The sequence below is a fragment of the Kitasatospora sp. NPDC003701 genome, from assembly GCF_053587085.1.
In genome coordinates, this window is sequence record NZ_JBSFNM010000018.1 from 1 (window position 1) to 57671 (window position 57671).

43 protein-coding genes and 1 tRNA gene (1 of these 44 running past the window's edge) are annotated in these 57671 nt (G+C 73.8%); 15 read left to right on the plus strand and 29 right to left on the minus strand.

Going from position 1 to position 57671, the window contains the following annotated elements:
- The first annotated feature begins 495 nt into the window (after window positions 1–495).
- Both ACWDRR_RS18955 and ACWDRR_RS18960 read left to right on the plus strand, forming a co-directional pair.
- Window positions 496–1824 (plus strand): hypothetical protein, encoded by a 1329-nt coding sequence (locus tag ACWDRR_RS18955; RefSeq protein WP_449773332.1) that lies wholly within the window; start codon window positions 496–498, stop codon window positions 1822–1824.
- A gap of 71 nt (window positions 1825–1895) precedes the next feature.
- Window positions 1896–1979, plus strand: a tRNA-Leu gene (locus tag ACWDRR_RS18960).
- Between the two features lie 132 nt (window positions 1980–2111).
- On the opposite strand, the gene ACWDRR_RS18965 is transcribed toward ACWDRR_RS18960, so the two are convergent.
- Together ACWDRR_RS18965 and ACWDRR_RS18970 are read right to left on the minus strand one after the other, a co-directional pair.
- Window positions 2112–2438 carry a nuclear transport factor 2 family protein gene (locus ACWDRR_RS18965; protein WP_449773333.1) on the minus strand — a complete coding sequence of 109 codons (327 nt, stop codon included), beginning with the start codon at window positions 2436–2438 and terminating at the stop codon, window positions 2112–2114.
- Between the two features lie 32 nt (window positions 2439–2470).
- Entirely contained in the window at window positions 2471–3658 is a 1188-nt protein-coding gene (locus tag ACWDRR_RS18970) for a M20 metallopeptidase family protein (protein WP_449773334.1), read from the minus strand.
- 151 nt (window positions 3659–3809) lie between these two features.
- Between ACWDRR_RS18970 and ACWDRR_RS18975 the strand changes: the two genes are divergently transcribed.
- Window positions 3810–4838 (plus strand): Lrp/AsnC family transcriptional regulator, encoded by a 1029-nt coding sequence (locus ACWDRR_RS18975; protein WP_449773335.1) that lies wholly within the window; start codon window positions 3810–3812, stop codon window positions 4836–4838.
- Window positions 4839–4968: 130 nt separating this feature from the next.
- Here the strand turns inward: ACWDRR_RS18975 and ACWDRR_RS18980 are convergent, their stop codons facing one another.
- From ACWDRR_RS18980 to ACWDRR_RS19000, 5 genes are all read right to left on the minus strand, one after another.
- A complete protein-coding gene (locus ACWDRR_RS18980; protein ID WP_449773336.1) occupies window positions 4969–5892 on the minus strand; it encodes an RNA polymerase sigma-70 factor in 924 nt (307 codons plus the stop codon).
- Window positions 5893–6020: 128 nt separating this feature from the next.
- Window positions 6021–6494 (minus strand): carboxymuconolactone decarboxylase family protein, encoded by a 474-nt coding sequence (locus tag ACWDRR_RS18985; RefSeq protein WP_449773337.1) that lies wholly within the window; start codon window positions 6492–6494, stop codon window positions 6021–6023.
- A 192-nt stretch (window positions 6495–6686) separates the two neighbouring features.
- Window positions 6687–7094, minus strand: a complete 408-nt coding sequence (locus ACWDRR_RS18990) for a DUF3052 domain-containing protein (RefSeq protein ID WP_449773338.1) — start codon at window positions 7092–7094, stop codon at window positions 6687–6689.
- A 79-nt stretch (window positions 7095–7173) separates the two neighbouring features.
- On the minus strand, window positions 7174–7446 hold the full coding sequence (locus tag ACWDRR_RS18995; protein ID WP_449773339.1) for a RidA family protein: 273 nt from the start codon (window positions 7444–7446) through the stop codon (window positions 7174–7176).
- A 249-nt stretch (window positions 7447–7695) separates the two neighbouring features.
- Window positions 7696–10125: a SpoIIE family protein phosphatase gene (locus ACWDRR_RS19000; RefSeq protein ID WP_449773340.1), complete on the minus strand. Its 2430-nt coding sequence runs from the start codon at window positions 10123–10125 to the stop codon at window positions 7696–7698.
- 614 nt (window positions 10126–10739) lie between these two features.
- Here ACWDRR_RS19000 and ACWDRR_RS19005 point away from each other — a divergent pair.
- The 3 genes from ACWDRR_RS19005 to ACWDRR_RS19015 all read left to right on the plus strand — a co-directional run bounded on the left by ACWDRR_RS19005 (window position 10740) and on the right by ACWDRR_RS19015 (window position 14671).
- Window positions 10740–11813, plus strand: coding sequence for an alpha/beta hydrolase (locus tag ACWDRR_RS19005; protein ID WP_449773341.1), 1074 nt, complete (start codon window positions 10740–10742; stop codon window positions 11811–11813).
- Between the two features lie 141 nt (window positions 11814–11954).
- Complete coding sequence (locus ACWDRR_RS19010; RefSeq protein ID WP_449773342.1) at window positions 11955–12872, plus strand: AurF N-oxygenase family protein; 918 nt, start codon at window positions 11955–11957, stop codon at window positions 12870–12872.
- Window positions 12873–13009: 137 nt separating this feature from the next.
- Window positions 13010–14671, plus strand: coding sequence for an FAD-dependent oxidoreductase (locus tag ACWDRR_RS19015; protein ID WP_449773343.1), 1662 nt, complete (start codon window positions 13010–13012; stop codon window positions 14669–14671).
- Between the two features lie 101 nt (window positions 14672–14772).
- On the opposite strand, the gene ACWDRR_RS19020 is transcribed toward ACWDRR_RS19015, so the two are convergent.
- From ACWDRR_RS19020 to ACWDRR_RS19040, 5 genes are all read right to left on the minus strand, one after another.
- On the minus strand, window positions 14773–15357 hold the full coding sequence (locus ACWDRR_RS19020; protein WP_449773344.1) for an RICIN domain-containing protein: 585 nt from the start codon (window positions 15355–15357) through the stop codon (window positions 14773–14775).
- A gap of 50 nt (window positions 15358–15407) precedes the next feature.
- Window positions 15408–16040 (minus strand): hypothetical protein, encoded by a 633-nt coding sequence (locus ACWDRR_RS19025; RefSeq protein ID WP_449773345.1) that lies wholly within the window; start codon window positions 16038–16040, stop codon window positions 15408–15410.
- A 221-nt stretch (window positions 16041–16261) separates the two neighbouring features.
- Window positions 16262–17014, minus strand: a complete 753-nt coding sequence (locus tag ACWDRR_RS19030; protein WP_449773346.1) for an SDR family NAD(P)-dependent oxidoreductase — start codon at window positions 17012–17014, stop codon at window positions 16262–16264.
- Window positions 17015–17126: 112 nt separating this feature from the next.
- A complete protein-coding gene (locus ACWDRR_RS19035) occupies window positions 17127–18083 on the minus strand; it encodes a GNAT family N-acetyltransferase (protein WP_449773347.1) in 957 nt (318 codons plus the stop codon).
- 221 nt (window positions 18084–18304) lie between these two features.
- Window positions 18305–18739: an SgcJ/EcaC family oxidoreductase gene (locus ACWDRR_RS19040; RefSeq protein ID WP_449773348.1), complete on the minus strand. Its 435-nt coding sequence runs from the start codon at window positions 18737–18739 to the stop codon at window positions 18305–18307.
- A gap of 274 nt (window positions 18740–19013) precedes the next feature.
- Between ACWDRR_RS19040 and ACWDRR_RS19045 the strand changes: the two genes are divergently transcribed.
- Window positions 19014–19586 (plus strand): hypothetical protein, encoded by a 573-nt coding sequence (locus ACWDRR_RS19045; RefSeq protein WP_449773349.1) that lies wholly within the window; start codon window positions 19014–19016, stop codon window positions 19584–19586.
- A 48-nt stretch (window positions 19587–19634) separates the two neighbouring features.
- Here the strand turns inward: ACWDRR_RS19045 and ACWDRR_RS19050 are convergent, their stop codons facing one another.
- The 8 genes from ACWDRR_RS19050 to ACWDRR_RS19085 all read right to left on the minus strand — a co-directional run bounded on the left by ACWDRR_RS19050 (window position 19635) and on the right by ACWDRR_RS19085 (window position 29722).
- On the minus strand, window positions 19635–20849 hold the full coding sequence (locus ACWDRR_RS19050) for an MFS transporter (RefSeq protein WP_449773350.1): 1215 nt from the start codon (window positions 20847–20849) through the stop codon (window positions 19635–19637).
- 241 nt (window positions 20850–21090) lie between these two features.
- Complete coding sequence (locus ACWDRR_RS19055; RefSeq protein ID WP_449773351.1) at window positions 21091–22113, minus strand: N-acetylglucosamine kinase; 1023 nt, start codon at window positions 22111–22113, stop codon at window positions 21091–21093.
- Between the two features lie 135 nt (window positions 22114–22248).
- The gene (locus ACWDRR_RS19060) at window positions 22249–23529 is read right to left on the minus strand and encodes a 6-phospho-beta-glucosidase (protein ID WP_449773441.1); all 1281 of its coding nucleotides are present in this window, start codon (window positions 23527–23529) and stop codon (window positions 22249–22251) included.
- Between the two features lie 8 nt (window positions 23530–23537).
- Complete coding sequence (locus ACWDRR_RS19065; RefSeq protein WP_449773352.1) at window positions 23538–24458, minus strand: carbohydrate ABC transporter permease; 921 nt, start codon at window positions 24456–24458, stop codon at window positions 23538–23540.
- A gap of 21 nt (window positions 24459–24479) precedes the next feature.
- The gene (locus ACWDRR_RS19070; RefSeq protein WP_449773353.1) at window positions 24480–25478 is read right to left on the minus strand and encodes a carbohydrate ABC transporter permease; all 999 of its coding nucleotides are present in this window, start codon (window positions 25476–25478) and stop codon (window positions 24480–24482) included.
- 22 nt (window positions 25479–25500) lie between these two features.
- A complete protein-coding gene (locus tag ACWDRR_RS19075; protein ID WP_449773354.1) occupies window positions 25501–26856 on the minus strand; it encodes an extracellular solute-binding protein in 1356 nt (451 codons plus the stop codon).
- 132 nt (window positions 26857–26988) lie between these two features.
- Window positions 26989–28179 carry an ROK family transcriptional regulator gene (locus ACWDRR_RS19080; protein ID WP_449773355.1) on the minus strand — a complete coding sequence of 397 codons (1191 nt, stop codon included), beginning with the start codon at window positions 28177–28179 and terminating at the stop codon, window positions 26989–26991.
- Between the two features lie 322 nt (window positions 28180–28501).
- A complete protein-coding gene (locus ACWDRR_RS19085) occupies window positions 28502–29722 on the minus strand; it encodes a mechanosensitive ion channel family protein (protein WP_449773356.1) in 1221 nt (406 codons plus the stop codon).
- A 524-nt stretch (window positions 29723–30246) separates the two neighbouring features.
- Here ACWDRR_RS19085 and ACWDRR_RS19090 point away from each other — a divergent pair.
- Window positions 30247–30891, plus strand: coding sequence for an HNH endonuclease (locus ACWDRR_RS19090; RefSeq protein WP_449773357.1), 645 nt, complete (start codon window positions 30247–30249; stop codon window positions 30889–30891).
- 124 nt (window positions 30892–31015) lie between these two features.
- Here ACWDRR_RS19090 and ACWDRR_RS19095 read toward each other — a convergent pair whose 3' ends face one another.
- Entirely contained in the window at window positions 31016–34945 is a 3930-nt protein-coding gene (locus ACWDRR_RS19095; protein ID WP_449773358.1) for a beta-N-acetylglucosaminidase domain-containing protein, read from the minus strand.
- Between the two features lie 415 nt (window positions 34946–35360).
- Between ACWDRR_RS19095 and malQ the strand changes: the two genes are divergently transcribed.
- Both malQ and ACWDRR_RS19105 read left to right on the plus strand, forming a co-directional pair.
- The gene (malQ, locus tag ACWDRR_RS19100; protein WP_449773442.1) at window positions 35361–37460 is read left to right on the plus strand and encodes a 4-alpha-glucanotransferase; all 2100 of its coding nucleotides are present in this window, start codon (window positions 35361–35363) and stop codon (window positions 37458–37460) included.
- Window positions 37461–37470: 10 nt separating this feature from the next.
- On the plus strand, window positions 37471–37701 hold the full coding sequence (locus tag ACWDRR_RS19105; RefSeq protein ID WP_449773359.1) for a hypothetical protein: 231 nt from the start codon (window positions 37471–37473) through the stop codon (window positions 37699–37701).
- A 127-nt stretch (window positions 37702–37828) separates the two neighbouring features.
- Here the strand turns inward: ACWDRR_RS19105 and pepN are convergent, their stop codons facing one another.
- Entirely contained in the window at window positions 37829–40420 is a 2592-nt protein-coding gene (pepN, locus tag ACWDRR_RS19110; protein WP_449773360.1) for an aminopeptidase N, read from the minus strand.
- Window positions 40421–40575: 155 nt separating this feature from the next.
- Window positions 40576–42411 carry an outer membrane protein assembly factor BamB family protein gene (locus tag ACWDRR_RS19115; protein WP_449773361.1) on the minus strand — a complete coding sequence of 612 codons (1836 nt, stop codon included), beginning with the start codon at window positions 42409–42411 and terminating at the stop codon, window positions 40576–40578.
- Between the two features lie 323 nt (window positions 42412–42734).
- On the opposite strand from ACWDRR_RS19115, the gene ACWDRR_RS19120 reads away from it, so the two are divergent.
- From ACWDRR_RS19120 to ACWDRR_RS19130, 3 genes are all read left to right on the plus strand, one after another.
- Window positions 42735–43937, plus strand: coding sequence for an ROK family transcriptional regulator (locus tag ACWDRR_RS19120; RefSeq protein WP_449773362.1), 1203 nt, complete (start codon window positions 42735–42737; stop codon window positions 43935–43937).
- Window positions 43938–44217: 280 nt separating this feature from the next.
- Window positions 44218–46122: a 1-deoxy-D-xylulose-5-phosphate synthase gene (dxs, locus tag ACWDRR_RS19125; RefSeq protein WP_449773363.1), complete on the plus strand. Its 1905-nt coding sequence runs from the start codon at window positions 44218–44220 to the stop codon at window positions 46120–46122.
- Between the two features lie 131 nt (window positions 46123–46253).
- Window positions 46254–47768, plus strand: coding sequence for an ArnT family glycosyltransferase (locus tag ACWDRR_RS19130; protein WP_449773364.1), 1515 nt, complete (start codon window positions 46254–46256; stop codon window positions 47766–47768).
- A gap of 188 nt (window positions 47769–47956) precedes the next feature.
- On the opposite strand, the gene ACWDRR_RS19135 is transcribed toward ACWDRR_RS19130, so the two are convergent.
- The 5 genes from ACWDRR_RS19135 to ACWDRR_RS19155 all read right to left on the minus strand — a co-directional run bounded on the left by ACWDRR_RS19135 (window position 47957) and on the right by ACWDRR_RS19155 (window position 54769).
- Window positions 47957–50086 carry a 3-hydroxyacyl-CoA dehydrogenase NAD-binding domain-containing protein gene (locus ACWDRR_RS19135; RefSeq protein ID WP_449773365.1) on the minus strand — a complete coding sequence of 710 codons (2130 nt, stop codon included), beginning with the start codon at window positions 50084–50086 and terminating at the stop codon, window positions 47957–47959.
- A gap of 2 nt (window positions 50087–50088) precedes the next feature.
- Window positions 50089–51306 carry a thiolase family protein gene (locus ACWDRR_RS19140; RefSeq protein WP_449773366.1) on the minus strand — a complete coding sequence of 406 codons (1218 nt, stop codon included), beginning with the start codon at window positions 51304–51306 and terminating at the stop codon, window positions 50089–50091.
- Between the two features lie 321 nt (window positions 51307–51627).
- The gene (locus ACWDRR_RS19145) at window positions 51628–52875 is read right to left on the minus strand and encodes a ribonuclease D (RefSeq protein WP_449773367.1); all 1248 of its coding nucleotides are present in this window, start codon (window positions 52873–52875) and stop codon (window positions 51628–51630) included.
- 185 nt (window positions 52876–53060) lie between these two features.
- Entirely contained in the window at window positions 53061–53786 is a 726-nt protein-coding gene (locus ACWDRR_RS19150) for a LuxR C-terminal-related transcriptional regulator (protein ID WP_449773368.1), read from the minus strand.
- A 320-nt stretch (window positions 53787–54106) separates the two neighbouring features.
- Window positions 54107–54769, minus strand: a complete 663-nt coding sequence (locus ACWDRR_RS19155; RefSeq protein WP_387893699.1) for a DUF3000 domain-containing protein — start codon at window positions 54767–54769, stop codon at window positions 54107–54109.
- 145 nt (window positions 54770–54914) lie between these two features.
- On the opposite strand from ACWDRR_RS19155, the gene hemE reads away from it, so the two are divergent.
- Complete coding sequence (gene hemE, locus ACWDRR_RS19160) at window positions 54915–56030, plus strand: uroporphyrinogen decarboxylase (RefSeq protein WP_449773369.1); 1116 nt, start codon at window positions 54915–54917, stop codon at window positions 56028–56030.
- Between the two features lie 63 nt (window positions 56031–56093).
- Here the strand turns inward: hemE and ACWDRR_RS19165 are convergent, their stop codons facing one another.
- The gene (locus tag ACWDRR_RS19165) at window positions 56094–57167 is read right to left on the minus strand and encodes a DUF4349 domain-containing protein (RefSeq protein ID WP_449773370.1); all 1074 of its coding nucleotides are present in this window, start codon (window positions 57165–57167) and stop codon (window positions 56094–56096) included.
- Between the two features lie 248 nt (window positions 57168–57415).
- On the opposite strand from ACWDRR_RS19165, the gene hemG reads away from it, so the two are divergent.
- Window positions 57416–57671 carry the 5' portion of a protoporphyrinogen oxidase gene (hemG, locus tag ACWDRR_RS19170; protein WP_449773371.1) on the plus strand. It continues 1178 nt past the right edge of the window, so the window shows 256 of its 1434 coding nt (coding positions 1–256); the start codon lies at window positions 57416–57418; its stop codon lies beyond the right edge, outside the window.

A 57671-nucleotide genomic window follows, 5' to 3' on the forward strand; every position in this document is an offset into this window, starting at 1 on the left:
GTGATGCGCGGCGAGGCGAGCCCGCAGGAGATCAAGGACTCCTCCGAGCAGTACGACAACCACTACGTCGACAGCCCGCTCTGGCGCGCCACCCTCGAAGCCGCGTCCGGCAAGTGACCTGCGCGGCCCCCGAGGCCGGATGGCGGCGAACGGGGTGGCAGCCCTCAGCGCCGCCACCCCGCCCGGGACTCGCGCCGCATGGGTCATCGGTACGCACAGGCCGGTGAGTTGAGCCAAACCCCACGTTGGAGGGAAACCGTTGTGGGGCGACTCGGCGACTGCGCCGGGCGGCGCCGCCCCGGACGAGGACTTCCCGGCCCGGCCGGCCCGACCGGTTCGACTGACCGACCGGCCCGCCGCATCTGCTCATCCGCCGATCCCGGCCGGACAGTTTCGATCACTCTGCGTGTTTCGCTGGTGCGGTACGTAACCGAACCGTTACGGTCACCGACTGTGCGCACCTGATCCCTGTTCGACTAGACCGAGGCGGAAGTCATGGCACAGGAACCCCGGATCGACGTAGCGCTGACCCTCAAGGAGGGCCAGGCGGAGCCCAGTTCGGCGGAGAAGGCGGAACTCGTCGCCTCGCTGGCGCCCGATGTGTGGTTCACCTCCGCGCTGGAGCGCGCGGGTGGCGGCGGGCGGCAGGCCGATGTGGTCTGGGAGCTGACCGGCGCCGAGTACAACGGGCAGATCGCGACGGGCAAGGCGGCCGTCTACTACGCCAACCCGAAGTTCGGCCTGCGGCGGCCCTTCCTCTTCGCGGACGGCTTCAACTACGGCCCGAGCGACCTCCCCGGGCTGTTCGCCTACTTCAACGCGCCCTACGGCGACAAGCCGGGCCTCTTCGACCAGTTGCTCGGCCAGGGCTTCGACATCGTGCTGGTCGGCTTCGAGGAGCGGCACACCCACATCCAGGCCAACGCCGAGGTCGCGATCGCCGCGATCTTCAGGGCGATCGAGGAGCGGGTGGGCGAGGAGCGCCTGACCGTCGGCGGGGTGAGCATGGGCGGGATCGTCACCCGCTTCGCGCTCGCCAAGCTGGAGACCATGAAGATGGACCACCAGACGGAGACGTACCTCTCCTACGACTCGCCCCACAACGGCGCGTGGATCCCGCTCGTGCTCCAGCAGATGGCCTACTTCTTCGAGGACTTCACCCCCGCCGGCCCCGACGGGGCCAAGCAGGCCGACCTGATCCGCAGCCCCGCCGCGCAGCAGCTGCTCTGGGCCTGGGTGGAGAACTCCAAGTACTCGGGGCCGGTGGCCACCTCCAGCCCGCTGCGCAAGGAGTTCCTGGCGGACCTCGCGCGCTTCGGCGACTTCCCGGCGATCCCGCGCAAGCTCGGCGTCTCCAACGGCCGGCGCGACGGTGTCGGCCGCCCGCTGCCAGCCGGCGAGGTCGCCTTCGACTGGCAGGCCCTGATCGCCAGCGCCACGGCGCGCTTCCAGCCGGAGAAGGGCGAGCAGCAGAAGATCGGCGGCATGCACATCGGCCTGGAGGTGCGCCGCAGCTCCACCACCGAGGTCCCGGCACTGGACGGGGCGCCGGGCGGCACCCTGGACTCCTTCGGCAAGGTCGCGGACGCGCTGAAGGCGAAGATCACCGAGGAGTACCGCAGCGGCGCCTTCGTGCCGTCGGTCAGTGCGGCGGCGCTGGACTTCGACCCGGTGCGGTGGAACGTCAACGTGAACCTCTCCATCACCGACGCCGACCTCGACCGCGGCCACCTGGACGAGGTCGCCTTCGACGACGACAACACCGAGCACAGCCACGTCTCCGGCACGCTGATCGACTGGATCGTCGGGCAGGTCGCCCGCTGACCTCGGCCGTCCTGCCGGACTGGTTCGGAGCACCCGCGCGGATGGGCTACGATTTACCTCATCACCCAGATGCGCGGGTGGCGGAATAGGCAGACGCGCTGGATTCAGGTTCCAGTGCCCGAAAGGGCGTGGGGGTTCAACTCCCCCCTCGCGCACACTCGGTCTTCGGACCACTTGAGGCCGGTCGGCCCGACACCACGTCGGGCCGACCGGCCTTCTCGTCGTTCCGGGCGCCGCCGGCCCGGCCCCGGGCGAACGGGGACGGGTCCGGCGGCGCCCCGGGCGGGTCAGCCGAGGAAGTCGACGCGGTCGATGAGGCCTTCGCGCACCCGGTAGGCCACCAGGACGCGGACCGGCTCGTCGGCCAGACCGTGGGCGAGTTCGTGGTCGACCACCCAGTCGCCTTCGCTGAGCCGCCCCACGATCTCCGCCCGGCAGCGGCCTTCGGCGAACTGTCCGGTGTACGTGTCACGCAGCGCCTGACGGCCCTGCAGCGGGCTGCCGGTGCGCCGGTTGACCACGACGTCCTCGGCGTAGGTGGCGACGAAGGCGTCGATGTCGTGGCTGTTGTAGGCGGCGAGCTGCAGCTCGACCACATCGCGCGGTTCGGTCATGTGCTTGATCGTTCCTTCCTCGGGGTACGGGTTCAGGCCGTGAGACGGCGGGTGGCGAGTTCGGCGTAGAGCGCGGCGCCGTCGGCGAGCACCGCGTCGTCGAACTCCGCGTAGGGCGAGTGGTTGAGCGGCAGGTTCTCCGGGTCGGCCGCCCCCTTCGGGGCGGCGCCGAGCCACACGAAGGAGCCCGGAACGGCGTCGAGCACCCGGGAGAAGTCCTCCGCCCCGGTCATCGGGTTCGCCATCGACCGGTAGCGCTCCTCGCCGAAGACCTCCCGGACGGTGTCCGCCAGGAAGTCGGTCTCGGCCCCGTCGGTCACGGTCACCGGGTACCCGGGGAGGAACTCGACCTCCGCGCGCAGTCCGTGGGCGGTCGCGATGGCCCCGATCAGCTCCACCACGGTGTCGGCGACCTTGGCCTGCGCCTCGGCGGAGAAGGTGCGCACGGTCGCCTCGAACCGGGCCGTCTCGGGGATGATGTTGCGCTGGGTGCCGGCCTCGAGGAGCCCGACGGTGATCACCACCGGATCGAACACGTCGAAGCGGCGGGTCACCATGGTCTGCAGGGCGGTGACCATCTCGCAGGCCGCCGGGATCGGGTCCTTGGCCCGGTGCGGTGCCGAGCCGTGGCCGCCCGCACCGTGGACGGTGACGTCCAGCGCGGCGGAGGCGGCGAGGATCGGCCCGCGCCGGGAGCTGAACTCGCCGTGCGGCATGCTCGACGCCACGTGCAGCGCGTAGGCGGCGACCGGGCGTCGGCCCGCCGCGTCCAGCACGCCCTCGGCCAGCATGGCGCCGGCGCCGTCCCAACCCTCCTCGCCGGGTTGGAACATGAAGACCACGTCGCCGTGGAGCTGCTCCCGCCGTGCGGCCAGCAGGTGTGCGGCGCCCGCCAGCATGGTGGTGTGCAGATCGTGTCCGCAGGCGTGCATGGCGCCGTTGCCGGCGGCGAACGGCAGCGGGGCCTTCTCGACGACCGGCAGACCGTCCATGTCGCCGCGCAGCAGCACCACCGGCCCCGGTCGGCCGCCGCGCAGCACCGCGGTGACCGAACTCAGCGCGGAGCCCTGGCTCACCTCCAGCGGCAGTCCGTCGAGCGCCTCCAGCACCCGCTCCTGGGTGCGCGGGAGGTGGAGGCCCAACTCGGGGACCCGGTGAAGGTCGTGGCGCAGCCGGATCAGGTCCGGGGCCAGGGCGAGGGCGTCGTCGTGCAGGGACACGGGTACCTCCCATCGAACCCGCGGGCGGCGGGAACTTGTGCGGTGCGATCTTGTTCGGTGATTCTGAATCTCTCGGCGGGAGTTCCGAGCGATTTCGTAGGATCACGTCTCCGAGGGGGCATCTGATGAACGAATCCACCGGTGGTCGCCGGTGACCGGCCCCGACGTGCGGGTGGACGAGCTGGACCTCGCCCTGGTGAACGCGATGCAGCTGCGGCCCCGAGCGCCCTGGTCGCTGCTCGGCCAGACCCTCGGGATCAGCCCGGTCACCGCCGCCCGCCGCTGGCAACGGCTCTCGGAGGCCGGGATCGCCTGGGTGACCGCGTACAGCCTGCCGTCCCCGGCGGACCGCGGGTGCGTCGCCTACCTCGACCTCGACTGCGCTCCCGACCGGCTCTGGCGGATCGCCGACGACCTGGCCGAGGAGCCGCACGTGCTGAGCATCGAACACGTCTCCCAGGGCTGCGACCTCGTCCTCACCGCGGCCTTCACCGACCTGGCGATGGTCTCCCGGTACAGCACCGAGCGCCTCGGTCTGCTGCCCGGGGTCACCTCCGTCCGCGTCCGCCTGGCGACCGGCTTCTACGCCGAGGGGATCCGCTGGCGGCTGGACTCGCTGGACCAGGCCCAGCGGCTCGAACTGCGCCACGACCATCCGGCGGGCACCGGGTTCTCCACCGAAGTGCGGGAGGAGGACCGGGAGTTGCTCATCAGGCTGGGCATCGACGGCCGCCTCGACCAGGCCGAGCTGGCCGCCGCCACCGGGCTCAGCCCGTCCACGGTGCGCCGCCGCCTCGACCGGATGGCGGCGTCCGACACGATCCGCTTCCGCTGCGAGATCGCCGCCCGCGACGCCGGACGGCCGGTGATGGCGTCCTACCAGGCCGTCCTGCCCCCGGACCGGCTCGACGAGGTCGGCCCCCAGCTGGCCAGACTCCCCGAAGCCCGGTTGTGCGTGTCCGTCACCGGCACGCACAACCTCGCCCTCTCCGTCTGGCTGCGCTCCCTCGCCGACGGCCAGCGGCTCGAAGCCGCACTGGTCCGCAGGTTCCCCGACCTCCGGGTGGCCGAGCGCCGCGTGTCGCTGCGCACCGCGAAGCGGATGGGCCGGGTCCTGGACGCGGACGGACGCGCCGTCCGCGCCGTTCCGATGGACATCTGGCGGGACCCGGTCCCTTGACGGCCGCTCGGGCGGCCGAGTGCGGCCGCGGCCGGTCGGCGCGACCTCCCGTCGGGCCGACCGGCCCCTCGCCGCGCGGGCCGGTGGCGCCGCGGGCCGGTGGCGCGCCGGGCGCGGCCGGCCGTGGCGCCTACTCCGCGGGCCGGCGCGTCCGCTGCACGGCGCGGTGGACCGCCCAGGCGTCCGCCACCGGGCCCATGTGCGCGAGCTTGTCGGGGTTGAGCACCAGGCGGATCGCCTGGATCCGCCCGTCGAGCACGTCGAGTGTCAGGGCCTGGAGCACCCTGCCGTCCCGGTCGCGGAAGAGTGCGCCCGGTTGGCCGTTGACCTCGCGCGGCTCGAAGGTGACGTCGACGCGGGCCAGCCTGGGGAAGGCGGCGGCCAGCACCCGGGCCACGTTCCCGGCGCCCATGACGGCCCTGGCCAACTGCGGGGCCTTGCCGCCGCCGTCGCCGACCATCGACACGTCGGCGGCGAGCAGTTCCTGCAGGCCGGCGACGTCGCCCTCGCGCAGGGCGTCGAAGAAGCGCGCCGACAGCTCCTCCCGCTCCGTGCGGACGGCTTCGAACCGCGGCCGCCCGGCCGCCATGTGCCGTCGGGCCCGGACCAGCAGCTGCCGGCAGGCCGCCTCCGACCGCTCCACCGTCGCGGCGACCTCGTCGAACCCGTAGCCGAAGACCTCCCGCAGCACGAAGACCGCCCGCTCCAGCGGGCTGAGCCGTTCCAGCAGCAGCAGCGCCGCCATCGACACCGAGTCGGCGAGCTCCGCCGCCCGCGCCGGGTCCTGGTACGGATCGTCCAGCAGCGGCTCGGGGAGCCACGGGCCCACGTACGCCTCCCGCCGGACCCGGGCGGAGCGCAGCACGTCGATCGAGAGCCGCGTCACCGCGGCCGACAGGAAGGCCTTGGTCGACGTGGGCCGGGTCGCCGAGCGGTCGAAGCGCAGCCACGTCTCCTGCACCGCGTCCTCGGCCTCGCTCACGCTGCCCAGGATGCGGTAGGCGATCGAGAACAGCAGTGGCCGCAGCTCCTCGAACTCCTCGACCTTGCTCACGCCGACTCCCCTTCCGTCCAAGCCTTCCACCCGGGCCGTTCTCGCCGGCGCGGGCGCTTCCGGAGATCATCCGGAGTACCGCGGGGCGGGGCAACGCCCCCGAGCCCCGTGACCGGTGCCGGTGCCGTTCAGTGGAACTGCCCGACCTCGTAACCGCCGGCCGGCTGGCGGGTGATGACGTTGAGCCGGTTCACCATGTTCATGAACGAGATCAGCACCGTCAGGGCGGCGAGCTGCTCGCCGTCGTAGTGCTCGGCGGCCCGCGCCCACACCTCGTCGCCGACCCCGCCGGCCGCGTCGGCGACCCGCGTCCCCTGCTCCGCCAGTTCCAGTGCGGCACGTTCGGCCCCGGTGAAGACCGTGGCCTCCCGCCAGGCGGCCACCAGGTGGAGCCGCACCGGGGTCTCGCCGGCGGCCGCCGCCTCCTTGCCGTGCATGTCGATGCAGACCGCGCAGCCGTTGATCTGGCTCACCCGCAGTGCCACCAGCTCCTGCGTCGCGGCGGGCAGCGGCGAGTCCTTGATCACCCTGCCCGCCGACACGAGCCGCTTGAGGGCCTTGCCCGCGGTCGGGTCGGCGAAGAGGTCGAGTCGTGCGTCCATGGTGTGCTCCTCCGTCGTCGTCGGTGCCTGCACCCCTGGGACGGGGTGGCCCGCCGCCCTGTGACACGGAGGGGAGTGTGACCTGCGTCTCCCGGTCGTCGGCTCGCGCGAGTCGGCGACCGGGAGACGGCGACCGGGCGACCGGCCCGGGTCGTGCGCTCAGGTCGTGAGCCCGGGTCGTGCGCCCGGGGACTACCGCTTGGGGGCGACCAGGCGGACGCCGGACCAGTCCCGGGCGACGCTGATGGACTTCATCTGGGAGAGGCCGGCGGTCTGCGCCGCCTCGGACACATCGCTGGGCTCGATGTATCCGTCCCGTCCGGTCTTGGGGACGAGGAGCCAGATGTCGCCGCCGTCCTCCAGCAGCCCGATGGCGTCGACCAGGAGGTCGGTCAGGTCGCCGTCGTCGTCGCGGAACCAGAGCAGGACCACGTCGGCGACGTCGTCGTACTCCTCGTCCACCAGGTCCTGGCCGGTGATCTCCTCGATCGCCTCGCGGAGTTCGAGGTCGACATCGTCGTCGTAGCCGATCTCCTGGACGACCTGTCCGGGTTGGAAGCCCAGCCGGGCCGCGGGGTTGGTCCGTTCTTCTGTGCTCATCAGTGCCTCCGGTGCCACGGGCCGCGCCGGTCGCCGCCCTCCTGTAGCCAATCAGACACCCAGGGTGTCCGGGTGCAGGTCAGGCATGGGGAGTCGCCCGGGAGGGCGGCGGACGGGAGCGGTCGGCGGGTGTCGGCGGGAGGCGGCCGGCCGGACGGCGATCGCGCAGGTTGTCCAGGGACCGCTCGACCTGTGCGGCGAAGTCGCCGGGCACGACCTGGCCGGTGTCGTCGGAGGCGTACTGTCCGGCGGTGAACACCGTCTCCCCGGTGGCCGAGGCGGTGTGGCTGTAGCCGAACGGGGTGGGGTCGTACAGCCCGGCGGGGGTGGTGAGGGTGCGGGTGTCGCTCATCTGCGGTGCTTCCTTCGGTGTGGCGGGGTCGGTCGGGGCACAGGTGCGGAGGGGAGTGGGACCGCCCGCCGGCGGGTCTCGTCCGGTGGTGCCGTTCTCGTTCAGGGGGACCACTCGGCCGAGGGTCGCGCACGAGCGGCCGACGGCCTGCGCACAGGCCGTCCGGCGGCCTGTCCCGTAGGCGGGTTGACGGTCCGCCGGGTGGCGCCGCCCCGCACCGATCGACGGCCGTCCGCCGACGGGCCGGCCCTACGGCAGGTCCTGTTCGGCCCAGATGGTCTTGCCGTTGCGGGTGTAGCGGCTGCCCCAGCGGTCGGTGAGCTGGGCGACCAGGTACAGGCCGCGGCCGCCCTCGTCGGTGAGGCGGGCCCGGCGCATCCGCGGCTGGGTGGCGCTGGGGTCGGAGACCTCGCACGTCAGCCGCTCCGCGCGGATCAGCCGGACCTCGACCGGGCCGCCGGCGTAGCGGATGGCGTTGGTGACCAGCTCGCTCAGCACGAGTTCGGTGGTGAAGACCAGCTCCTCCAGCCCCCAGGCACGCAACTGCGCCGTGGCCTTCTCCCGGACCTTGGCGACGGCGGCCGGGTCGGCCTCCAGCGAGAAGGTGGCGGTGGCGTCGGGCGGTACCGCCCGGGTGCGGGCGAGCAGCAGGGTGACGTCGTCGGCCAGGCGGTGCGCCGGGTGGCCTTCGACGATCTCCCGGCCGAGCTCCCGCAGTGGCGTGGCGGCGGCGCCGGGGCGGGCCATCCGGCGGCGCAACTCGGCCAGCCCCTCGTCCAGATCGCCCCCGTACCCCAGGATCAGCCCGTCGGTGTAGAGCGCGAGCACGCTGCCGGGCGCCAGCTCGACCTCCGCCACCTCGAAGGGCAGACCACTCACGCCCAGCGGCGGGCCCGGGCGTACCGGGACGTACTCGACGCCGCCGTCCGGGGCGGCGACGGCCGGCGGCGGGTGCCCGGCGGAGGCCATCGCGCACCGCCGCGAGACCGGGTCGTAGACGGCGTAGACGCAGGTGGCGCCGAACGGGCCGGTCCGGTGGCCGACGGGCCAGTCGCCGTCGTCCCCTGGCTTCCCGGCCTCGACGAGCAACTGGCAGACCAGGTCGTCGAGGTGGACGAGCAGCTCGTCGGGCTCCAGATCGAGGTCGGCGAGGGTGCGGACGGCGGTGCGCAGCCGGCCCATGGTGGCGCTGGCCTCCAGCCCGTGGCCGACCACGTCCCCGGCGACCAGCGCGACGCGGGCCGAGGAGAGCGGGATCACGTCGAACCAGTCGCCGCCGACGCCGCTGGCGGTGTCGGTGGGCAGGTAGACGCTGGCGGTGGTCACGGCGGCGGTCTCGGTCTGCGCGGGCGGCAGCAGGCTGCGCTGGAGGCTGACGGCGGCGCGGTGCTCGCGGGTGTAGCGGCGGGCGTTGTCCAGGGCGAGGGCGGCGCGGGCGGCGATCTCGTGCAGCAGGTCCAGGTCGGCCGGTTCGTAGGCGAGCCGGTGGGCGGCGCGGTGGACGGTCACGCGGCCGAGCAGGCTGCCCCGGGCACGCAGCGGCGCGGTCATCGTGGTGGCGGTCGGGGCGGTCGGGGCGGTCGGGGCGGTCGGGGCGGTCCCGGTCGGGTCGGTGGCGGTGGAGTCGGCGGCCGGTGAGCCCTCGGCGTCGAACGCCACCGCCGTCGTGTCCGGGTCCGCCGCCGCATCCGCCGCCGCGGTCGCGAGCAGGTCGGTGGCCCCCGTCACGGCGGTCCGGCGGAGCAGCAGGCGTCCGTCCCGGCCGGGTGCCGGCTCCTCGCCGGTGAACACCGCCTCGGCGACCTCGACCACGGCCAGGTCGGCCAGCCCGGGCGCCAGGACGGCGGCGAGTTCCTCGGCGGTGCCGGTGACGGAGAGCGATCCGCCGACGGCCGCGGTGGCACGGTGGAGCACGGCCAGGCGCTCGCCGGAGCGGTGGAGTTCCGTGACGTCGGTGAACAGCGCCGTCACGCCGATCACCTGCCCGTCGGTGGCCTGCAGCCGGAAGGCCGAGATCGCCATCGCCGCGCCCCCGCGCGGAGCCTCGACGGTCCGCACCAGCTCCCCCGAGAGCACCAGCGGCCGGCCCGTCCGCAGTACCTCGCGCAGGTGCTGTTCGACCGCCTCCGCGTCCTCGACCTGCAGGAAGTCCCCGAGGCGCCGACCGGTCAGGTCCGGCGGGAGGCCGGTGTAGGGGAGCAGGTGGGTGTTGGTCCTGACCAGCCGCAGCTGGTCGTCGAACACGGCGAGCCCCACCCGGTCCTGCAGGAACAGCTCGCGGGTGAACGCCTGGTCCTGCCGCCACTGGTCGACCAGTTCGGCGGGGGCGGCGAGCACGAAGTACCGGGCCGCTCCGGACGGCTCGCCGGCGTCGACCGCCTCCAGCGGGAGCACCTGGAAGACGATCTCCAGCTCCTCGCCCGTGCCGGAGCGCACCAGCGCCGTGCCGGACCAGGTCTCCGAGGACCGCTCCGCCGCGCGCTCCGCCCTGCGCTCGGCCAGCAGGGCGGCCCAGACGGCCGGGTCCGCCAGCAGCTCGCGGACCGGACGGCCGCAGACCTCACGGGCGGGCAGGGCGAACAGCTGCTCGGCCTCCCTGGTCCAGCGGACGATCCTGCCGTCCGCGTCCAGCAGGGCACCGGCCGCGCTGTCGACGAAGGGGGGTCGTCGGCTGTCCATGGTGCGCACCTCGGATGTGTCGTGCCGTCTCGTCCGTCTTCGGTCCGTCCGTCGGTCGTCAGTCGTCCGTCCGCCCGGCTGCCGCCGCGTGCCGCCGACCGGGTGACGGGCGGTCCCGTCCCCTTCGGGTGCCGCCCGTCGAGCCGGGGCGCAGCCGGGTTCGTGGACCGACGCGGGAGCGGCAGGCAGCAGGAACAGGACCAGGGTCGGTGCCGGTGTCCGCGGGGAGCACGCCGGTGCCGGGCGGGCCCGTCGGATCCGCCTGCCGACCGGTGGCCGAGGCGAGGACGTCCACCGTAGTCATCCGGTCCGCTCCTCTCCTCCGGCCGCGAGCACGCCGGTCCGTGCCCCCTGCTGCGCGGCCCGGGACCTCTCCATCATCCCTCCGGTGGCCGTGGCCGCCAGTCACGGCCGGCCGACGCCCGGGGCCGTACTGACGTGCGGGGGAGCGGCGGGGCCGGCGGACCGAGGCGCGCCCGGCCGTTCCACCCGTCGCCGCACGGGCCGTCGGCGGCCCCGACCCGGCGTCCGGGAAGGCCCGGTGGGCCGAACCGGCGGGTAACACTACGCTGAGCCGCTTCGCTCCCGAGTCGCTCGACCGAGCAGGAGGAACCATGACGATCCCGACCCGGGCTCCGGTCCCCGTTCAGCTCCGTGCCCAGGCCGCCGCCGTCCGGGCGGCCTACGCGCTGCCGGGGCCGCTGCGCCGGCTGATCGCGGGCGCGCCCGTCCGGCGGGACGGCCAGCGGCTCGCCCTCGACGCCCAGTTGCTGCTGAGCCTGCAGCGGATGTCCGGGAACCACCTGGTCAGGCCCGGCGGGGTCGCGCCGTCCCGGGCGGGGCTGGACCACGGCCGCCACCTGGTGGGCGGCCCGGTGATCGAGCCGGTGGCCACCCGGGAGATCCGGATCCCGGTCGAGTACGGCGAGCTGCCGGCCACCCTGTACACGCCGGACGGCCTGGCCGGTCCGTCCGGGCTGCTGGTCTTCTTCCACGGCGGGGGTTGGGTGCTGGGCACCCGGACCAGCCACGACAACACCGCGCGTTTCCTCGCCCGGCAGGCGGGTGTCCGGGTCCTCTCGGTCGAGTACCGGCTGGCGCCCGAGCACGTCTTCCCGGCCGCCGTGGACGACGCGCTGGCCGCCTTCGACCACGCCCACGCCGAGGCGGCCGACCTCGGCGTGGATCCGGACCGGATCGCGGTCGGCGGCGACAGCGCGGGCGGGAACCTGGCCGCCGTCACCGCCCAGCTGGCGGTGCGGCGCGGCGGTCCCACGCCCGCGTTCCAGCTGCTCTTCTACCCGGCCACCGACGCCACCCGGCGCCGGCGCTCCCGGGAGCTGTTCGCCGAGGGGTTCCTCCTCACCAGCGCGCACATGGACTGGTTCGCCGACCACTACGCACCCGAGGGCGTGGACCGGTCCGACCCCCGGCTCTCCCCGCTGCTCACCCCCGACCTGTCCGGTCTGCCGCCCGCCTACATCGCCACCGCGGGCTTCGACCCGCTGCGCGACGAGGGCGAGGCGTACGCGGAGCGGCTGAGGGAGGCCGGGGTGGTGGTCGCGCTCAGCCGCCAGCCCGACCTGATCCACGGCTACATCAACTACCTGGGGGTCGGCCGGCGGTTCCGTGAGGCCACGGCGGAGGCCGCCGGGGCGCTGCGGCTGGCGCTCAGCCCGCACGCGTAACGGGCCGGGCCGGCGCCGGGGCGCGTCGGCCGGCCGGGGCCGGTGCGCGAGGGCTTCTCGCGCCCGGCCTCTTATTGTACTCTCCGTCTAATAAGCGGGGCGGGCGGGAACCCCGCGCAGGGCACGCACCTGGAGGCAGCGATGGCTCACCCCGGCACGGCGGCAGGAATCCACGGCCACACCTCGGCCGACGACGACGTCTCGAAGCGGCTGCTCGACTCGGCCGCGACCCTCTCCTACGACCCGGCGACCGAGATCGACTGGGACGCGCCGCTCCCGGCGGACGGCTACGGGCTCAACCCGGAGTGGAGCACCCTCTACGGCACCCGGCTGTGGGACGAGATGACCGAGGAGCAGCGGGTCACCCTCACCCGGCACGAGGTCTGCTCGATCATGACCACCGGCATCTGGTTCGAGATGATCCTGCAGCAGATGGTGCTGCGCGACCAGTACCTGAAGAACCCGGCCAGCGCCGAGTTCCGCTTCGCCCTCACCGAGATCGCCGACGAGTGCCGGCACTCGATCATGTTCGCGCGCGCCTGCGAGAAGATGGGCGTCCCGCAGTACCGGCCGGCCGCGGCGATCGCCCAGGCGGGCCGCCTCTACAAGGCCACCGCCAAGGGCGAACTCGCCTACGGCGGAATCCTGGTGGCCGAGGAGGTGCTCGACGTCATGCAGCGCGACTGGATGCGCGGCGAGAACGTCCTGGACATCGTGCGCGGGACGTCCCGGATCCATGTCGTCGAGGAATCGCGGCACATGAAGTTCGCCCGCCAGGAGATCCGCGAGCGGCTGCGGGGCGCGGGTCGCGTCCGTCGCCGGGCCGCCGGGACGGGCATCGCGATGGCCGCCTTCGTCATCGTCAGCAGCATGGTCCACCGGGGCGTGTACCGGGCCGCCGGCCTCGACACCGAGCGGGCGCTGGCGGAGGTGCGCGCCAACCAGCACCGCAAGGCGATGATGCGCACCAGCTCCGCCCACCTGATGGCCTTCCTCGCCGAGACCGGTCTGCTCAACCGCTCCGCGGCGGCGGTCTACCGCCGCATCGACATGATCTGACCCGAGCCGACATCTGCGCCGAGCCGACGTCCCCTCGACCGATCCGACCCGATCCGACCCGACCCGAGCCGGCTCGGCGCCCGCCCCGGCCCGGTGCGACCCGACCGCCCCCCACGCAGCGAGGACCTCACCCGGCCATGGCCTACGCGATCACCCAGACCTGCTGCAACGACGCCTCGTGCGTGTCCGTCTGCCCGGTCAACTGCATCCACCCCACCCCGGACGAGCCGGAGTTCGGCCGCACCGACATGCTCTACATCGACCCGGTCGCCTGCATCGACTGCGGCGCCTGCGCGGACGCCTGCCCGGTCGACGCGGTCTTCCCCGTTGACCGGCTCGCCGGCCCCGACACCGTCTTCGGGCAGCTCAACCGCGACTACTACCGGGACCACCCCGCCGACCACAGCTGGGGAGCGCCGACGTTCCCCCGCAGCCTGCCGAACGGGCTCGGCACGCTGCGCATAGCCATCGTCGGCACCGGTCCCTCCGCGGGCTACACCGCCCAGTCGCTGCTGCGCACCACCGGCGCGGAGATCACCATGATCGACCGGCTGCCGGTCGCCGGCGGTCTGCTGCGGCACGGCGTCGCCCCCGACCACCAGTCCACCAAGCGGATCGCCGAGAGCTTCGCGAGCGTGTTCCACCACCCCCGCCTGCGGGTCCACCTCAACGTCGAGATCGGCAGGGACCTCACCCACGCCGAACTGGCCGCCCACCACCACGCCGTCGTCTACGCGGTCGGCGCCGCCACCGACCGCCGGCTCGGCCTCCCCGGCGAGGACCTCCCCGGCAGCCTGGCCGCCACCACCTTCGTCGGCTGGTACAACGCCGACCCGACCGTCCCCGCCGAGGCCGTCGACCTCTCCTCGGAGCGGGTCGTGGTCGTCGGCAACGGCAACGTCGCCGTGGACGTCGCCCGGATCCTGCTGCTGGACCCGGACCGGCTCGCCGCGACCGACATCGCCGACCACGCCCTCGCCGCGCTGCGGGACAGCCGGGTGCGCGAGGTGGTGCTGCTCGCCCGCCGGGGGCCCGAGCAGGCGGCCTGGACGCGGCCCGAGTTCCTGGCCCTCCAGCACCTGCCCGGCGTCGACCTCGTCGTCGAGGACCACCCCGAGGTCCGCGCCGCGATCGCCGCCGCGCCGCCCGGCTCCAAGGCCGCGCTGCTCGCCGGGCTGCCGCTGGTGGGCGTCGACGGCGGCGAGGCGCCGCGCCCCGGCCGGCGGATCGTGCTGCGCTTCTTCGCCGCGCCCACCGAACTGCTGGGCGCGAGCCGCGTCGAGGGCGTCCGGCTCGCCCGGACGGCGCTCGTGGACGGGCCCGAGGGCCTGCGCGCCGAGCCCACCGGCGAGCAGGACACCCTGCGTGCGGGCCTGGTGGTGCGGTCCATCGGCTACCGGGGGGTGCCCGTCCCCGGTCTGCCGTTCGATGCCGCCGCCGCGGCCGTTCCGCACCGGGGCGGCCGCGTGATCGATCCGGAGTCCGGCCGGCCGCTGCCCGGGACGTACGTCGTGGGCTGGGCCAAGCGCGGCCCGTCCGGCGGGATCGGTGCCAACCGGGCCTGCGCCCAGGAGACCGTGGACGCCCTGCTGGACGACGCCGCCGGCGGCGCACTGTCCGAACCGGCGGGTACCCGACGGGAGTTGGCCCGACTGGTCCGCAGCCGGCGGCCGGACGCCCTGGGGCTGAGGCAGCTGCGGGCCATCGACCGGGCCGAACGCGCCCTCGGCGAGGCGGCCGGCCGCCCCCGGGTCAAGCTCGCCACCCTCCCCGCCCTGCTGGCCGCCGGCCGCCGCTGACCGCCCCCGTCCGCGGCCGGCCGGCCACCGGAACCCGGCCGGTCGCGAACGGGAGCGCCCCCGGTGCGGCCGCCGGGACGCCGGCGGCCGCCGTCCCTCGGTCAGGCGGGCAGCAGCGAGTAGAGCTCCGGCTGGTCGCCCTGGGTGATCTGGTTGCCGTTCTGGCCGTAGGTGCCGGAGGCCGCGACCCACTTCTTCGAGCGCTGCCCCTGAAGGGCGAACAGGTTGGTGCCGGGCACGTTGGACTTCACGAACAGCTGCTCCTCGGGGATGTGGTCGCTGAAGCAGCCGGTGGTGATGATCCAGACTCCCGAGCCCAGGCCGTTGCGGTCGACGGTGAGGCACCAGTGCCGCCAGCTGTCCTGGAAGGCCACCGTCTCGCGGCCGTCGGGCTCGGGGCGGTGGCAGTAGATCCACTTCTGGTTGGACTCGCCGGTCCAGGTGTACTGGATGACCGAGCCGTGGTTCCCGGACGACAGCGCGACGGTCAGCGCGAGGTCGGAGGAGGGCTTGATGCGGTAGAGGCCCGCGTCGCAGGTGAAGTCGCCCCAGGTGGTGGTGATCGAGGCCGGGGCCGCCACGGCGGCCGGGGCGGCGGTGAACAACAGGGCGACGGCGGCGGCAGCGGTGCCGAGTGCGGCCAGCCGGCGGCGCGTCCCGGAGCGGGGTCGGTGCAGAGCGGTCATCGTGAACTCGCTTTCACAGCTGAGGGCTTGAGATGCGACGACAGGTCCGATCAGCAGAACAGCCGCAGTCGGGCGGCGGCCCGCAGAGTGCCGCTCGGCTCGGGCCAGGCGCAGGAGACGGTGCCCTGCTCGGGAACGTCGAAGGTGACGAAGGTGCCGGGGGTGCCGGGGTCGGTCCTGATCCAGTACCCGGTGCCCGGGCCGGAGCGCGCGCAGATGTACTGGACCCACTCGCCGGTCACCTTCCGGGTGCCGCGGTAGAGGCCGTAGTAGCCGGGGCTGTTGAAGTTCACCGTGTCGGTGACGGTCGTCGTCCGGGTGCTCGACTTGGTGTTGGACACCGAGAAGCCGACCTTGGCGCTGACCTTGACGAACAGCGCCTTGAAGTCGGCGGTCACCTCCACGCTGTTGTTGACCGTGGTGCTCACGGAGTCGACCTCGGACAGCGTCTTGGTGTACTGGCCGGTGGTCCCGGGGGCGATGGCGACCGCGAGGAAGTCGGTGACGGTCGGTTCGACCCGGGCCGTGACGACGTCCTGCCAGAGGTAGTCCCGGTCGGGATTGCAGACGGGGTTCGGGGGCGGGTCGGCCTGGGCGGGTACGGCGCCGAGTCCGAGGCCGGTCACCGCGAACAGTGCGGCGAAGCCTGAGGTGAGGGCGGCGCGTCGGTTGCGCGAAGCCATGAGGGTGCTCCTCCGGTCGGATGGGATGCGGCGGGAGCCGTGTCTCGTCCATGTCACGGCTCCCGGTACGGGCATCCTCGCCTCCGGGGCGGGGTGCTCGGTATCCCAACCTTCTGGGGGTGGATCCGGTCCGAACCGTCTCCGGGGCGCCCGTCAACAAGCCTGGTGTGCGCGGAAGATGACGGTTGATCCGATGCCGGGCCGACTGGTGTCGTGCCGCCTCAGCGCCCGAGGACCGCACCGCCGTTGACGCCGATGACCTGGCCGGTGACGTAGCCGGCCTCCGGGGACGCCAGATAGGCGACGGCGGCCGCCACGTCCCCCGGGGTGCCGGCCCGGCCGACCAGGGTGGCGGAGATCTTGTCGGCGTGGAACTCCGGAGTCCAGTCGCTGCCGAAGATCTCGGTGGACTCGACGTAGCCGGGGGCGAGGACGTTGACGGTGATGCCCTCCGGGCCGAACTGTCGGGCGAGGCCGAAGCCCCAGCCGTGCAGGGCGGCCTTGGCGGCGGCGTAGGAGCCGGCCGAGTGCGGGCCGGCGCCGCCGCGCTGGGCGGCGGCGGAGCTGATCAGGATCAACCGGCCGCCCGGGCGGCGCAGTTGGTCGGCGAGGGCGGTGGTGAGCAGTACGGCGGTCAGCAGATTGGTGTCCAGGTCGCGCCGCCAGGCCTCGGCCAGGGCCTCCAGGGAGGCGTCCGCGGGCGGGGTGATCACCGCTCCGGCGTTGTTGACGAGCACGTCCACCGGGCCGAGTGCCGCGATGGCGGCGGCCGCCTCGGTGACCTCGGCGGCCACCGTGAGGTCGACCGAGATCGGCACCACCCCGGCCCCGATCTCCGCCGCCGCCCCGGCCAGCACCTCGGCGCGCCGACCGAGGATCGCCACCCGGTAGCCGCGTCCGGCGAGTTCGGCCGCGACGGCCCGGCCGATCCCCGTTCCGCCGCCCGATACCACCGCGGTCCGCCGCTGCTCCATCGTCTGCGCCCCCTGGTCCTGCGATTCCGACAGCTCCGGACCGGATCCTACCTGCTGGTAACTTTCCGTCGGGGCCGGCCGGCGCCCCTCCGCCCGGGGAGGTGGCGTCGTGTCAGACCGGCGTGCTCCCGCCGTCGGGGTGGAGCGGCTTGCCGTAGACCGTCGAGCTGAGCCGGATCGTCATCCCCACCCGCTCGTAGAGCGAGAGCGCGCCGGTCTCCGAGTGCGTCCACAGCGTGCACGCCCGCCGGCCGTGCCGGTGGAAGGCGCGGAACGCCTCCAGGAGCAGCACGCGGGCGATCCCCCGGTTGCGGTGGTCCCGCCGGACCGCGACCCGCTCGATGTAGCCCTCGCCCGTCCCCGGGACGTCCAGCGACAGCACCGCGCCGACCAACTGCCCGTCGGCGAAGGCCAGGGGCGAGAGCGCCGGGGCGAAGGCGGCCCGCTCGACGGTGTGCCGCGCCCACTCCTGGTAGGGCTTGCGCCGCACCTGCCACTCGTCGAACGCGTCCTCGGTGAGCACGTACGCCGCCCGCTCGTCGCCGGGCCGGAACGGCCGGACGGTGATCCCCGCCGGCGGAGCGGGCACCACCGGGTCGGCGGGCAGCGGGATCTCCAGCAGCCACTGGGTGACGAACGCCCCGTACCCACGGGTCCGCAGCAGCTCGACGGCCGCCCGGTCGCCGTCCAGGAGGGTCTGGGAGAGCCGTTCGCTGCCGAGTTGCCGGGCCCGGGCCTCGGCCCAGTCCAGCAGGGCGGCGCCCAATCCCTCGCCCCGGTGGGCGGGGTGGACGTCGACCTTGCTCCGCCGCCCGCCGTGCACCCAGGCCCGGCCGACCACCGCCCCCGCCGCGTCCTGCACCAGCAGCGTGTCGTGTGCCGGGTCCAGGCCGGGCAGTGCGAGGTCGGCGGCCACGCCGTCCTCCGCGTTCTCGGCCCGGTTCCCGGCGTCGCCGAGCAGCTCGCGCTCGCAGGCGGCGACCAGCCGGTGGATCGCCGGTGCGTCGGCCGGGGTGGCGGCCCGGCTCCGGTAGCGGGCCGGGAGGGACGGCAGTGGAGGTCGGGGCATGACGCGACTCTGCGCCATCGGTGGCCGGTCTGTCGACCGGGTCGGCAGGGCCCGCCGGTCCGACCGGCCCGACCGGCCCGACCGGCCCGGCGAGTCCGGTTCGGCGAAAGGCGAAAGGCGAAAGGCGAAACGACGCAACGGCGAACCGGTGAGCCGGCGAGCCGGGGCCGCCTCCGGCACGATCGATGATCGGAGGCGGCCCGCTGCCCCGGGGCCGGTCGTCACCCTACGGACGGGGCATCGACCGCGTTGTTCTGACCGGCCACGATCTTCCACCCGTCCACCTGCCGGGCGATCACGTAGAGCGTTGCGCCACGGGCGCCGTCGACGGCGTTGCCGTCACGATCGGTGGGTGTCTGCACCACGTTCACCGCGATCACCTCGGGCGCGATCGCCAGCAGCTTGACGACCTCGTAGCGGGCGAAGGAGTCGCGCAGGAAGCCCTCCATCGCGGGGGCGCTGAACCCGGTGATCGCCGCGCGGCCGTCCAGCCGGGTGCCCCTCGCGTTCGTCCAGGACGCGTGCCGGGCGAACTGCTCGCCGAGCGCGACGGCGTCCTTGTCGTTGAACGCCTGCTCCAGCGCCTTGACGACCCCGGTCACCGCCGTCCGCGTCGTCGCCGGGACGTCCCCCACCACGAGTGCCTCGTTCGCCATGGCCGTGCCCCTCTCCGTGCCGGATCCCCTCCGGTGGCGCCGGTGTTCGCCGCCGGTCCCCATCCGACAACTTCAACCGGGGTTGAGGTCAACCCCGGCGCGGGCGGCCGTCCTCCGCACGGTGCAGGGCCGGTTCCCCCGCGCGGGTGAGCCGGTCCCGTCCGCCGGAGGACGCGGCTGCGGCGGTGGCGCTGCGACCTTGGGAGCGGACGCAGTCGCACGGCCCGTCGACCGGGCCTTCTGCCGGGGAGGACATGTGAACACCCGTACGACGATGAGGACTTTGCACGGCCGGACGGCGGCGGGGGTGCCCCGCTGGGCGGTGCTCGCCGCCTGCGCCACCACGCTGACGACGCTGCCCTCCTGCGTCTGGCGGATCGCGGCCATGATCTTCGACGTTCCGCTGCTGGAGCACGACGCGGCCGCCCAGGCGCCGACGGCGTTCTCCCTCGGCTGGTGGTACGTCATCGCGTTGAGCGTGGTCAGCGAGGCGCTGGCGTTCCTCGCGGTCGGGCTGGTCGCCGAGTGGGGGCAGGTGTGGCCGCGGTGGGTCCCGGGCCTGGCCGGCCGCCGGGTGCCGCCCCTCGTCGCCGTCGTCCCGGCCGGGCTCGGTGCGACGGTGCTGATGGTCTTCCCCTACGCGCTGGTCATGTTCGCCTTCGGGCGGAAGCTCGACGGGGAGGCGGCCGAGATCGTCACGCACGGCTGGCAGACGGTGCTGTTCTGGGCCTCCTACCTGCCGCTGGCCGCCTGGGGTCCGCTGCTCGCGGTGCTGACGGTGCACTACCACCGCCGCCGTCGCACCTCCGCCGGCCCCCGTCCGGCGGGGGTCGTGGCAGCCGGCTGACGGAGCGGGCCGGGCCTCCGGGGCCGTCGCCGGGCGCCCGGGCCGCGCTCAGCCGGAGGACCCGGCCGGCGCCGGGTGCGCACGAGACGTCGGTTCGGCCGACTTCTCGTGCAGCCGCGGGACCAGCGCCGCCGCCGCCAGCGGAAAGCCCACCACCAGCGCGTACGCCCAGCCGTACCCCGCCGAGCCGATCAGCGCGCCCATCGTCGGGCCCACGCACGCCGCGACCGCGTTCTGCACGGTGGTGTGCGCGCCCAGCGCCCGGCCCGCCCAGGCGCCGCCCGCGTACTCGGCGACGGCCGTGAACGACAGCCCGTTGGTGGAGACCGTCACCACGCCCGCCGCCATCAGCGCCGCCACCGCCGGCGCCGACCCCGTGAAGGCGCCCACCGCGAGCGCGGCCAGCACGCCCGAGGCCGTCAGCGCGAGCTGCCGGAGCGGGCGCACCCGGCTGCCGACCACGTCCGACCAGCGCCCGGCCGCCAGCCGGGCGCCCGCCCCGGCCACCTGGACGCAGGCCAGCAGCGGGCCCGCCGTCGAGGGCGACCAGCCGCGCTCGTCCACCAGGAAGACCAGGGCGAACACCGACACCGTGAACTGCGGCACCACCAGCAGCGTCGCCGCGCCGTGCAGCCGCCACAGTACCGCCGTCCGGTAGGGGTTCGCGGCCCGCGCACCGGGACCGCCCGCCGCGCGCGCCGGGTCCCGCACGGCCACCGCCACCAGGAGCGCCGCCGCCACGCTGAGCGCGCCCAGCACCGCCAGCGCGGTGGCCCGCCCGTGCGCGGCCAGCGGCGGCAGCAGCAGCGCCGCCAGCGCGACGCCCAGGGGCAGCGAGGTCTGCCGCAGCCCCATCGCCAGCCCGCGCTCCCCGGCCGGGAACCACCCCAGGATCAGCCGCCCGCTCGACGCGTGCGCCGACGCCCCGGCCGCGCCCGCCAGCAGGAAGCAGCCGCCGAGCGCGAGCGGCCCGTGCACCGCGGTCGCCGCCAGCAGCACCAGCCCGCCCAGCCCCAGCCCGGAGGCCAGCACCCAGCGCTCGCCCCACCGGTCGGCCGCCGCACCCCACGCCGCGAGCGTCAGCACCAGCCCGATGGTCGGGCAGGCGGCGAGCAGCCCGGCCCGGCTCAGCGAGAGCCCCTCGTCGCGCAGCGCCGGGATCAGGTAGGGCAGCCCGAACTGGAACGCGCAGCCGGAGGTCATCGCGAACATCCCGACGGCGAGCACCCACCACCGCCGCCGGTCGTCCTGTTCGTGGTCCATGCGGAGCAGCTCATCAGACCGGTGGCGCATCCGACAGGGGCGTCTACGGATTGGACCGCAGGCGGTGGCACCGGCCGCCACGGCCCTCGCCGTCGCCCGCCCGGCCGTCGGCGCCCGCCGGCCCGGACCGGGCAGCTGCGGCCGTACCCCGACCACCCCGACGCCACCGCCCCCGGCGGGTGTGCGGACCCGTCGGGGGCGGAACTCGGGGAGCGGCCGGGCCCGGCCCGGCCGCCGGGCCCTACGCGGCCACCGGCCGGGCCGGGTCGCCGTACGCCTCGCGCACCCGCGCCTGGGCCGCCGGCCCGGCGGCGAGGTGGTCGAGGCCGAGCAGCGCGGCGCCCAGCACCGGCGGTGCCACCACGACCCGCGGCTCGGCCAGCGGCGCCGCCGCGGTCAGGCGCGCCCTCAGGTTGTCGAGCAGCAGCGGCTGCCGGGAGGCGAGCACGCCGCCGCCCAGGACCAGCGGGGTGGGTTCGTCCATCAGCTCCAGCCGTCGCAGTGCGACGACGGCGAGCCGGGTGATCTCGTCGGCCTGCCGGTCTATCAGCTCCAGGGCGACCTGGTCGCCGGTCTCCGCCACCGCGAACAGCACCCGGACGATCTCGTGCAGCCGCCCGAACGGCAGGTGCCCGAGGTGGATCGCCTCGGCGACGGCGCCGGTGTTCGGCAGGCCGAAGTGCTCGGCGATGGCGCGGGCGAGGGCGGTCGGGCCGCCGCGGCCGTCCTCGGCGCGGACGGCGTGCCACATGCTGCTGATGGCGAGGCCGCTGCCGCCGCCCCAGTCGCCGGTCAGCTCGCCGAGGGCGGGGAACCGGGCGGTACGGCCGTCGGGCAGCAGGCCGACGCAGTTGATGCCGGCGCCGCAGACGACCGCCACGCCGCGCGGGCCGTCGGTGCCGGCCCGCAGCAGGCCGAAGGTGTCGTTGACGACGGTGTTGCTGACGCCCCAGGGGTGGGACTCCAGCGCGGTGCGCAGCGCGGCCTCCTCCACCGGCAGGTCGGCGTTGGCGAGACAGGCGCTGACGTGGGTGGTCAGGACACCGCTGCGGAACGACAGTCCGGCAGCGACGGCCGCCTCCTCGACCAGCGGCGCGAGGCCGGCGACGGCCGCCGCGCCGCCGATCTTCTGCGGTGCGAAGCCGCCGCCCCGGGCGGAGCCGAGCACGGTGCCGTCGGCGCCGATCAGGGCGACGTCGGTCTTGGAGTTTCCCGCGTCGATGGCGAGAACGCCGGGCAGGAGTGGTTCGGGCTGGTGGGTCATCAGGTCCCCGCGGCTCGTACGTGGCCCGGCCGTTGAACCCGGCCGGGGGTGGTCGGTCTCCTCGCGGCCCGGCCCGCCGGCGCCGCCGTCGGCGGAGCCGAGGGGCGGCGACGCGGGCCGGACGGAAGGGGCGCGTCAGGCCCAGGCGAGGTGCTCGCGGTTGTGGGCGAGCAGCCGGTCCGTCAGCTGGTCGGCGAGTTCGATCTGGCCGACCAGCGGGTGGGCGAGCAGGGCGTCGAAGACGCGGTCGCGGCCGCCGCGCAGGGCGGCGTCGAGGGCGAGCTGCTCGTACGAGGTCACGGCGGCGATCAGGCCGGCGTACAGCGGCTCGACGGGGCGCTGCGGCAGCGGGCGCACGCCGGCGGCGTCCACCTCGGCGGGCACCTCGATCACGGCGTCGTCGGGCAGGAACGGCAGCACGCCGTTGTTGCGGGCGTTCACCACCTGCACGGACGTCCCGCCGCCGGTGCCCAGCAGGGCGGCGATCAGCTGGACGGCGGCCTCGGAGTAGAACGCGCCGCCGCGCTTGCCGAGCAGCTCCGGCTTGGTGTCCAGGGCCGGGTCGGCGTACATCTCCAGCAGCTGCCGCTCGATCTCGGCGACCTCGGCCGCCCGGGAGCCCTTGGCCTTCAGCTCCTCGACGACGGCGTCGTGCTGGTAGAAGTACCGCAGGTAGTAGGAGGGCACCACGCCGAGCCGCTCGACGACCCGCTGCGGCAGCCGGAGGTCCTCGGAGATCTCCTTGCCGAAGCCGGCGAGCAGCTCCGGCAGCACCTCGCGGCCGGTGGTCGCGCCCGGGGCGTCGAGCAGGGTGACGCCGCGCTCCCAGGTGAGGTGGTTCAGGCCGACGTGGTCGAGGCGGATCAGCTCGGGGTCGACGCCGAGGTGTCCGGCGAACCGCCGCTGGAAGCCGATCGCGACGTTGCACAGGCCGACGGCCTTGTGGCCGGCGTTCTGCAGCGCCCGGGTCACGATGCCGACCGGGTTGGTGAAGTCGACGATCCACGCGTCGGGGTTGGCCCGGCGGACCTTCTCGGCGATGTCCAGCACCACCGGCACGGTGCGCAGGGCCTTGGCCAGGCCGCCCGCCCCGGTGGTCTCCTGGCCGACGCAGCCGCACTCCAGCGGCCAGGTCTCGTCCTGGTTGCGGGCCGCCTGCCCGCCGACCCGCAGCTGGAGCAGCACCGCGTCGGCGTCGGCGACACCCGCCGCGACGTCGGTCGTCGTGGTGACGACCGCGCCGTGCCCCTGCTTGGCGAAGATCCGCCGGGCCAGCCCGCCGATCAGCTCCAGCCGGTCGGCGGCCGGGTCGATCAGGACGAGTTCGGCGATCGGCAGGGTGTCGCGCAGCCGGGCGAAACCGTCGATGAGTTCGGGGGTGTACGTCGAACCGCCACCCACGATGGCCAACTTCAGTGCGGACATCAGCCCTTGACCCCTGTCAGTGTCACGCCTTCGATGAAGGCCTTCTGTGCGAAGAAGAAGAGGACGATCACCGGTGCCATCACCAGCAGGGTGGCGGCCATGGTGAGGTTCCAGTTGGTGTGGTGGGCGCCCTTGAAGGACTCCAGGCCGTAGGAGAGCGTCCAGGCGCCCGGGCTCTCGCTGGCGTAGATCTGCGGGCCGAAGTAGTCGTTCCAGGCGTAGAAGAACTGGAACAGCGCGACGGCGGCGATGGCCGGCTTGGCCATCGGCAGCACCACCTTGAGCAGGGTGCGCAGGTCGCCGCAGCCGTCGATCCGGGCCGCCTCGATGTACTCCTTGGGGATGGTCAGCAGGAACTGGCGCAGCAGGAAGATCGAGAAGGCGTCGCCGAAGGCCATCGGGATGATCAGCGGCCAGAGCGAGCCGGAGAGGCCCATCTGCTTCGACCAGAACAGGTACATCGGGATGATGGTGACCTGCGGCGGCAGCATCATCATCGCGATGACGGCCATCAGGGCCAGATTGCGGCCCCGGAAGCGGAACTTGGCGAGCGCGTAGGCCACCGGGAGGCTGGAGACGACGGTCAGCACGGTGCCGAGTCCGGCGTACAGCAGGGTGTTGCGCCACCAGGTGAGGAACCCGGGGGTGTTCCAGACCTTGGCGTAGTTGCCCCACTCCCAGGAGGCGGGCCAGTAGTCGGTGGTGAGCGCCTGGTTGTCCGTCATCACCGAGGTCAGGAAGGCGAAGACGAACGGCAGCAGGAAGAACAGGGTGGCGGCGATGGCCAGCGAGTGGACGGCCACCCAGTTGAGCGCGGCGCGCCGGCGGGCGGCCCGGGCGGCGGCGGTGCCGGACCGGCCGGACCCGGCGGCGCCGGACGTGCCCGCGGGGGGCTTGCTGAGCGTGGTGCTGAAAGTCATGATCGTGTCCTCACTGGTCCGCTAGTCGTCGCTCGCCATGAAGCCGGACTTGCGGCGCAGCAGGAGCGAGGTGACGGCCATCGAGATGGCGAACAGCACCAGGGCGACGACGCACGCCGCGCCGTAGTTGAAGCGCTGGAATCCGAGGTTGTAGACCATCTGCGGCAGGGTCCAGGTGGAGCCCTGCGGGTAGCCGGGCTCGAACTGCTGCCCGGAGTTGCCGGCGATGCCGCCGGCGACCTTCCCGGCGACGATCGCCTGGGTGTAGTACTGCATGGTCTGGATGACCCCGGTGACCACCGCGAACATGATGATCGGCGAGATGTTCGGCAGGGTGACGTACCGGAAGCGCTGGAACGGGCCGGCGCCGTCGAGCTCGGCCGCCTCGTACTGCTCCCTCGGGACGTCCAGCAGGGACGCCATGAAGATGACCATCAGGTCGCCGATGCCCCACATGGCGAGCATGGTGAGCGCGGGCTTCGACCAGGTCGGGTCGGCGAACCAGCCGGGCTGGGGCAGGCCGATCTCGCCGAGGAAGTGGTTGACCGGTCCGGTGCCGGGGTTGAGCAGGAAGGCGAACGAGACGGTGGCGGCCACCGGCGGTGCCAGGTAGGGCAGGTAGAACGCGGTGCGGAAGAAGCCGGCGCCGGTCTTGACCTTGGTGATGAGCAGCCCGATGCCGAGGCCGAAGGCCACCCGCAGCGACACCATGATGACGACGAGCCAGAGCGTGTTGCGCAGGCCCTGCCAGAAGGACGGGTAGCCGTTGAAGACGTAGTCCCAGTTCTTCAGGCCGTTGAAGGTGGGGACGCTGAAGCCGTTGTACTTCATGAAGCTGAAGTAGACGGTGGAGATCAGCGGGTACAGGAAGAAGACGCTGAACCCGATCAGCCAGGGGGAGAGGAAGGCGAGGGTGCGGGCCGCCTCCCGGCGGCGCTTCCGGCGCAGCAGGTGCTGCGTGGAGGGCGCCGCCGGGTCGGTCGATCCGGTGCCCTTGCGGGTGCCGAACGCGAGTGACATGGGAGCTCCGTGGGGCCGCTGGCTACTTGGCCTGGGCGATGGCGGCGTCGATCTCCTTGGCGGTGGCCGTGAGGCCCGCCGCGAGATCCTTCTGCTGGCCGGACTCGTAGGCGTAGCCGAGGTTCTGCAGCGAGACGATGTAGGCGCCGCCGTTGACGCTCGCCGGAGTGGTGCCGGAGTACTGGTTCTTGGCGATGTCCAGGAAGGTCTTGAAGTTCTCGTCGGTGATCAGCTTCGGCGAGCCGAGCGCCTCGAAGGTGCTCGGCACGTTGTGGATCGCGTTGGCGAAGCTGACCACCGCGTCGGTGTCGGTGGTCAGGTACTTGACCAGCTCCCAGGCGGCGGCCTGCTTCTTGCTGCTGCTGGCGATGCCGACGATGGTGCCGGTCTGGTAGCCGCGGCCGTAGGTGGCGACCTGGTCGTCCGGCACCGGGAACGGCGCGGTGGCCCACTCGAAGTCGGGCTTGTTCTCGGCGAGCGAGGCGGTGCGCCACTCACCGTCGATGGCCATCGCGACCTGGCCGGTGTGGAACGGGTTCTTGGCGCTGAACTCCTCGCCGAAGGTGGAGCGGAACTTGTCCAGCTTGTCGTAGCCGCCGAGCTTGTCGACCAGGCCCTTCTGCCAGGTCAGCATCGAGGCGACCTTGGGGTCGGAGGCGAGGTTGGACTTGCCGGAGCCGTCGAAGTAGCTCGGGCCCCACTGGCCGAGGAAGTGCTCGGTGGTCGACTCGTAGCCGTGGTAGAGCGGCATGAAGCCGAGCTGCTTGTAGCCGTCGCCCTCGGGGACGGTCAGCGCGGCGGCGGCGGCCGCGAACTCGCTGAAGGTCTTGGGGGCGGCGGTGATGCCGGCGGCGGCGAAGGCGGCCTTGTTGTAGTACAGGCCGAAGGCGTCGCCGAGCAGCGGGAGGGAACACTGGTTGCCCTCGAACTGCGTGTAGTTGAGCATCGCGGCCGGGAAGGTCTTGGCGGCGTCGATCTTGTCCTTCGCCAGGAAGGGCTTGAGGTCGGCGAAGGCCTTGGTCGAGCAGAACATGCCGACGTTGTTGGTGGTGAAGGAGGAGACCACGTCCGGGGCGGAGTCGCCGCCGGCCCGCAGCGCCTGGTTGACCTTGTCGTCGGCGATGTTGCCGACGGCCTTGACGTGGATGTTCGGGTGGGCCTTCTCGAAGGCGGCGATGTTGGCGTCGATCGCCTTCACCTCGGAGTCCTGGCTCCAACCGTGCCAGAAGGTGATGGTGACGTCCTTGCCGGTGGCCGAGTCGTCGCTGCCACCGGCGTCGTTGGTGCCGGTGCAGGCGGTGGCGAGCAGGGCCAGTACGGCGCTGCCGGTCACGGCGGCGACCGTCCGGCGGCTTCTGCGGGAGGTGGTGGAGTGCACTTCGAGATCCTCCTGGGGGTGCGCGGGCAGGCGTCATTGCCTCTGGTCCCGCGTTGGGGGGTTGGGGGAGAGGTGTGCAGGGGCTGTGGTGCAGGTGGGAGCGTCTGTGGGGTGGTGCGGGCGGGCGGGGCTTCAGTGCGTGGAGAAGACCGCCTCGCGGGCGGCCGCCAGGGCGCGTTGCAGCGCGCCGAGCAGGACGGGTGAGCCGGGCAGGGCACTGCTGCGGACCTCCGGCCGGGCGATCGAGATCCGGGCCAGTTCCTCCTCGACGAGTGCGCGCAGCCGTTCGCCGCCCGCGCTCGGCACGCCGCCGGACACCACCACGAGCTGGGGGTCCACGACGGCGACGATCACGGCCAGTCCGACGGCGAGCCGGCCGGCCAGGGCGGCGAGGAACTCGTCGCCGGCGCCCGGGGTCTCCAGGGCCTTCGCGAGCGACTCCTCCGCGGTGGGCGCGCCGAGCCCGTACTCCCGGGCCAGGGCCCGGACGGCGGGGGCGCCGACCAGCTCCTGGAACCCGCCGGAGTTGCGGCGGCGCACGTCCCGCACGACCGGCGAGCCGGGGACGGGCATGTAGCCGACCTCCCCGGCGCCCCCGGTGAAGCCGCGGTGAAGCCGGCCGGCGATCACGATCGCCGCACCGGTGCCCTCGCCGGCCCAGAGCAGGACGAAGTCCTCGAACCCGAGCGCCGCGCCGGAGGCCTGCTCGGCCACGGCGGCGAGGTTCACGTCGTTCTCGATCGACACCGGTGCGCCGATCGCCTCGGAGAGCTCCTGCACCAGCCGCGGCGAGTGCCAGCCGGGCAGGTGGGAGGCGTAGCGGAGCTTGCCGGTGACGGGGTCGGGCGCGCCGCCGACGCCGATCGCCACCGTGTGCAGGCTGCCCTCGGGGAGCCCGGCGGCCCGGACGGTCCCGGCGACCGCCGCGGCGACCCGGGTCACGGTCTCGGCGGCGGGCCAGCCCTTGGTGGGCACCACGTGCTCGGCCAGCGTGACGCCGGTGATGTCGGCGACCGCGATCCGGGCGTGGCTGTTGGTGACGTCCAGGCCGGCGACGTAGCCGGCGGCCGGATTCACCTGGTACAGCTGCGCGTTGGGGCCCGGCCCGCCGGCGGTGGTGCCGACCGGCAGGACCAGCCCGGCCGCCTCCAGGCGGGCCAGCAGCTGGGAGGCGGTGGGCTTGGAGAGACCGGTCAGGGTGCCGATCTGGGTACGGGAGAGCGGGCCGTTCTCCAGGAGCAGTTCGAGGGCCGCGCGGTCGTTGATGGCGCGCAGCAGGCTCGGGGTGCCTGCGAGGGGGGCCTTGGCTGGCGTTCTGGTCACGGCGCAGATCCTCCTCTTCCTGGCACGTCGCGGCGGTCACCGGGTGGGCTCGGGCGAACTGTTAGGAAACTTTCCAGTCGCTTGAGACAGGACCGTACGGTCCTCGTCAGGAGGGTGTCAATGGTCCTTTCAGCGGTGGATGCCGAAGCGTTACCGGGCAGTGCTGAGCCCCGCCTCCCGAGGTCGGGGAGGCGGGGCTTTTCGTCCGGTTCGCGCCTTGCGGCGGGGCCGCCGGGCCCTTGTCCGGCCGGGCCGGCGGCGTCGTGCGGCCGGGCGGCCGGGGTCGCGCGGCCGGGTCGTCGGGGCCTGCGCGGCCGGGCCGTCAGGGCGCCTTGGAGATGTCGTCGGCCGGCTTGACCGGAGCCGGTATCGGCGCCGTCGCGAGGTAGCGCGGCGAGGTCGGGTCGGCCAGTGCGGACGGCGGGGCGGGGTCGGTGGGCGTCGTCGCCGGCGCGGTCGTCAGCACCACCCCGGTGGTCGCCGCCCCGGTGGCCGCGCCGAGGCCGGCGGCGAGCGGAGCCTCCTCCTTGACCTTGATCCCGGCCTGGTCGAAGGCGGCCTTCAGCCGGTACCGCAGGGCCCGGGCGACGGACAGCGCCTTGCCCGGTGCGGTGCGGGCCTCGACCCGCAGCACCACCGAGTCCACCGCGACCGACTCCACGCCCAGGATCGAGACCGGCGCCCAGACCAGCTCGTCGAACGGCGCCTCCTTGGCCAGCGCCTCGGCCGTCTCCTGGATCAGCGCCTCGACCCGGGCCAGGTCCTCCTTGTAGCCGACCTGGACGTCCACCGAGGCGGTGGACCAGCCCTGGCTCATGTTGGCGATCCGCTTCACCTCGCCGTTGCGGATGTACCAGATCTCGCCGCCCGCGCCGCGCAGCTTGGTCACCCGCAGGCCGACCTCCAGCACGGTGCCGGTGGCCACCCCGGTGTCGATCTCGTCGCCGACGCCGTACTGGTCCTCCATGATCATGAAGACCCCGGAGAGGAAGTCCGTGACCAGGTTGCGGGCGCCGAAACCGATCGCCACACCGGCCACACCGGCGCTCGCCAGCAGCGGCGCCAGGTTCACCCCGAGCGCCGAGAGGACCATCAGCGCGGCCGTCCCCAGGATGCTGAACGAGGCGACGCTGCGCAGCACCGAGCCGATCGCCTCGGAGCGCTGCTGACGGCGCTCGGGGTTGACCACCCCGGTGTTGGCCAGCAGCCCGCCGAGCCGGCCGGGCTCGTCGTCCGTCTCGTTCGGCTTGATCATCCGCGCTATCAGCTGGGTGATCAGCTTGCGCACCACGGCCCGCAGCACCAGCGCCAGCACGATGATGAAGACGATCCGCACCCCGCCGGCCAGCCAGTCCTGCCAGTGCGAGTCGAACCAGCCGGCCGCCTGCCGGGTGGTGTCGCTGACCTCCTGCGCGCTGGTCGGGATTCTGAGGTCGAACTGCGGCAGCGGCGGGGCCGTGGGGCTCGGGGACGGGCTCGGCGGCGTGGACGTGAGCGTCGTGGACGCGTCGGCGAGGAGGCCGGCGGCACCGGACCTGAACACGTGCGGGGACCTTCCTGCAGGGGGCGTGGCACAGCCCGCCGACGCGGAAGCACACCCGGAGCCTGCGGACCGTCCGCCTTAGCCTATCCGCCGTCGGAGCGCGCCCCGGACACGCCGAGCGGCCGCCGAGCTGCCCCGGAGGAGCCGCTCCGGGGCGCGTGGCGGCCGCCCGGACGCCCCGTCAACGCCCCGGCGCGCCCCCGATCGGCCTGCCGAGCGGCCCCCGTCCGGCCCCTGATCGGGCCTCCGGCGGCCCGGGCACCGCCCGGACGGTGCCCGTCGCCGGACTGCTCCGACCGGGCGAGCGGTCCCCCGGGAGGGCACCCGGGTGCAACCCGTCCTTCGCCCGGGCATATCGGGTATGACAGAACCCACACCCGGAGTTCACATCAGCTCCGTTACACAGGAGTGGTGGCGCCGTACAAAGGCGTAAGGCGACACTGGGGGAGATCACGCACCCGTTGCGTGGTCGAACCGCTCGTCCCGGCGCGAGCCACGCGCCGCAGGCGTCCAAGGAGGCATCCGTGCCGCATGTCCTGGTCCTCAACGCGTCCTACGAGCCACTCGGCGTCGTATCGATGCGCCGCGCACTCATCCTGGTCCTCAACCACAAGGCGGTCAGCCTGGAGGACTCGGGAGTCACTCTGCACAGCGCCACCAGCGCCCTTCCGGCGCCGTCCGTCGTCCGTCTGACCCGCTTCGTCCGGGTCCCGTTCTGCGGGCCCGTCCCGCTCACCCGCCGGGCGCTGTTCGCCCGCGACCACGGCCGCTGCGTCTACTGCGGGGCCGCCGCCACCAGCGTCGACCACGTCATCCCGCGCAGCCGGGGCGGCCAGCACCGGTGGGACAACGTGGTGGCAGCCTGCCGCCGCTGCAACCACACCAAGGCCGACCGCCACCTCACCGAACTCGGCTGGCGGATGAAGCGGCCACCGGCCCCGCCCAGCGGCCTGGCCTGGCGCATCATCGGCACCGGGATCAAGGACCCGCGCTGGCGGCCCTACCTCGAACCCTACGGCGGCGGCGACCAGCTGCACGCCCCGCAGTGGGCCGAGTACGAACACCACGACCATACCGAGGCCGCGCACCCGCTGCCGCTCGGCCGGGCGCACTCCGCCCACTCCGCCCCCGTCCGCCGTGGTGAGCAGGCCGAACCGCTCTCCGCCTGACCCCGCTCCACAAGGGCTTGCCCGTCATATCTTCGGTACGCCTCATGGGCCGCCGCGCACCCCGTATCGGGGAGCGCGGCGGCCCGCCGTTGTTCACCCGCGCGCCCCCGGGCCGCTCGCCCCGCTACGGCTTCTGCGGCGGTGCGCCCGAGGGGGTCCCCGGCGGGGTGGTGGCGGGCGGGGTGGCCGGGGCCGTGGGCGTGGTCGGCCCCACCGAGGTGCCCGGTGTCGTGGCCGGCTGCTCGGTCGCCGGGGCCGACGGGTCGGTGACGGCGTACAGCTCGACGCCCCAGAGCGAGTAGCCGTACTTGGTGGCCCGGGCGACGCCCTGGACCCGCAGGAACTTCGCGCCCGGCGCGTCGAAACGCACCGTCTCGGTGCCGCCCTTGCCGTTGTCCACGGTCGCCACCGTCGTCCAGGCGACGCCGTCCGCCGAGGCCTGGACCTTGTACGAGGAGGCGTACGCGGCCTGCCAGTGCAGCACCGCCGAGCCCAGGTGGGTGGCCTTCGGCAGCTCCAGCTGCACCCAGGCGTCGTCCTTGGCGGGGGAGGACCAGCGGCTCTTCGGGTCGCCGTCGACCACCGCCGAGGCGGGGAAGGATGACGTCTCGTCGGCCGAGGAGGCGGCCTTCGCGGTGCCGGCGAGGTCCGGCCCGCCGGTCGGCGGCACCACGTGCACCTGGAGCACCTGCCGCACGGTGGTCGAACCGGTCACGAACAGCACCGGCACCTGGTAGGTGCCGGACGGCGTCCCCGGTGCGGCGCTGACCAGCAGCGGCACGCCCACCCGGCCGCCGCGCGGCACGCTCACCCCGGAGGCGGGTGCCACGGTCAGGCCCTTGGCCACGGCCGGCACCTCGGTGCGCAGCTCGCCGACCGTGCCCTCCGGGCGGCCCGCCTCGACCATCGCGCGGGCCTGCACCGGCGCGGTCGCGCCGGTCACCACGTCCAGCGCGGCGTCGGCCAGGCTCAGCCGGGCGGCCGGGGCGTCCGCGTACCAGGGGATCACCTGGTTGACGACCGGGGGTTCCCCGCCGGGCTTCCAGGCGAGCCGGAACGCGTCGGCGCTCTGGCCGCCGGCGGGCAGCTCGTTGTAGCCGGGCTGGACGGTGCCGATCTCCGCCCAGGTGCCGTCCGCGCGCCGCACCGAGACGGTGGCGGAGGCCCGCACCGTCGGGTCGGTGAGGACGGTGAGCCGGTCCAGCGGCCGGGCGGTGCCCAGCTCGACGGTGAGCGGCTCGTCCGCGGCGGTCGGCGCGGTGGCCGCCCGGTAGGCGGTGTCCGGGTTGCCGTCCAGCACGGCGCCCGCCGAGGCGCCGGGCAGCGCGGCCGGGCCGCCGGTGACGCTGGACGGGGCCTCGTCCGGTGCGGTCACGGTGAACTCGCGGACCGCCACGGCGGTCTTCTGGGCGGCGGTGGCGCGCAGCCGCACCTCCCGGACGACCGTTCCGGCGGGGAGCTGGGCGGTGACGCTCTTCTGGTTCTTGACCTGGGCGAGCTGCTTCCAGCCGCCCTCGCCGGTGGAGTACTCCAGGACGCCGTCGCGGATGTAGTCGTCCAGTGCGCTCGGGCCGTCCGGGCCGTTGCCCCAGGAGCCCATCAGCACGGTGACGCTGCCGACCGGGCGGCCGCCGCCGAGGTCCAGGCCGACCGAGTCGCCGGGCTGCGGGGGCGCCGAGCTCCAGTAGAAGGTGTCGGCCACGCCGTCGGTCATCAGCGCCGGCAGGTGGTCGTGCGCGGTGCCCAGGGTGGTGGTCGGGGCGGCGCCGCCGCCGACCACGCCGGCCCAGTTGTCGGCGGCGCGCACGGCGCGCTCCAGGAACGGGCCGAGCACGCCCGTGCCGACCGTCGCCGGGCTCTGGCCGAGCTGCTCGCGCAGCTTGTTGAGCTCGACCCGGGCCCGCCAGGCCGCCGCGCCGTCGCCGCCGCGCTGGGCCAGCAGCATGTCCAGTGCGGCCTGGCCGGCCAGGCCGTAGTCGCGCAGCGGGGCCAGCCAGGGGCCGGCCTCGGCGGCCAGCGACGCGGTGGCCGGGGTGGCGCTCAGGGTCTGCTGGGCGCCCGCCATCGCGGCGAAGGACTCGCGGAGCGGGGCCGCCGCCTCTATCAGCCTGGCGACGTCGGGCGCCGCACCGGCGTTCGGTTCGGCGGTCGCCCAGAACCGCTCCAGCAGCGGGGCGAGGTAGCCGGACTCCTGCTTGGACAGCGGTGAGGAGGAGCTGTTGCCGGCCAGTGCGGTGACGGAGGCCAGGACCGCCCCGGCCGGGGCGGTGGTGGCGCCGGCCGGGCCCGCCAGCGAGCGCAGTGCGGCCTGCCAGGAGTCCTCCGGCTTGTACCCGGCGGGGTTCCAGGCGAAGTCCCCGGCGGTGGCGAGCGCGATCCGCGAGGCGACCGGCTGCTGCATCGCACCGGTGAGCATGACGGCCGACCGGGTGGCGACGTCCGCGTCGCGCCCGGTGTAGGCGCCGAGGAAGAGCCGGTCCGGGTTCGCGTCGTTCACCGGGTAGTTGTCCATGGTGACCAGCGGGTGCCCGTACAGGTCGGCGGTCTCGGCGGCCTGAGCGCCCGTGATCTTCTCCGGGATCACCCCGACACCGCTCCAGGCCACCTGCACGCCGGCCGGCAGCGCCGCCGCCAGCGCCTTGCGGTACGGCGTGGAGCCCTGCTGGTGGTACTCGGTCGGCACCACCGAGAGCGGTGCCAGCCCCGGGGTCTTCGCGATCAGCCGCTCCTGCACCTTGGCCACCAGCTCGGCCTGCGCCTTGGCGGCGGCGGCCGGCCCGGTGCCGTACTTGGAGCGGTCCTCGCCGCAGTGCCACTCGTCGTAGGAGACGTCCAGGAACTGCAGCTGGAACGCGGTGAAGCCGAGCGACCGCAGCCCGTCCAGCTTGGCGACCAGCGCGTCCGCGTCCTTGGCCGAGCTGTAGCAGAACGACTGCCCCGGGTCGATCGCGTAGCCCGGCGTCACGTGGTTCGCCCCGGCCCGGGCGGTCAGCGCCTTCAGCTCCACCGCCTTGGCGGCCGGGTAGGCGTCGCGCCAGCGGGAGAGCCGGTACGGGTCGTCGCCCGGGGCGTAGAGGTAGAAGTTCTGCTTGGAGCGGCCCAGGAAGTCCAGCTGGTCGAGGCGCTGCTGCTGGCTCCACGGGGTGCCGTAGAAGGCCTCCGCGGTGCCGCGCACCGGCGCTCCGGACGGCCAGTCGCGCAGCGTGATCCCCGGCAGTCCGAGCCCGGCCGCGCCCGGCGCCTGGCCCTGCCCGGCCGGTACGACCGCCAGCAGCTGGCGCATGCTCTGCGCGGCGTAGAAGGTGCCGGCCTGGTCGACGCCGGCCAGCACCACCACGCCGTACGTCCCGCCGCCCGGGGCCGGCAGCTGGCCGGCCGAGAGGACGTACCCGCCGGCCGGCATCCCCGCGGTGGAGGGGGCGGTGCCGTCCTTGCCGCCGGCCGCCGCGGTCAGCTCCCGCAGCGCCCGGTCGACGGCGCCGCCCGCGCCCTCGGCGGGGCCGCCGACGTACACCACCAGCGATCCGGCGACCGGCGTGCCGCTCTCCGTCTGCGGCGTCACCGTGGTGGCGCCGGCCACGCCCAGCACCTCGCGCACGGTGTCCACCGCGCCGTGGTCCGCCTTGGGCGCGGTCACCAGTGTCACCGCCGCCGGCACCGCGACCGGCCGGCCGGCCACGCTCTGCTCCTGCGGACGCGGGAAGACCTGAGGGTTGCTCATACTGCCCAGCGGCGTCTGCTCCGCGGTGCTCACCACGTCCGGCCCCGGACTGTAGGCGTACGCGACCGGCCCGCTCACCAGCAGCCCGCCGACCACGGCCGCGGCCGACAGCGTCGCCGCCACCTGCAGCGTCCGCCGGCTCGGCACGGCCCGCCCGGTGCCGGCCCGCTCGGCCCGCACCGACGCCAGCAGCGGCTCCGTGCCCTTGAGGTCCGCGATCAGCCGGTCCGCGGCCCGGGGCGCCAGCTGACGGCACGTCCGCGCGGTCGCCCGCCGCGCCGCGATCGCCGCCGGGTGCTGCAACACGTCCCGCAGCGCCGGGCTCTGCTCCAACTGCTGCCTCAATCGTCGCCCTGCAGCGACGGACACTCGGGCTTGCACAGGAGCCTCCTCGCCAGGCAATGACCACATCGCGCCAAAGCCCACCAGTTGACCCTGCCGGTGTCAACGCCGCCGACGGGTATGCCAAGTTTGTCCCCTTTGTCGTTTCATCACCCCACCCCCGGACCGACCGGGGCCCGCCCCTCTCGTCCGCCGGGTTCGCCGCCCTCCGGGGGCCCGGTCCTGCTGCGCGGGCCCCGGTGATGTGCCGCCGCCGGGTCGGTCGACGGGTCGGCCGTGTGTCGCACCGGGTCACCGGGCCGTCACGCGGGTAGGACTGTGGCTGTCCTGACTGGGCGTTGCCGAGACATCGCAGGAGCCGCGAGTGGCCGCTTATCTCGACCGTGACGGAGCCGACGGCCTGGAGGTGCCCGCGCAGGACGCGCCGCCTCCCCCGGCGGAGCTGGTGGCACTGGCGCAGGCGTACGGGGTGGACCAGGCGTACCGCCCGGGGGCGCGGACGCTGATCGCGGTGCTGGCCGCGCTGGGGGTGGAGGCGGGCACGCCCGAGGCGGCGCGGGAGGCGCTGGAGCGTCACCGTGCCGAGCAGCGGGCGCGGTTGCTGCCGCCCTGCGTGGTGGTGCGGGCCGGGCGGCGCACCGCGCTGGACGTGCCGGCGGACGCGCGCCTCAGCGTCGAACTGGAGGAGGGCGGGGTCTGGGAGCTGGCGCGCGGGCACTCGCACTGGCTGCCCGCCGATCTGCCGCTCGGGCGCCACCGGCTCCGGGCGGTGGCCAACGGCACCGAGCAGTACGCCCATCTGATCGTCGCACCGGAGCGGCTGCCCCAGCTCCCCGGCCGCAGCTGGGGCTTCCTCGCGCAGCTCTACTCCGTCCTGTCCGACCGGTCCTGGGGCATGGGCGACCTCGGCGACCTCGCCGAGCTGACCCAGTGGGCCGGCGGCCTCGGCGCGGGCTTCGTGCAGATCAATCCGCTGCACTCCGCCCTTCCCGCCGTCCCCTCCGACCCGTCCCCCTACCGGCCCTCCTCCCGCCGCTTCGCCGACCCGGTGCACCTGCGGGTCGAGGCGGTCCCCGAGTACGGCTACCTGACGGGCGAGCAGCGGGCCGAGGCCGAGGAGCTGGGGCGCCGCGCCGCCCGGCTGCGTGCCGAGGTGCTGGGCCACGACGGCCTGATCGACCGGGACGCCGTCTGGGCGCTCAAGCGCCGGGCCCTGGAGCTGCTGCACGAGGTGCCGCGCGGGCCGGGCGGCACGGCCGCGTACGAGGCCTACCGGCGCCGGGAGGGCGGGTGGCTGGAGCGGTACGCGCTCTGGAACGCCCTCGCCGAGGTGCACGGCGCCGACTGGCACGTCTGGCCCAAGGGCCTGCGTCACCCGGACGGCCCCCACGTCACGCTCGCCGCGGAGGAGCTCCGGGACCGCGTCGAGTTCCACCGCTGGCTCGCCTGGCAGGTCGACCGGCAGCTCGCCGGGGCCCAGCAGGCCGCGCGCACCGCCGGCCTGGCCGTCGGCCTGATCCACGACCTCGCCGTCGGCGTCCACCCGGACGGTGCCGACGCCTGGGCGCTCCAGGACGCGCTGGGCGGCGGCATCTCGGTCGGCGCCCCGCCGGACGCCTTCAACGCCCACGGCCAGGACTGGGGCCTGCCGCCCTGGCGCCCGGACGCGCTGGCCGCCTCCGGCTACGCCCCGTACGCGGAGCTGCTGCGCTCGGCGGCCCGGCACGCGGGGGCGATCCGGATCGACCACGTGATGGGCCTGTTCCGGCTCTGGTGGGTGCCGGCCGGCCACCCGCCCACCGAGGGCGCCTACGTCCGCTACGACGCCGAGGCGATGCTGGGCGTCCTGGCGCTGGAGGCGCACCGGGCCGGCACGGCGGTGATCGGCGAGGACCTGGGCACGGTGGAGCCGGGCGTCCGCGAGGAGCTGGCGGCGCGCGGCGTCCTCGGCACCTCGGTGCTCTGGTTCGAGCGGGACTGGCAGGCCAAGGGCGAGATCCTGGCCCCGGAGCGCTGGCGGCCCGGCAGCCTGGCCACCCTGACCACCCACGACCTGCCGAGCACCGCCGCCCGGCTCTCCGGCGAGCACGTCGAGCTGCGCCACCGGCTCGGCCTGCTGGCCCGGTCGCTGGACGAGGAGCAGGCCGGTGCGGCGTCCGAGCTCGCCGACTGGCGGGCTGAGCTGACGCGGCTGGACCTGCTGGCGGAGGGCGAGCCGCTCTCGGCGACGGCGCTGTACCGCTTCCTGCTGGCGACCCCGGCCGAGCTGGTCGGCATCTGGCTGCCCGACCTCGTGGGCGACCCGCGCCCGCAGAACCTGCCCGGCACCTGGGACCAGTACCCCAATTGGCGGCTGCCGGTCGCGGACGGCTCCGGCCGCCCGGTGACCCTGGACGAGCTGGCCGCCACCCCGGCCGCGCGGGCCCTGGCCGGGCTCCTGCGGGCCGCCGGCCGGCCGGCCCGAAAGGCCGACCCCGCCGAGCGCGGTGAGGTAAGCGGCGGGTAAGTTGGGCAGCGTGGACAAGAGGAACGCTTTGCGAGCCGGCGCGGTCAGCGCAACGGTCACGCTGATGATGCTGCTGTCGTCGCCCGCCATGGCCTACTCCCGGGACGACGGCGACGATCCGGGTAGCGGCCTGACCGTCGCCCAGACCCTCGGCCTGTACGTGCTGCTCCCGATCGTGGCCTTCGTGGTCATCGCGGGCCTGGCCGGGCTGCCGTACGGCAGCAAGGACAAGAAGAAGTAACCGAGGGCCTTCCACCCAAGCCCCGTACAACGCTTGAGGGGGCGCCGGACGATGTCCGGCGCCCCCTCGAGCGTTCCCGGAGGAACGACCGTCGGGGCCCCGGGGTGCTCCCGGGGCCCCGACCGGCTCAGTGCCCCAGCGCCCGGGCGCCCGCCGCCCGGTCGGCGGCCTGCGCCTTGATCGCGCGCTCGACCCCGGCCCGCTGCTCGACGACCCGTCGACGCAGCGCCGGCGCCGGCTCGGCCGTGCTCAGCCACGCGTCGGTGGCGTCCAGCGTGGCCTGCTCGACCTGCAGCGACGGGTACAGCCCGACGATGATCAGCATCGCGATCTCGTGGCTGCGGCTCTCCCAGATGCCCTTGAGGGCCGCGAAGTACTTGGCGCCGTACGGCGCCAGCAGCTCGCGCTGGTCGGCCTGCTGGAAGCCGGCGATCACCGCGTCCTGGACGTAGTTGGTGAGCTTGTCCGACTCCATCACGGAGGCCCAGGCCTTCGCCTTGGCCTCGGCGGTCGGCAGGGCGGCGCGGCAGCTGGCCGCGTGCTCCTGGCCGGCCGCGGTGTTGTCGCGGACCAGCTCGGCCGCGACGGCGGCCTCGTCGGCGCGACCGGTGGCGGCCAGACGGCCGAGCAGCGTCCAGCGCAGCTCGGTGTCGACGGCCAGGCCCTTGATCTCGACCGAGCCGTCCAGCAGGCCGGCCAGCAGGTCCAGCTGCCCCTCGCTGCGGGCGACGGCGGCCAGCGCGCGGGCCCAGGCCAGCTGGTGGTCGCTGCCGGGCTGGGCGGCGCGCAGCTGCTCCTCGGCGGCCTCGGCCCAGCGGGCGAGACCCTGCTCGCTCCAGGCCGGGTCGGTGTAGGCGTCGAGGGCGAGCTTGACCTGGCGGTGCACCGACTGGACCACGCCGATGTCGGACTCCCGGCCGAGGCCGGAGACGGCCAGCGCCAGGTAGTCACGGGCGGCCATCTCGCCGTCGCGGGTCATGTCCCAGGCGGAGGCCCAGCACAGCGCGCGCGGCAGGGAGTCGGTGAAGCCGCCCAGGTGCTCGGTGACGACGGCCAGCGAGTCCTCGTCCAGGCGGACCTTGGCGTAGGAGAGGTCGTCGTCGTTGAGCAGGATGACGGCCGGGCGCTGCCGGCCGACCAGCTCGGGGACCTCGGTGCGCGGGCCGTCGACGTCCAGCTCGATCCGGTCGGTGCGCACCAGGGTGCCGTCGGTCAGCTCGTAGAGGCCGATGGCGATCCGGTGCGGGCGCAGGACGGCCTCGCCCTTGGCGCCGGCCGGCAGCGCGGGGGCCTCCTGCAGCACGGCGAAGGACTCGATCTCGCCGTCGCCGTTGAGGGTGAGCGCCGGGCGCAGCACGTTGATGCCGGCCGTCTCCAGCCAGGCCTTGGACCAGGCCTTGAGGTCGCGCCCGCTGGCCTCCTCCAGTGCGCCGAGCAGGTCCGCCAGGCGGGTGTTGCCCCAGGCGTGCCGCTTGAAGTAGGCCTGCACGCCCTGGAAGAAGGCGTCCTGGCCGACGTACGCCACCAGCTGCTTGAGCACCGAGGCGCCCTTGGCGTAGGTGATGCCGTCGAAGTTGACCTGGACGTCCTCCAGGTCGTTGATGTCGGCCATGATCGGGTGGGTGGACGGCAGCTGGTCCTGCCGGTACGCCCAGGTCTTCATCTGGTTGGCGAAGGTGGTCCAGGAGTGCGGCCACTTCGAACCGGGCGCCTCGGCCTGGCAGACGGCCTCGGCGAAGGTGGCGAACGACTCGTTCAGCCAGAGGTCGTTCCACCACTCCATGGTGACGAGGTCGCCGAACCACATGTGGGCCAGCTCGTGCAGGATCGTCGCGGCCCGCGCCTCGTACGCGGCGTCGGTCACCTTGGAGCGGAACACGTACTGGTCGCGCAGGGTGACGGCACCCGCGTTCTCCATCGCGCCGGCGTTGAACTCCGGGACGAACAGCTGGTCGTACTTGGCGAACGGGTAGGGGAAGTCGAACTTCTCCTGGAAGTAGTCGAAGCCCTGCTTGGTGACGTCGAAGATCGCCTCGGCGTCCAGGAACTCGCGCAGCGACGGGCGGCAGTACACGCCCAGCGGCACCTTCTGGTCGCCGTTCTCATAGCTGTCGAAGACGCCCACGTACGGGCCGGCGACGAGCGCGGTGATGTAGGAGGAGATCCGGCCGGTGGGCTCGAACGTCCAGACCTGGGTCCCGCCGTCGCCGACCGGGGTCGGGGTGGGCGAGTTGGAGACCACGACCCAGCCCGTGGGGGCGGTCACCGTGAAGGCGAAGGTGGCCTTGAGGTCGGGCTGCTCGAAGGTGGCGAAGACGCGGCGGGCGTCCGGCACCTCGAACTGGGTGTACAGGTAGGTCTCGCCGTCGACCGGGTCGACGAACCGGTGCAGGCCCTCGCCGGTGTTGGTGTAGGCGCAGTCGGCGACGATCCGCAGCTCGTTCTCGGCGGCCAGGTTCGGCAGCGCGATCCGGCTGTCGGCGAAGTTGGCGTTGTCGAGCCGCTCGCCGTTGAGGGTGATCTCCTCCACGCTCGGCGCCACGAGGTCGATGAAGGTGGCCGCGCCGGGGGTGTTGGCGCTGAACCGGACCACGGTGGTGGACCGGAAGGTGCCTCCCTCCCGTGCAGAGCTCAGGTCGAGCTCGATGTCGTACGCGTCCACGTGCAGGAGGTCGGCCCGGGTACGGGCCTCCTCGCGGGTCAGGTTGGTGCCGGGCACTCGCAGGACTCCTTCGTCAGGCTGATGCTTCGCATCCTCCCATGCCCAACGCGCGGAGCCCGGGGAAATGTTCGAGGGCGGGGTGGAACAGGCCAACCGGCCGGTTCCACCCCGCCCTCGACGGGGTCGGACGTCGGGACGCTACGTCCCGGGCGTCACTTCTTCCCGTACTTGACGACGGGGGCCTCCGAGCTCGCGCTGCGGGCGAAGCCGTACAGCGAGCCGTCCGACTGCAGCACGTACTCGGTGGTGCTGGAGCCGATGAAGTCGGCGCCCTTCTGGCTGGTGATGCTGCCGAGTTCGGTGCCGGCGCCGTCGGCCGGCGACAGCGTGACCACCTTGGCGTCCTTGCCGTACCCCATGTCCAGCACGGCCCGGACCTTGCCGTCCTTGTCGGTGCCGGAGACCAGGCGGATGCCGTCGTTGGTGCCGCCGGTGGACGACCAGAGCCGCTTGCCGGTCGTCAGGTCGTAGGCGTTGACGGCCGGCTTGGACGGGTTGGTCTGGACGTACAGCGTGGTGCCGCTGACCACGTTCTGGGTGAAGGCGTCGGACTGGCCGGACAGGCGCAGGCTGTCCGCACCGGGCTCCTTGACCGACATCGGGGTCAGCGGCTTGTTGCTCTTGTCGAACGGCAGGATGTAGTCGCCGTTCGGGCCGCTGGTCACCAGCAGCACCAGCGGCTGGTCCGAGATGACCTTGTCGACGCGCTCGATGCTGCCGGTCAGCGGGAACGGCGCGGCGCTGGTGGCCTTGCCAGTGTCCGTGTCGACCAGCACCAGCTGCGACTTGGGGTTGGCGTTGGAGCCGTAGCAGCGGTCGCTCACCGCGATCTGGGCGCCGGCGGCCTTGCCGTAGACGTTGCAGTCCTTGTCGCGGGGCTGGAACTGCCAGACCGGCGAGCCGTCGGCGATGTTCACCGCGCCGACCAGGTTGCCGCCGATGCCGACGACCTTCTCGGTCACGGTGAGGGTGGGCGAGGACATCCGCTCGCTGCTCACCTTGGCGGTCCAGAGCATCTTGCCGGTGTTGAGGTCGACCGCGCCGACGGTGGAGCAGTCGCTGTCACCGGTGTTGAGCGCGACGGCGGCGATGTGCTTCGAGTTCGCCCCGTAGGAGACGGCGCAGAACTCCTTGGCACCGGACGGCGGCGTGATCGTCCACACTTCCTTGCCGTCCGCCGGGTTGAGGGCGCGGATGCCGTAGCTGTCGGCGCGGACGACGGCCTTGTCGGCGCCCCAGACGCCGAGCAGCTGCGAGCCGCTGGCCGCGTTGGCCGGCTTGGCGGCGGTCCAGGCGAGGTTGTACGCGCCCGCCTTGCCGCCGTTGTTGCCGCCGGTGGATCCGCCCGAGGCCGCCGAGGCGCTGGGGTCGGTGGTCGAGCCGCCGGTGGTGCCGCCCGTGCTGGAGGTGCCGCCGTTGGCGGTCGGGTTGTCGTTGTCCTTGTTCTCGGTGAACAGCACGACGAGGCCGGCGATGATGGCGACGGCCAGCACGCCGCCGATGATGCCGCCCCAGACCATCACCGGGTTGCGCTGCTTGGGCGCGGCCGGCACCGGCGCACCGGGGAAGGCGTACCCGGGGGCCTGCTGCTGCGGGTAGCCGTAGCCGGCGCCGCCGTCGGGCTGCGGCGGCGCGGTGTAGCCGTACTGCTGGCCGGCGTTGGGGGCCGCGAACGGGGGCTGGGTGGGGTCGTACGGGCCGACCGGCGCCGCGCCGGGCGGGGGCGGCGGGGTGCCCTGGGCGGGGAAGGCGGCGGCGGTCGGCGCGTAGGCGTACTCGCTGCCCGGGGCCGGCGGCTGCCCGGGTGCGGCGCCCGGCGCGGCCGGTCCCGCCTGGCCGGGCACGGGAGCCCCGTCCAGCTGTGTCATCTGGTTCGCCACGGCGGCCGGGTCGACGCCGGGCGTGCGCCCGAGCGAGACGCCCCGATTGTCCTGCGGACCGTTGCCGGGCGTGTCGCCCGCCCCCGGCGTAGGGTGATCCCCTGCCATCTGATGCCCCGTCATGTCTGGAAGTGCCCCCCGGCCGGTCACGTCCGTGGCCGGTGGGACGGGTGAGAATGGGCACCATCGTACGGGTGGGCTGTTTTCGGCCGGTCGCAGGAGCCTCGAACCCAGCGCGTCGCGCCCCTGAGCTGGGCCCCGTCCCCACCCTCCGGTGCCCGCCCGCGCACCCCGCCGCCCGGACCCCCGCCCCACCGCCTCGCACGGAGCCTCCCCGGTAGCCGCTCCGCCCGCCGACGACAGGCCCTAGGCTTCAGGAGTTGAAGGGATCGCCCGGCGGAGGGGTTCCCTCGCCCTTGGAAGGGTGGATCATGGCGACGGACACACCGGGCTCGCAGTCCTCACTGCACCGGGCCAACCTGGAGCGGGTGCTGCGGGCGGTACGGATGGCCGGCTCGCTGACCCAGGCCGAGATCGCCCGCGGTACCGGCCTCTCGGCGGCGACCGTGTCCAACATCGTCCGGGAGCTCAAGGAGAGCGGCACCGTCGTGGTCGCCGACACCTCCTCCGGCGGCCGCCGCGCCCGCAGCGTCTCGCTCAGCGGCGACGCCGGCATCGTGGTGGGGATCGATTTCGGCCACACCCACCTGCGGGTCGCCGTCGGCAACCTCGCGCACCGGGTGCTCGCCGAGGAGAGCGCGCCGATCGACGTCGACGTCTCCGCCGCCCAGGGCTTCGACCGTGCCGAGGCGCTGGTCGACCGGCTGCTCCAGCAGGCCGGCTTCCGCCCGGACAAGGTGATCGGCGTCGGCCTCGGCGTCCCCGGCCCGATCGACGTGGAGACCGGCGCGCTGGGCTCCACCGCGATCCTCCCCGGTTGGACGGGCATCGCCCCCGGCCGGGAGCTGGCCGAGCGGCTCGGCATGCCGGTGCACGTGGACAACGACGCCAACCTGGGCGCGCTCGGCGAGCTGGTCTGGGGCGCCGGCCGCGGTCTGAGCGACCTCGCCTACATCAAGGTGGCCAGTGGCGTCGGCGCGGGCCTGGTGGTCAACGGGCAGATCTACCGCGGTCCGGGCGGCACCGCCGGTGAGATCGGGCACATCACGCTGGACGAGGCCGGCCCGGTCTGCCGCTGCGGCAACCGCGGCTGCCTGGAGACCTTCGTCGGCTCCCGCTACCTGCTCGGTCTGCTGAGCTCCACGCTCGGCCCGGACCTCACGCTGCCGCGGGTGGTCGAGCTGGCCCACCAGGGCGACCTCGGCAGCCGCCGGGTGATCGCCGACGCCGGCCGGCAGATCGGCACCGGCGTCGCCACCCTCTGCAACCTGCTCAACCCGCGCCGGGTGATCCTCGGCGGCGACCTCGCCGACGCCGGTGAGCTGGTGCTCGGCCCGATCCGCGACTCGGTGGCCCGCTACGCCATCCCGAGCGCGGCCCGCCAGCTCTCCGTGGTCCCGGGCACCCTGGGCGGCCGCGCCGAGGTGCTGGGCGCCCTCGCCCTGGTGATGAGCGAGATGGGCGACTCCGGCCCGGTCGGGCGATCCGTACAGGCGTCCGTCGCCCGGCCGTGAGTGTCGCCCGCCCGCCCGCGCCCCGACCGTCGGTGCCCGGTACCGACCGTCTGTGCCGTAGTTCGACCGTCCGTGCCCGCCCTTGGACCCTCTGTGCCCGCCGCGGGCGATGAACGGCGTGACAGGCCGGTGGCACCGGGCACCCCGCTCGGTGTCCGGTAGGCGGACATTAGACTCGACCGGTCGGCACCGACCGAGACCGATCGGAGCGCGTCGGCACACCGGGCAGCGAGGCCCGTCGGACCGCCCGCGGTCCGCGACTTTGAACGAGGAGGAACGGGTGGCCCTGCTGACCCGCATTCGGGGACCGCGCGATCTCGACCGGCTCACGCCCGGACAGCTGGCCGCGCTGGCCCAGGAGATCCGGACCTTCCTGGTGACGGAGGTCTCCAAGACGGGTGGCCACCTCGGGCCCAACCTCGGCGTCGTGGAGCTGACCATCGCGCTGCACCGGGTCTTCGACTCGCCGCGCGACCGCGTCCTCTTCGACACCGGCCACCAGAGCTACGTCCACAAGCTGCTCACCGGCCGCCAGGACTTCTCCCGGCTGCGGATGAAGGACGGCCTCTCCGGCTACCCCTCGCGCGCCGAGTCCGAGCACGACGTGATCGAGAACTCGCACGCCTCCACCGTGCTCTCCTACGCCGACGGCCTGGCCAAGGCCAACCAGCTGCTCGGGAAGCACGACCCGGTCGTCGCCGTGATCGGCGACGGCGCGCTCACCGGCGGCATGGCCTGGGAGGCGCTCAACAACATCGCCGACGCCCGGGACCGCCCGCTGGTCATCGTCGTCAACGACAACGAGCGCTCCTACTCCCCGACCATCGGCGGCATGGCGAACCACCTGGCCACGCTGCGCACCACCCAGGGCTACGAGCGCTTCCTGTCCTGGGGCAAGGACGCCCTGCAGCGCACCCCGGTGGTCGGCCAGCAGCTCTTCGAGACGCTGCACGGCGCCAAGAAGGGCCTCAAGGACTTCATCGCCCCGCAGGGCATGTTCGAGGACCTCGGCCTCAAGTACATCGGCCCGATCGACGGCCACGACCTCACCGCCCTGGAGTCCGCGCTCACCAAGGCGCGCGGCTTCGGCGGCCCGGTGATCGTGCACTGCCTCACCGAGAAGGGCCGCGGCTACCACGCCGCGGAGAACAACGACGAGGACCGCTTCCACGCGGTCGGCGTGATCCACCCGGAGACCGGTCTGCCGATCAAGAGCGCCGGCAAGGACTGGACATCCGTCTTCGGCGAGGAGATGGTCGCGCTCGGCCGCGAGCGCGAGGACATCGTCGGCATCACCGCCGCGATGCTCCACCCGGTGGGCCTGGCGCCCTTCGCCAAGGCCTTCCCGCACCGGATCTTCGACGTCGGCATCGCCGAGCAGCACGCCGTGACCAGCGCGGCCGGCATGGCCACCAATGGCCTGCACCCGGTGTTCGCGGTCTACGCGACCTTCCTCAACCGGGCCTTCGACCAGGTCCTGATGGACGTGGCGCTGCACAAGCTGGGCGTCACCTTCGTGCTGGACCGGGCCGGTGTCACCGGGACCGACGGCGCCTCGCACAACGGCATGTGGGACATGTCGATCCTCCAGGTCGTCCCCGGTCTGCGGCTCGCCGCGCCGCGTGACGCCGACCAGCTGCGCGCCCAGCTGCGCGAGGCGGTCGAGGTCGACGACGCCCCCACCGTGGTCCGCTACTCCAAGGGCACGGTCGGCCCGGCCGTCCCCGCGGTCGGCCGGATCGGCGGCATGGACGTGCTGCGCGCGCCGCAGGCCCCGGCCGACGAGCGCCGCGCCGACGTGCTGATCGTCTCGGTCGGCGCGATGGCCCCCACCAGCCTGGAGGTCGCCGACCTGCTGGCCGCCCAGGGCATCACCGCCACCGTGGTCGACCCGCGCTGGGTCAAGCCGGTGGACCGGGCCCTGCCGGGGCTGGCCGCCGAGCACCGCGCGGTCGTCACGATCGAGGACAACGGCCGGGTCGGCGGTGTGGGCGCCGCGGTGGCGCAGGCGCTGCGCGACGCCGAGGTGGACGTCCCGGTGCGCGACTTCGGCATCCCGCAGGAGTTCCTGGACCACGCCTCGCGGCCCGAGATCCTCGCGGAGATCGGCCTCACCGCCCCGGACATCGCCCGGAAGGTGACGGCGCTGGTCTCCCGGCTGGACGTGGCGACCGTCCAGGCCTAGCGGCCCGGCGGGTCCGGTCCGCGTCCGTTTGCCACAACTGGGCAACAGTTCGCCACAAGACAGGCTGATAATCGCACCGAAAGGCGGGACCGGCGCTGCCCGCGCCGATCCCGCCCGGTAGGTTGTCATCCGTGCCGACCCCCACCCGCCCCCGCCTCGCCGGGCTTGCCGAGCGCCTGCCCGACCGCGTCCGCCAGGGTTACTGGACGAGGCTGGTGCCGGTGCTGGCCCTGGTCGCGCTCGCCACCCACATCCCCTCGTTCGTCCGGCCGGTCTGGAGCCCCGACGAGGGCTTCCTGGCGACCCAGGCCCGGATGCTGGCGGACGGCGGCGTGCTCTACGACACCGTGGTCGACCGCAAGCCGCCGCTGCTGCCCTGGCTCTACCAGGCCTGCTTCGCCGTCTTCGGCTCCGCCTCGCTCTGGCCGCTGCGCACCCTGGCGGTGGTCGCCCACCTGGTCACCGCGATCCTGCTGGCCTCGATCGCCCGCGGCCGCTGGGGCAACCGGGCGGGCGCCGGAGCGGGCCTGCTCTACCTGCTGGTCTCCATCGGGCTCTCCCCGGAGGACACCCAGGCGGCCACCTTCGAGGTCTTCATGCTGCCCGCCATGGTGGCCGCCTTCCGGTACGCCGAACGGCGCCGCTGGCTGGCCGCCGGCATCGCGGTGGCGCTCTGCTCGCTGACCAAGCAGACCGGCGGCGCGGTGCTGCTCCCGGTGCTCTGGATGCTGTTCCAGGACGCCCGCCGGCGCGGGGTCCGCTGGCCGCCCGCCCTGTTCAAGATCGGGTTCGGCTTCACGCTGCCGATAGCGCTGGTCGCGGTGATCCTCACCAAGCCCAAGGGCTTCCTGTTCTGGGTGGTCACCGGCAGCGGCGACTACGCCTCGGTCGGCGGGGCCTGGCTGCAGATGGCCGGCCGCGCGCTCGGCAACTCGGCGATCCTGATCGGTGCCGGCCTGGGCTTCCTGCTGCCGGTCGGCCGCCGGCTCTGGCTGAAGCACCGCCACCGCCCGCTGCCGGTCGCGGGGGAGGAGCACGGCTCCACCACCGACCTCTGGGTCTGGCTGCTCTCCTCGGTCGTCGCGGTCAGCGTCGGCTTCCACTTCTTCGGCCACTACTACCTGCAGCTGATGCCCCCGCTGGTGCTGCTGGGCACCGGCGCGGTGGCCACCTCGGCGATCCGCTGGAAGCCCGTCCTGGTGTACACCACGGCCGCCGCCACGGTGTTCTGGGGGCTCGCGCTGGCCTGGCCGGGGGAGCGGCTCAGCCGGACCACCGAGGTGGCCACCGCCGTCGCCGCGCAGAGCAAGCCGCAGGACACCGTGCTGGTCTGGGGCATGCACCCGGAGCTGTACTGGCTGGCCGACCGCAAGCCGGCCACCCGCTACCTGACCGCGGGCTTCCTGACCAACTTCAGCGGCGGCAAGGACGGCAACGCCAACGTCGGCGAGCAGTTCAGCGTCAGCAACGCCTGGCAGACCTTCGACCAGGAGATCGCCAAGGGCCTGCCCGAGATCGTCGTGGACGACTCCGGCCTGGCGCCCTACCAGCCCGGCATGATCCCGAAGATCGAGAACCTGCTGGACACCCACTACGAGATGGTCGGCGTCTTCGCCGACACCGTGGTCTACCGCCTCAAGCGCTGACCGCGCCCCGCGCGGGGGGCCGGCGCCCCGGCCCCGCCCCCGCCCCGGACCCCCGCGCACGCAGGCGCCCCGCCCCGCACGCGCACGCAGGCGCCCCGCACGCACGCACAGGCGCCCCGCCGCACGCACAGGAGCCCCGGTGACCGTCGAGGTCACCGGGGCTCCCGTGTGTCGTACCGCTACGCCTCTCAGGCGGGCACGGAGGCCACGCCCGGGGCGAGGAACCGCTTGCCGTTCACCCGCTCCGAGACGCCCTCACGGTCCAGGTACGGGGTGATCCCGCCCAGGTGGAAGGGCCAGCCGGCACCGGTGATCATGCAGAGGTCGATGTCCTGCGCCTCGGCGACGACACCCTCCTCCAGCATCAGGCCGATCTCCTGCGCGACGGCCTCCAGAGCGCGGTTCAGCACCTGCTCCTCGGTCAGCACGCTGTCGCCGAAGGAGAGCAGCTCCAGCACCTCGGGGTCGAGCACCTGCTTGCCGTCGACCCAGGTGTAGAAGCCGCGCTTTCCGGCCTTGACCACCTTGCCGAGGTTCTCGGAGACGGTGAACCGCTCCGGGAAGGCGCCCTTCAGGGTCTCCGAGACGTGCAGCGCGATGGCCGGGCCGACCAGCTCCAGCAGCACGATCGGGGACATCGGCAGGCCGAGCGGCTCGACGCCCTTCTCGACCGTGGCGATCGGGGTGCCCTCGTCGATGATGTCCTGGATCTCGCCCATGAAGCGGGTCAGGATCCGGTTCACCACGAACGCCGGGGCGTCCTTGACCAGCACCGAGGTCTTCTTCAGCTTCTTCGAGACGCCGAAGGCGGTGGCCAGCGCGGCGTCGTCGGTCTGCTCGCCGCGGACGATCTCCAGCAGCGGCAGGATCGCGACCGGGTTGAAGAAGTGGAAGCCGACGACCCGCTCGGGGTGCTTCAGCTTCGAGGCCATCTCGGTGACCGAGAGGGACGAGGTGTTGGTCGCCAGCACGCAGGTCGGCGAGACCACGTTCTCCAGGTCCGCGAAGACGGTCTGCTTGACGCCCATCTCCTCGAACACGGCCTCGATCACGAAGTCCGCGTCGCCGAAGCCGGCGGCCTTGTCGAGCGAGCCGGTGACCAGGCCCTTGAGCCGGTTGGCCTTGTCCTGGCCGATCCGGCCCTTGCCGAGCAGCTTGTCGATCTCGGCGTGGACGTAGCCGACGCCCTTGTCGATGCGCTCCTGGTCGATGTCGGTGAGGACCACCGGCACCTCCAGACGGCGGGCGAACAGCAGCGCCAGCTGCGAGGCCATCAGACCGGCGCCGACGACGCCGACCTTGGTGACCGGGCGGGCCAGCGACTTGTCCGGCGCACCGAACGGGCGCTTGGCCCGGCGCTGCACCAGGTTGAAGGCGTAGATGCCGCTGCGCAGCTCGCCGCTCATGATGAGGTCGGCCAGCGCCGCGTCCTCGGCGTCGAAGCCGGCCTGCAGGTCGGCGTCCTTGACCTGCTGGATGATGTCCAGCGCCTTGTAGGCGGCGGGGGCCGCGCCGTGCACCTTGGCGTCGGCGACCAGACGGCCCCAGGCGACGGCGTCGTCCCAGGCCTTGCCGCGGTCGATCGCCTCGCGCTCGACGACGACGTCGCCGTTGAGCACCTTGGCGGCCCAGAGCAGCGACTGCTCCAGGAAGTCGGCCGGCTCGAAGATCGCGTCGGCGATCCCCAGCTCGAACACGTCCTTGCCCTTGAGCTGCTTGTTCTGGCTCATCGAGTTCTCGATGATGACCTTGATCGCCTTCGAGGGGCCGATCAGGTTCGGCAGGATGGTGCAGCCGCCCCAGCCGGGGACGAGGCCCAGGAAGACCTCGGGCAGCGAGAACGCCGGAACGCCCGCGCTGACGGTGCGGTAGGAGGCGTGCAGGCCGACCTCGACGCCGCCGCCCATCGCCGCGCCGTTGTAGAAGGCGAAGGACGGGACGGGCAGCGCGGCGATCCGCTTGAAGACCTCGTGGCCGCCCTTGCCGATGGCCAGCGCGTCCGCGTGCTCCTTGAGGATCTCGACGCCCTTGAGGTCGGCGCCGACCGCGAAGATGAACGGCTTGCCGGTGATCGCGACACCGACGATCGTGCCCTCGGCGGCCTCGGCCTCGACCTGGTCCAGCGCGGTGGACAGCTTCAGCAGCGAGCCCGGGCCGAAGGTGGTCGGCTTGGTGTGGTCGAAGCCGTTGTCCAGGGTGATCAGGGCCAGCCGGCCGGCCTGCAGCGGCAGGTCCAGGTGGCGGACGTGCGCGGTCGTGACGACCTCGCCCGGGAACAGCTCGGCGCCCTGCTGCAGCAGCTCAGTCGTGGTGCTCATGGTCACTTACCACCCTCGAAGTGCGGGTTCTCCCAGATGATGGTGCCGCCCATGCCGAAGCCGATGCACATCGTGGTGAGGCCGTAGCGGACGTCCGGGCGCTGCTCGAAGCGGCGGGCCAGCTGGTTCATCAGGCGCACGCCCGAGGAGGCCAGCGGGTGGCCGAAGGCGATCGCTCCGCCGAACGGGTTGACCCGCTCGTCGTCGTCCGCGATGCCGTAGTGGTCCAGGAAGGCCAGCACCTGGACGGCGAAGGCCTCGTTGACCTCGAAGGCCTGGATGTCGTCGATGGTCAGACCGGCCTTGGCCAGCGCCTTCTCGGTGGCCGGCACCGGGCCGATGCCCATCACCTCGGGCTCGACGCCCGCGAAGGCGAACGAGACCAGGCGCATCTTGACCGGCAGGCCGAGCTCCTCGGCGACGTCCTCGGCGGCCAGCAGCGAGGCGGTGGCGCCGTCGTTCAGACCGGCCGAGTTGCCCGCGGTGATGTTGCCGTGCGGGCGGAACGGGGTCTTCAGACCGGCCAGCGACTCCATCGTGGTGCCCGGGCGGATCGGCTCGTCCGTGGTCGCCAGGCCCCAGCCGGTCTCGCCGACCGCGGGGTTGGTGTTGCGGATCGAGATCGGCACCAGGTCCGGCTGGATGTCGCCGTTGGCGTACGCCTTGGCGGCCTTCTCCTGCGAGCGCACGGCGTAGGCGTCGCAGCGCTCCTTGGTGATGTGCGGGAACCGGTCGTGCAGGTTCTCCGCGGTCATCCCCATGAACAGGGCGGACTCGTCGACGAGCTTCTCGGACACGAAGCGCGGGTTCGGGTCGACGCCCTCGCCCATCGGGTGGCGGCCCATGTGCTCGACGCCGCCGGCCACGACCACGTCGTACGCGCCGAAGGCGATGCCGCCGGCGGTGGTGGTCACGGCGGTCAGCGCGCCCGCACACATGCGGTCGATGGCGTAACCGGGGACGGACTTCGGCAGGCCGGACAGCAGGGCCGCGGTGCGGCCGATGGTCAGACCCTGGTCGCCGATCTGCGTGGTGGCCGCGATGGCGACCTCGTCGATCCGCTCGACGGGCAGGTTCGGGTTACGGCGCACGAGCTCCCGGATGCACTTGACGACCAGGTCGTCGGCGCGCGTCTCGTGGTAGATGCCCTTCGGGCCGGCCTTGCCGAACGGGGTGCGGACGCCATCGACGAAGACGACGTCCCTCGCGGTACGAGGCACGGGGGCTCTCCTCCCAGGGACCAACAGGTTGAGGTGGGCAGGCTGCCGCCGTCCGTTGCACGAGGGCACGTGAGCGGCGCTGCTTCGCTGTCATGCTACCCGCCGGTAACCAACCTGCCCAGGCCCGGCGGCCGGTTCTCCCGGTGTGTCCCCCGACACGTCCCCGCGCCCGGGGCCGTGGGCGGTCCGCGACGGGCGCGGGGCGGCCGCCCGGGAACGACGGAGGGCCCGGGAACGATGGAGGGGATGCCGTCGGACGACGGCATCCCCTCTGCCCCGGCAGCGGCGCCCCGCTGCCGCGGTGTCCTGTCCGGCCCGCCGCTACTCCGGCTCGGCCTCCGCCGCCTTGACGAAGGCGGCCGCCACCACGGGCGCCACCAGGTCGACCTGCCACTGCCGGGCGCCCATCCGGCGCAGCGCGGCGGCCACCCCGGCGGCGCTCGGGTCGGCCGGCGGCTCCCAGGAGACCCGGCGGACGAGGTCCGGCGTGATCAGGTTCTCGGCCGGCAGGTTGCGCGCCTCGGCCAGCTCGCTCACCGCGGCCCGCGCCCCGGACAGCCGGGCGGCCGCGACCGGGTCCTTCTCGGCCCAGGCGCGCGGCGGCGGCGGGCCGTCGTGCGGTGCGGAGGCCGGCGGCAGCTGGTTCTCCGGGATCTCCCGGCCCCGCTGGACGGCCGCCAGCCACTGCTCCAGCTGGCGCCGGTGCACCCGCGGTCCGAAGCCCTGGACGCCCTGGAGGGCGGCGATGTTCAGCGGCATGGCCAGCGCGGCGTTGACGATCGCGGCGTCCGAGAGCACCCGGCCGGGCGAGACGTCGCGCTCCTGCGCCAGCCGGTCCCGGGTCAGCCACAGCTCGCGCACCACGGCCAGCTGGCGGCGCCGGCGGACCTTGTGCAGCTGCGAGGTGCGGCGCCAGGGGTCGGTGCGCGGGGCGGGGCGGGGCGCTGCGGCGATCGCGGCGAACTCCTCCAGCGCCCAGTCGAGCTTGCCCTGGGCGTCCAGCTCCTGTTCGAGTGCGTTCCGCAGCTCGACCAGCACCTCGACGTCCAGAGCGGCGTAGCGCAGCCACGGCTCGGGCAGCGGGCGGGTGGACCAGTCGACGGCCGAGTGCTCCTTGGCCAGGCTCAGCCCGAGCACGCTCTCGGTCATCGGTCCGAGCCCGACCCGGGCGAAGCCGGCGATCCGGCCGGCCAGCTCGGTGTCGAAGAGTCGCTGCGGTCGCATCCCGACCTCGGAGAGGCAGGGCAGGTCCTGGGTGGCCGCGTGCACCACCCATTCGGTGTCCGCGAGGGCCGCGCCGAGTCCGCTGAGGTCGGGGCAGGCGATCGGGTCGATCAGCGCGGTGCCGGCGCCCGCGCGGCGCAGCTGGATGAGGTACGCCCGCTGGCCGTAGCGGTAGCCGGAGGCCCGCTCGGCATCGACGGCGACCGGTCCGGTGCCCGCGGCGAAGGCGGCGACGGTGGCGGCCAGCGCCTGCTCGTCCGCCACGACTGGCGGGATCCCCTCCTTCGGTTCGAGGAGCGGGACCGGGGCTGCTTCTTCTTGGGTGGCTGCTACGGCGTCGGTCACTCACCAAGGGTACGACGGTCCTCGGGGCCGGGAGTGTTGTCGGACTGGTCAGACCGGGTTCGTGACTATGCCACCGTGCGGCCTCCGCCGTCCCCGTGCCTTCGGTCCGGATCCGACCGGACGCCAATGCGGCGGTCCTGGAGGAAACGTTCCTCCAGGACCGCCGCAGCGGTCCTGCCGATCGCTCAGTGGATGATGCCGGTGCGCAGCGCGACCGCGACCATCCCGGCCCGGTCGCCGGTGCCCAGCTTGCGGGCGATCCGGGCGAGGTGGCTCTTCACGGTGAGCGCGGACAGGCCCATGGCCACACCGATGGCCTTGTTGGACTGGCCCTCGGCGACCAGCCGCAGCACCTCGACCTCACGGCCGGAGAGCTCGCGGTAGGCGGCCTGCTGGGTGCCCGGGGCGCCCGGCGCACCGGGTGCCCCGGGAGCGCCCGGAGCACCGGCCGCGCCCGGCACGCCCGGCATGCCGGGACGGCGCATCCGGCCGGCCAGACCGCCCGCGCCGAGCGGCAGACCGGGGCGTCCCGGCATGGCCACGTTGGTGCGGGTGCCGGTGACCACGTAGCCCTTGACGCCGCCGGCCAGCGCGCTGCGGACCGCGCCGATGTCGTCGGCGGCGGAGAGCGCCAGGCCGTTGGGCCAGCCCGCGGCGCGGGTCTCGGCCAGGATGGTCAGCCCGGAGCCGTCCGGGAGGTGGACGTCGGCGACGCAGATGTCGCGCGGGGTGGAGACCCGGGGGCGGGCCTCGGCGATCGAGGACACCTCGATCACGTCCCGGACGCCGAGCGCCCAGAGGTGGCGGGTGACGGTGTTTCGGACACGGGGGTCAGCGATGACCACCATGGCGGTGGGCTTGGTCGGCCGGTAGGCGACCACGTTTGCGGGGTGCTCAAGAAGGACCGACACCAGGCCTCCTGCGGGGAGTGGCGGACGGAACCCCGATGGGGCGGTCGGAGTGTTCCGCGTTTGGAAAGGGTCACAGTCTGCTTCGGCAGCTACCGTGCCCGGCTTTAGCGAAAGATCACGATCTAGTGAGTAACAATACGGACAAATCGCGCAGGTGACTGATGCGACATGCCTGGAATTCGTACAAAATCGATCAGAACCGGCACGGATCGGTCACGTTAGGCCGGACATTGACGCAGAGCAGGGTCCGAAGTCACACTCCGTCAGCCCTGGGGGTGGCGCTGTGCCCGGGGCCGCCGCTGCGGCCCGCGGACCACCCGTCAGTGCGAGCGCGGGCGCCGACGGGCGGGCATCGGGACCACCCCACCGAGTGAGGGCACGTCGGCGGTCGGCTGCGGCGCGGGCGCGGCCGGCGGCAGGCCGGCGCTGATGCACAGCAGGTCCCCCCAGGCGGCCAGGTGCCGCTCGAAGCGGCCGTCGGCCGGAGTCCAGGAGGCCCGGATCTCGATCTCGGTGGACGACTCACGGTCCGCCAGGGCGCCGAAGTACTGCGAGGCGCACCTGGTCACCGTGCCGGACGGCTCCGCGTACCCGGCGCCGTGCGCCTGCAGCGCGTCCAGCAGCCAGGCCCAGCCGACCTCGGAGAGCATCGGGTCGCCGGCCATCTCGGGCTCCAGCTCGGCCCGGGTCATGGTCACCACGCGGAAGTCCCCGTTCCAGGCTTCCTGCCCGGCCGGGTCGTACAGCAGGACGAGCCGGCCGTCGGCCAGCTCCTCGCCGTCCACCTCCACCGAGGCGGTCAGGGCGAACGCGTGGGGGGCGAGCCGGCGCGGCGCCGGGGCGGGGGAGAGTTCGAGCTCGGGGCGCAGCCGCGCCCCCGTCAGAGCCTCGACCGCGGCCCGGAACTCGCTCGGCGCCGCCTCCCGACCCGTTCCGCCACCTGTTCCGCCACCCTGTGCGGGGTGCCCGCCGACCGCTGCCATGTCCCGAAGACTAGGTCGAAGACCGGGGTAATCGCCGCAACTTCTGCCCGCGCGGCGTGCCGGGACGGCAAACCGGGCAGATCTTGGAGGAACCCACGAGGCCGGGCGGGGAGTCGGGTCCTGGGCGCGTGCGAAGATTTGAACCGTGAGCGAGACAACGGCAGACACCACGGCAGCCACTCAGGCAGGCACCCCCACCGGTCAGCAGCCCTCCGTGCGACGCGGCGCCGCGCACGACTCCGCGTTCCTGCGCGCCTGCCGGCACGAGCCGGTGCCGCACACCCCGGTGTGGTTCATGCGCCAGGCCGGCCGCTCGCTGCCCGAGTACCTGAAGGTCCGCGAGGGCATCCCCATGCTGGAGTCCTGCATGCGGCCCGAGCTGGTCAAGGAGATCACCCTGCAGCCGGTGCGCCGGCACAAGGTGGACGCGGCGATCTTCTTCAGCGACATCGTGGTGCCGCTCAAGGCCGTCGGCATCGACGTCGACATCAAGCCCGGCATCGGCCCGGTGATCGCCGACCCGATCCGCACCGCCGAGGACCTCAAGCGGCTGCGCCCGCTGGAGCCGGACGACGTCTCGTACATCACCGAGGCGGTCGGCCTGCTCGTCGACGAGCTCGGCCCCACCCCGCTGATCGGCTTCGCCGGCGCCCCCTACACCCTCGCCAGCTACCTGATCGAGGGCGGGCCCTCCAAGAACCACGAGAACACCAAGGCCATGATGTACGGGCAGCCCGAGCTGTGGGCCGCCCTGCTCGACCGGCTGGCCGACATCACCGCCGCGTTCCTGAAGGTGCAGATCGAGGCCGGCGCCTCCGCCGTCCAGCTCTTCGACTCCTGGGTGGGCGCGCTCGCCCCCGCCGACTACCGCCGCTCGGTGATGCCGGCCAGCACCAAGGTCTTCGACGCGGTGGCCGGTTACGGCGTGCCGCGGATCCACTTCGGCGTCGGCACCGGCGAGCTGCTCGGCCTGATGGGCCAGGCCGGCGCGGACATCGTCGGCGTGGACTGGCGGGTCCCGCTGGACGTCGCCGCCGAGCGGGTCGGCCCCGGCAAGGGCCTCCAGGGCAACCTCGACCCGGCCGTCCTCTTCGCGCCCACCGGGGCGGTCGAGGCCAAGGCCCGCGAGGTGCTGGACGCCGCCCGGGCGCTCGGCACCAGCGGCCACATCTTCAACCTCGGCCACGGCGTGCTCCCCAGCATGGACCCGGACGCGCTCAGCCGGCTGGTCGCCTTCGTGCACGAGACCAGCGCGCGCTGACCGGCCGCGGCGACGGCTTCGACGTGGCGGGCCCCGTTCGGTAGGGGCCCGCCACCGTCGTGCTCAGGGCTCCCGCCGCTCCGGCGCCCCCTGCTCCTCCCCCTCTTCCGCCGCGTCCCCCCGCTGCTGGTACGGCAGGTGGGCGGGCTTCGGCGGCAGCGCGGGCCGCCGCCGGCGGCGGACCAGCCAGAGGACCAGTGCCGCGGGCACGAGCACCAGCAGGAACGGCGTCAGGGCCGCGACGGCGACCGCGATGCCGCGCACGATCGCGACCAGGACGCCCCAGCCGCCGCCCAGCGCCGAGCCGACCGATCCCCAGAAGCCGTCGTCCTTCTCCGCGGCGGGAGCGTCCGGCGCCGCGGCGTCCGCCTTCTGCCGCACGTCCAGCGTGATGGTGGAGAGCGAGGTCTTCGCCGACAGCTCCTTCAGCTGCTTCTGCAGCGACTCCAGATCCGCCTCTCGGCGGCTCAACTCGCCCTCCAGGCTCGTGATCTCGGCCAGCGTCTTCGCCTGCGCCATCAGCGCCCGGACCCGGTCCACGCTCGCCTGCTGGGTCTGCACCCGGCTGGAGACGTCCGCGACCTGCTGGGTGAGGTCGTCCGCCTGGCTCTTGCGGGACAGCACCTCGCCGAGCCCCGCCAGCTGGTCCAGGATCTGCTGGAACGCCGCCGACGGCACCTTCACGGTGAGCTGCCCGCTCTGCGGGCCGGGCGCGGGGCGGTCCTCCGGGCGCCCGCCGGCGCCCCCGTCGGCGGGTTGCCCGCTGCCGCTCACCGTCTCGCTCGCCACGTAGCCGCCCGCGCCGACCGCCAGCTCGCGGGCCCTCGCCAGCGCGGTGTCCGCCTTCGCCACCCGCACCGACAGCTGCGCGCTGTACGCGATCTGCCGGACGTCCACCACCGGCACCACGTTCGGCTGCCCGGCGCCCGCCTGCCCGGCGCCCGACTCCGGCGGGGCCTTCGGCGCGGCCGGGGCCGCCACCCCCGGAGCCGCCGGTGCGACCGCGTCACCGGCCTGCGCCTGCGCCGCGCTGCCGCGCGCGGAGTCCCTGCCCTCGGAGGCGCCGCACCCGCCGACCAGTACCGCCGCCACGGCCACCGCCGCCAGTGCCCCCGCTCTGCGCCGTCCTCGTTCCACGATCGAGCCCTCCCCGCGTCCATGGTCGGGTGCCGCTTCCTTCCGGCACTCGAACCATTCGACGGGCGCCGGCCCCGATCGGACCCGCTCCGGAGGTCGCAGCTCGATCACGGCTCGGCTGCGGAGCGGACAAGACGTCGGACCGCCGCCGGCACCACCGGCCCCGTTCCCCTCGACGGACGCGCCCGCCGCCGTCCAGAAGCGGGCGGACCGAGGCATTGGTGTAAGGACCTGCGAGACTGCGGAGCATGTCGCAAGCACAGGTCGTCGTGGTCGGCGGCGGTATCGCGGGGCTGGCCGCCGCCGCCTTTCTCAGCGGGGCGGCCGGCGGGCCCGCCCGGGCGCGGGTGACGCTGCTGGAGGCGTCCGACCGGCTCGGCGGGAAGCTGTACGGGGGAGAGGTCGGCGGGGTCCGGGTGGACCTCGGGGCCGAGTCGATGCTGGCCCGGCGGCCGGAGGCGGTCGAGCTGGCGCGGGCGGTCGGACTGGGCGGCGCGCTGGAGC

What these genes read in the sequence shown, in the direction of transcription:
- ACWDRR_RS18955 (WP_449773332.1), top strand. Translation starts at nt 496, where the DNA reads ATGGCACAGGAACCCCGGATCGACGTAGCGCTGACCCTCAAGGAGGGC.
- ACWDRR_RS18965 (WP_449773333.1), bottom strand. Translation starts at nt 2,438, where the DNA reads ATGACCGAACCGCGCGATGTGGTCGAGCTGCAGCTCGCCGCCTACAAC.
- ACWDRR_RS18985 (WP_449773337.1), bottom strand. Translation starts at nt 6,494, where the DNA reads ATGGACGCACGACTCGACCTCTTCGCCGACCCGACCGCGGGCAAGGCC.
- ACWDRR_RS18990 (WP_449773338.1), bottom strand. Translation starts at nt 7,094, where the DNA reads ATGAGCACAGAAGAACGGACCAACCCCGCGGCCCGGCTGGGCTTCCAA.
- ACWDRR_RS18995 (WP_449773339.1), bottom strand. Translation starts at nt 7,446, where the DNA reads ATGAGCGACACCCGCACCCTCACCACCCCCGCCGGGCTGTACGACCCC.
- ACWDRR_RS19000 (WP_449773340.1), bottom strand. Translation starts at nt 10,125, where the DNA reads ATGGACAGCCGACGACCCCCCTTCGTCGACAGCGCGGCCGGTGCCCTG.
- ACWDRR_RS19005 (WP_449773341.1), top strand. Translation starts at nt 10,740, where the DNA reads ATGACGATCCCGACCCGGGCTCCGGTCCCCGTTCAGCTCCGTGCCCAG.
- ACWDRR_RS19010 (WP_449773342.1), top strand. Translation starts at nt 11,955, where the DNA reads ATGGCTCACCCCGGCACGGCGGCAGGAATCCACGGCCACACCTCGGCC.
- ACWDRR_RS19015 (WP_449773343.1), top strand. Translation starts at nt 13,010, where the DNA reads ATGGCCTACGCGATCACCCAGACCTGCTGCAACGACGCCTCGTGCGTG.
- ACWDRR_RS19020 (WP_449773344.1), bottom strand. Translation starts at nt 15,357, where the DNA reads ATGACCGCTCTGCACCGACCCCGCTCCGGGACGCGCCGCCGGCTGGCC.
- ACWDRR_RS19025 (WP_449773345.1), bottom strand. Translation starts at nt 16,040, where the DNA reads ATGGCTTCGCGCAACCGACGCGCCGCCCTCACCTCAGGCTTCGCCGCA.
- ACWDRR_RS19030 (WP_449773346.1), bottom strand. Translation starts at nt 17,014, where the DNA reads ATGGAGCAGCGGCGGACCGCGGTGGTATCGGGCGGCGGAACGGGGATC.
- ACWDRR_RS19035 (WP_449773347.1), bottom strand. Translation starts at nt 18,083, where the DNA reads ATGCCCCGACCTCCACTGCCGTCCCTCCCGGCCCGCTACCGGAGCCGG.
- ACWDRR_RS19040 (WP_449773348.1), bottom strand. Translation starts at nt 18,739, where the DNA reads ATGGCGAACGAGGCACTCGTGGTGGGGGACGTCCCGGCGACGACGCGG.
- ACWDRR_RS19045 (WP_449773349.1), top strand. Translation starts at nt 19,014, where the DNA reads ATGAGGACTTTGCACGGCCGGACGGCGGCGGGGGTGCCCCGCTGGGCG.
- ACWDRR_RS19050 (WP_449773350.1), bottom strand. Translation starts at nt 20,849, where the DNA reads ATGGACCACGAACAGGACGACCGGCGGCGGTGGTGGGTGCTCGCCGTC.
- ACWDRR_RS19055 (WP_449773351.1), bottom strand. Translation starts at nt 22,113, where the DNA reads ATGACCCACCAGCCCGAACCACTCCTGCCCGGCGTTCTCGCCATCGAC.
- ACWDRR_RS19065 (WP_449773352.1), bottom strand. Translation starts at nt 24,458, where the DNA reads ATGACTTTCAGCACCACGCTCAGCAAGCCCCCCGCGGGCACGTCCGGC.
- ACWDRR_RS19070 (WP_449773353.1), bottom strand. Translation starts at nt 25,478, where the DNA reads ATGTCACTCGCGTTCGGCACCCGCAAGGGCACCGGATCGACCGACCCG.
- ACWDRR_RS19115 (WP_449773361.1), bottom strand. Translation starts at nt 42,411, where the DNA reads ATGGCAGGGGATCACCCTACGCCGGGGGCGGGCGACACGCCCGGCAAC.
- ACWDRR_RS19120 (WP_449773362.1), top strand. Translation starts at nt 42,735, where the DNA reads ATGGCGACGGACACACCGGGCTCGCAGTCCTCACTGCACCGGGCCAAC.
- ACWDRR_RS19135 (WP_449773365.1), bottom strand. Translation starts at nt 50,086, where the DNA reads ATGAGCACCACGACTGAGCTGCTGCAGCAGGGCGCCGAGCTGTTCCCG.
- ACWDRR_RS19155 (WP_387893699.1), bottom strand. Translation starts at nt 54,769, where the DNA reads ATGGCAGCGGTCGGCGGGCACCCCGCACAGGGTGGCGGAACAGGTGGC.